The following is a 57671-nucleotide window of genomic DNA, read 5'->3' on the forward strand; positions in this document are numbered from 1 at the left end:
TCCCGTCATCCGCCTGGGTCAGTACGGCCAACCGCCCTTCCGCGAAGCCGCCAACACCCCCGTCCTGCACCGCGCCTTCGATCAACTCGCCGGCGCGGGTCGATGGCGGCCGCTAGAGACCCTCGGCACCTTCCCGGTGCGCTTCCCTGCCCCCGCCGATCCCGGCGATACCGGCTGGCACATCGACCCCAGCTTCGGCTACGAACACCCGGACTTTCTGGAATGGCGCGCCAACGTGACCAGCCAGGGACGCGCCCTGTTGCTCCTCTTCCTCTTCTCAGACATCGGCCCGGACGATGCCCCGACGCGCATCCGCCGCGGCTCCCATCTGGAAATTGCCCGTCAACTGGAGCCGGCCGGAGCCCCTGGACTGACCCTGCGCGCCCTCGCGGCCGACGGTTTCGCGAGCTCCAGCCACTGCCCGGAAACCCTGGCAACGGGACAGGCCGGCACGGTCTACGTCTGTCACCCCTTCCTGGTTCATGCCGCCCAAAGCCACCGCGGCCGGCATCCTCGCTTCCTGGCCCAGCCGCCGCTCCTCCCCCGCGAACCCCTCAAGCTCGAACGCGAGGACGCCGCCTATTCCCCCGTCGAACTCGCCATCCGCAAGGCCCTGGCCTAGCGGTAGACTCTTGACCCGCCTCCCGGAAAACGAAGCCCGCGAACGGGAAAGCGCCAAGACCTCTCGATTCACCCGCCCCCCTTTTATTGAGGGACTAACTCATCCGACAGCCCAGCCGCACGATTCTCCTCGGCAATGTGAATCGCTCCGGTGACATCCACCACAAAACTACGCTTACCCGCCTCTCCATGCTTACGGGGACGCGCCGAAAGCAAATAGTCCGTGACGAGCCCGTCCCAGTTCACGCGTCCGGGCAGGTAGCCGATTCGATAACTGCGGTCAGACAGAGCCCCACCACCAACCCCGCGTGGTCGGCATCGACCCACGCCCAGGCCGAGGGCGGGCCTAGACGTTTTAAGGTGGCGGGAGATCCGAGAGGATACTGGCGCTGATACGTCTGCGGCATCTCGTGCAAACCGGTCAAGGACGAGCGCACCATGGCTTCTTGGAATTTCGTCCCCATGCGAACGTCCCCTACCACGGCATCTTTCATGACACCCCAATCGACCTTCACATCGAAATCGCCGATGTCCCTATTCGCTTCGAACCCTGAGCCCACGTTTCCAGCAAGGAACGGGTACTCACCCGCGGGAAATGCTCTGAACTCGTAAAAGCTATCCGAGCGAATGGGCACCGTCATCTCAAAGGGACAGGCGTCGCCCTGAAGCAGCGTAATCTTCGCGCTGAATGTTCGACTAGCCGGCGGTGGTGTCGTCTTCCCCGCGCCAAATAGGTGGGGACACGCCTCCTGGTCAGCCGCAGGGAGCCCCCCAGCGGCCCCCTGCACCCGACAGGACCCCCTTCTCATCGCTCCGGACAGCGCTGAGCGCGTACGGTCCTTCCCGGACGTTCTCCATACGAAACTCGCCCGCCTGGTTGGTGATCGCGTGGTTCGCCGCGCGGATCTCCCGCTTCGACAAGGGAGTCACCATGGCCCTGCGGGCCGCCAAAGCGGAAGAAGCCGCCCCCACATCCCCAGTCCCTGAGCGGCAGCGACGGGCTACGCGGGCGTCTTCAATGGAGTGGGCCACGGACACCCACGCGTCTTCAATGGAGTGGGCCACAGAAACACATCGGCTCGCGCAATACCACCGCAGGCCTCGCGAGTCCGAGTACCGGTGGCAGCTTCCGCCGCGAGCCCAACCAGATGCGGTTGCCCCTGCCCGTCGACATCAAAGGCAATCCGATTACTGGCCAGCGTCCGACTCTGGTGCACGCCGGCCCCGTAACCAGCCAGGAACTCATACTCGCCCGCCGACAGGTCGAACTGAAGCGAAACCTCGATACTCTGCCCAGGTCCCAGCTCGAAGGCTTTCTGGACCGCGACACCGGGCGACAGCCACAGGCGGACAGTCCGGCTCCGCCCATTTACTGAGCAGGCTCCGGCGACTGGATGCTGATGCAGGAAGTTGATATTCGTACGCGTGACGGCAAGGCACGACGGGCCGTCCGAGGGACAGAAACACTCCACCTCCTGGCGCTTCGCCAGCAGGGTGGGCGCCAGCGCATCCATGTCGACGCCTCGCTTCGAGGTGCCGTTGTTCTTCAATTCGAGGATCAGTTCCGGACCGCTGGCAGCCCGGAAGTTCGCGAACACCTTCAGCTCCAGATCATCGAGCAGGGGCGGCCGGCCGAACTGCACCGCCGTGGTTTCCTCGGAGGGCCCCAACACGGCCAGCTTGCGAATCAGCCCGTCTCCGGGGTTGATCGGCTGCCACACCTCCTTGGCGTCGATAAGCACCGCCTGATCGGCGTAGGGCCGCAGAAGTCCCTTCACCTGCTCGGAGATCTCCATCACGTAGGCACCGCCATAGAGATGACAGCCACCCCACCGGTCGAAGACAACGACACCGTTGTACTTGCCGTCGCCGCGGATGCCGCCCGAAGCCGCAAGGACCAGCAGGCAACCCAGCAGCACCGATGCACGGCCTTTATTCACGCCTCGTCACCTCATATCTCCCAAGAGACTTCGACGCCCGAAAACGCGCGGGCGTTACGGCCTGTGCAAGTCTGATGGGAACTCCGGTAAGGGATGCTCAAGTACTCTCGACCACAAAAGCGCCATTCACGGGAAGTCTCACTGAGACCTAACCCCTCCAACATTTGACAACTACTAAGCCATCTGTGTAGTAAGCTGTCTTAGTATGAAGCACGCCGGCACCCTGCAGGGATCGCTCGACCTGCTGGCCCTGAAGATCCTCTCGCGCCAGCCAAAATTGCATGGGTACGCCATCCTGACCGCCATCAAAGTCTGCTCCGGCGATGCCCTGAATGCCGAAGTGGGTTCGCTGTATCCGGCCCTGCACCGCATGGAAAAGGACGGCTGGATTCGCGCCGAATGGGCGGAACGGGAAGATGGTCGGCGGATGCGGTTCTATCAATTGACCCCTGCGGGTAGAAAACAACTGGCTGCCGAAGAGGCTCGCTGGCACTCGGTCAGCTCCGCCATCAATCGATTGTTGAGAGAGGCCTGACATGTCTTTGTGGCAGCGCGTGGAAAACGTATTTCGCCGCGAGCGGCTGATCCGCGAGATCGACGAGGAGTTCGAGTCGCACCTGGAAGCAGCAATGGCTGCGGGCGAAGATCCGCGGGAGGCCCGGCGCACCTTCGGGCCGCAACTGCGCCTGCGGGAGCAGAGCCACGACCAGCGTGTGGTCGCGTGGCTCGACGCACTGCGGGCGGATGTGGTCTTCGGCTGGCGCCAGTTGCTCAAACGCAAAATCGCCACCACCGCCGCAATCCTCTCGCTCGCCCTCGCCATCGGCGCCTGCACCTCCGTCTTCCGCCTCATCGACGCGCTCTTCCTGCGCCCACTCCCCGTCGCCCACGCCGAGCGTCTCTACGCGCTCGCCCGCCAGGGGCCCGATGACCTCGGAGTGCTCCGCATCTTCGACGGCTTCGCTCACCCCAACTTCACCCGCCTGCGCGCCGCCGCCAAAGGCCAGGCGGAACTCGTCGCGGCCTCCTTCATCCACCGCACCGACCTCACCTACGCCACCGGCAATGAAATGGAAAAGGGCTACGTGCAGTTCCTCTCCGGCACGGCGTTCCCCCTCTTCGGCCTTCAGCCCTCACTCGGCCGCCTCTTCACCGCGGAGGACGACGGCACGCCCGGCGCACATCCCTATGCCGTCCTCTCCTACAACTACTGGTCCCGCCGCTTCGCCAACGATCCCGGCGTTCTCGGCCGCTCCGTCCACATCGGCGGCAAGGTATTCCAGATCATCGGCGTCGGCCCCGTCTCCTTCACCGGCACCGAACCCGGCAACATCACCGACATCTTTCTCCCCGCCAGCATGAACCCCGACGTCGTGCGCGAGGACAACCGTTGGCTCCGCGCCCTCGCCATCGTCCAACCCGGCGTCTCCCTCGAGCCGCTCCGCGCCAGGCTCGACGCCGTCAGCCTCCAGTTCGAAACGGAACGCGCCAAAGGCTTCGCCGGCATGTCGCCACACAACATCGAGATGTTCCTCCAGAGGAAGCTCCTCCTCCAGCCCGCTGCCGCCGGCATCTCCCGCCTGCAGGACGATTACCGCCGCCCCCTCGTCTGGCTCGGAGTCCTCGTCGCCCTCGTGCTCCTCATCGCCTGCTTCAACGTCGCCAACCTCATGACCGCCCAGGCCGCCTCGCGGGCCCGCGAAATGGCCCTCCGCGTCTCCATCGGAGCCGGCCGCGCACGCCTCGTCCAGTTGGTCCTCGTGGAGAACGCCATGCTCGCCCTCTTCGCCGCCGCGCTCGGAGCGCTCTTCTCCTCGTGGGCCGCCCCCTTCGTCGTCAGCCACATCAATCCGCCCGGCAATCCCGCGCGCCTCCTCCTGCCCGGAGACTGGCGCATCTTCGTCTTCGGCGCCCTCCTGACCCTCGTCGTCACCCTTCTCTTCGGACTCTCGCCCGCTCTCCGCGCCTCCGCCATCCAACCGGTCACCGCTCTCAGGGGCGGCGAGGAGCCGCACGCCCGGCAGCGCTCCATGTATGCGTTGATCGCCGCACAGGTCGCCTTCTGCTTCGTCGTCCTCTTCTTCGCCGGCCTCTTCGTCGCCACCTTCCGCCATCTCTCCAACCAGCCCCTCGGCTTCGACGCCGGCAACCTCCTGCTCCTCGAAACCTACACGCCGCACGGCCAGTCGCCGCAGGCCTGGTCCCAAATGGCGGAGACCCTCCGCACCGTGCCCGGAGTCACCGATGTCGCCATCGCCGGCTGGCCGCTCCTCTCCGGCGGTTGGGCCGGCTCCATCTCCGTCAACGCCGCCCCGCCCACCGACACCCTGGGCTGGTTTGTCACCATCTCCCCCGGCTGGCTCGGCGCCATGAGGATGCACCTCCTCGCCGGCCGCGACTTCCACGCCTCTGACTCCTTCCCGGGCCAGGCCATCGTGAACCAGACCTTCGTCAGGACCTTCTTCCACGGAGCCGACCCCATCGGCCGCACCTTCGAAAAGGTAAACCCGGCCGGCCGCCGTCAACTCTGCCAGGTGATCGGTGTCGTGCCCGACGCGGCCTACAGCAACCTCCACGACCCCATTCGCCCCGTCGCCTACGTACCCTTCCGCCAGCTCGACGAGAAGGGCGCCATCAACCCGCCGGAAGGCGGCACCTTCCTCCTCCGCACCGTCGGCCTCCCCCCGCTTTCGCTCTCGACCACGCTCCGCCGCCTCATCGCGCAAACCAACCCCGCTTACCGCGTCACCAACCTGCAAACCGAGCAGGAACTCGTCGACAACCAGGCCATCCGCGAACGTCTCCTAGCCCTGCTAGCCATGTTCTTCGCCACCATCGCGCTCCTGCTGGCCGCCATCGGCCTCTACGGAGTGCTGCACTACTCCGTCCTCCGCAGGGAACGCGAAATCGGCATCCGCCTCTCCCTCGGAGCGAGCCTAGGCAGCATCGCCCGCCTGGTCACCGCGCGGATCTCTAAATCAGTCTTCGCAGGAGCCGCCGCCGGCATCACCCTAGGCATGGCCTCAGTCCGCTATGTCCAAACGCTCCTCTTCGGAGTCAAAGCCACCGCCCCCGAAATGCTCCTAGCCCCGGCCCTGGTCCTGCTAATTGCGGCCCTACTGGCCGCGCTACCAGCCGTCCTCCGAGCCGCCCGCATCGACCCCACCACCATGCTCCGTGCCGAATAGGGGCCGCCCTCTCCACGCACCGCAAGCACCTCGACCGGGTTCCCAACAAAACCTGGACGCAGTGTTCGGATCCCAGGTCATAGGTGCCTTGGAGACAAATCCGCAGCGGGGGAGGAGTTCCGGCCGCGAGTCACTCCGGAGGCAGGCGGATCTCCGCCATCTGCCTCACATTCGCAGTCACGACAATCTCCCGCGAGGAGAACTGCTCCAGATACTTCGCATCCAGGTAGGCATCGTTGTCGTTCTCCCGCAGGGCGAACAGACGATATTTCCCCGGGGCGATTGCCGTAATCTCGAACTGGCCTGTGCTGCCGGTGGTGGCGGTCTTCACCCAATCCCTCTTGGCCGGATTCACGGGAGCCAGCACCACGAACCCGGAGGTAGGCTTGCCGTCTCGATTCGACAACACTCCGCTCAAGACGCCGCCGTTGCGCCCCAGCACCACTCGGACCGGGCCATCTTCCGCACTGATCTGCGGCGGTATTTCCTCCAGTTCTGCCCCGCCCTGCAACACGCGGGTGACATAAGCCCCCTCCGGCGGTTGCACATGGAGTGTATATCGATACCCGGGCACGAGCAGTTGCATGTGCACGCGGCCCTCCGGGCTCACCCGCCCGCCAATCGTGCCAAAGAGCTGAAGTGCGTCCGAGGTCCCGGAGACTCGCGCAGAAGTAAGTGCCTTGGCCGGGGCGGTCTTCTCGTCCGCGCCTGCCTCGTACTCCAGTGCGCAGTCGAGGTCCTGGGCATCCACGAAGGGAACCCTCAGGTGCTCGATCGGTGTCGCCCCAACCGTGATCGGCAGAACGCTCCGGTTGTTCGCCTCAGTCGACACGATGAGGAGAAGGTAATTCCCCGGTGGAACATTCTGCAGGCGAAATGACTTGCCCACTTCGGCCTTTGTGCCCAGGAAAGGCTGCGCCGCATTTTCCGGAATCATCAGCCCCACAAATATCGTGGAGCCTTCGGGCTGCTTTTGTGACGCTGTCACGACGCCGCTGACGCTCACGCCTTCCGCATCCTTCAGCGTGAGAGTCAACCCACTGGCTTCTTTCATCTTCCTGAGATCGATCCCGCCTTGCAGATTAGGGGCCGGCAGATCGGGGTAGAAGACCGGCAGCGAGGTGCGTCCGATCCCCTCGCGCCGGAACCCGAGAGTATAGGCATAGAGCAGGTAGGTAGCGGGCCGGAGGTTCTCCAGGCGAAATTCACCACGGTCATTCGTCATCGCGAGAATCGAATCGCCGGGACGTAGAACGGCGCGGCCTGCCCGAAGGACCAGAACGTGGGCAATGACACCATCGGCAGGGTCGCCATTGCTCCAACGGACCACGCCTTGAATGCTGCGTTTGGCACTCAGCACGATGTCGCCAAGATCCGTCTTCGGGGCCTCGGCGCTGAACGCAATCGCCTTGGATTCGGCAATGGGAAAATAGCCGGCCTTGTCCACACTCATAACATACTGTCCGGGCTGGACATCCTTCGGAAACGAACACGCCCCGGACTCGCTGGTAAAAGCCACAATCTGGTCCCCGCCTTCGCGCGGCTGCAGCGTAATCCTGGCGCCGCTGACGCCGTTCGAGGCAATGTCGTCCAGCACCCGGCAGACAATCGCGACCTTGGGCTTCTCTTGCCCCTGTCCGCTGGGTGCCATCCACGCGGCCATCGCCGCGATCAAGCCAACACTGCGGTTGATCCGTATCCAGCTCATCCCAGTTCCTCTCCACGGGCGCAGGTATCCGGCGCAGTCGAAGACGCATGGGATTACCCCACCCGTCGCCGGCCGCCATGGAAACTCTGCGATTTCTCCGAGTATATCTTCAATATCTGCCATGAACACAAGAAAATCGGCCACATATGGGCAAACGTCCCGGACGCGTACCTTACCGGTGGATCCCGCAACAATCCATGACTACTCACCTCAAGCATTCTAAGAGGCTTCGACGCCCGAAACGGGGCGTGCGTTACGCTGTATGCCGGCTCGGTTTCCAGTTACTCGGCCAAAGACTCGCGTAATGCCAATGGCAGTTCGGGTGGAGTTTTGATGGCGAAATGCGTGCTTGAGCCGTCGTTCACCCCCTCGGATTGTGGGGTGAGATTCATCTTGCGCGGGACTTCAGTCCCGCTTCCCCGGAGTTACTGAAACTGTAATCCAGCGCCAACAGGACGTCCAATGGACCGTAACTCTGCGATCTCCCACAGAAGCGGCCATTCTGACAGGAACTGATTCATCCGCGTCTCCTCCTAACGCAGCTGAAACCCAACTGCTTCCAAAGCCCTGCACGAATCCGCTCCAAGGAGTGGGCACGACTCCAGGTTTCAAGGGAAGCGATCCGTCTCCTGGACCGCGAGGATCACTACCGAGAACTGCAACCCCGGGGAGAATGGGTCTCCGGTCTCTCCAGTGCAGTATTGCGGTATCAGAAAATCGGCGGGTCAGATCAGGGCGTTCACTCTGCCTGCCTCCTCCGGCGGTTGGTGCCGTGCCAACACGGCCTGCGCTGAAAGGAGCATTTACAGAATCCTGGACGTCCTGACGATGATCAACGAGATGTTAATGGTTCGCGGGGGATTCATCACTATGTTGTTCACCGCCGCGCCTCTCATACTCGGCCAGCAGCCGCCCCCGGTCTCCCGCTTGATCCAGCAGTTCGAAGGCGAGAAGGTCTTCTGGCGTCAGTTCGAAATCGCCAAAGCCATCGCGGAGAGGAACGACCCGAGTATTCTCCCCCGCCTCGAACCGTGGTTGACTCACAACGACCGGCACTTCCGGGGCAATGCCGCCTTTATCTTCGGCCGGCTCGGCGATCGCCGGGGATTTGACGTGATTGTCGCCATCCTCGGCGATCATTCCGAAACGCGCATTGTCGACACCATCTCTTCGAATGGGCGCCCGTTTGTGGAAGGGCAGATCCGTGAGGACCGCTACTATGCCGCTCACCTCCTGGGGGACCTGAAGGATCCGCGCGCCATCCCTATCCTGGTACCCCTCTTGGCGGAGACCGGCATCGACTACATCGTCCCCAGGTCCCTGGCACAAATCGGAGGGCGATCAGCCATTGCGCCGCTCATCGCAACACTCAGCGACCGCAGTCCCAGCATGCGCGTTCTGGCAATCAAAGCCCTGGCCGATCTCAAGGCGACGGAAGCATTGCCCCACCTGCGCCTGTTGCTCAATGACCAGCAGAGATGCGATTTCGACAAGTCGGAATCCGTTGCCGAAGCCGCGAAGGAGGCGATCACGGCAATACAACCCAAGACCGCTCGCTAGCACCATCGCCTGCTCACCAGGCCCGCCGACGTCCAGTCCGCTGTGCGTCCATTCGCGTTGAAAGCATCTCTGCTCGCCTATGCTGAACTGCGAAGGAAACTGGTCCGCCCCCACCAACTGAGGCGATTGAATGGTCGGACGGCCGCGCGAGCGCCGCCTGCCTGGCCGTCCAGCTAACCGTGGAATCGACCTACCGCCCCGTCTTCGGCCCACCACTGAACCAGATCCCATTCGGAGCATCCGAGCGCGCCGCCACGATATCAGGCCACCCGTCCCCATCAAAATCCGCGAAGGCCAGCCCGTACACAGTCCCCTTCCCGTCATTCCACGGCACCTCCTGGAACCTGTGCCCCTGCCCGGTATTGAAATAGACCGAGCCCGGCATCTCGACATGGCCCACCACAATATCCGGGCGGCCATCCCGATTCAGATCCACAACCGCCAGCGCATAAGGCGGGCGCGGCGGACCCGGCAGCGGCTCCAACTCGCCAAACCGCCGCTGCCCCCGATTGAACAGCACAAAAGCCATGCGCTGCCGCTCCTCAATGATCGCCAGATCCAGGCGGCCGTCCCCATCCAAATCGCCCGCGGCGCCCATCCGGATCCACATAGCCGCCGGCCCCACTTTCGTCGACGTGGGGAAGTGGCCCTGCCCATCGCCCCACAACACCAGGCTCTGGCCTCCATCGCGATGGGGGACAAACAGGTCCAGCGCGCCATCGCCATCGAAGTCGGCGGCCACGATCGACGTAGCCGACTCAGTGGGCAGCGCATCACACGCGGGAAAATGAGCTTTGCCGTCGTTGAGGCAGACGAAGCTCGGGACGGGCGTCTGCGGACCTTCGCCACGCTTGCCCGCGACAATGTCGGGATAATCGCCACGATTGGCGGCGACAATATCGGGATACCCGTCGCCGTTCAAGTCCGCCAGGGTCACATAGCGCGTACTCCACGTAGGACGGCCGAAGGTGCCGGCCTCGGCAAAATGCCCCTTGCCGTCATTCAGGTACACGAGCTTCCGGTCGGGCGAGTCGTTGCTGACAACGATATCCAGACTCCCATCGTGGTTGAGATCCGCCAAAGCCGCGGAATACGTGCGATCCGGAGCGCTCCCCAGATTACTCCCGCGAAACCCGCCCTGCCCGTCATTCAACAGGACCCGGTTGAACAGCGGCCAGTGCCGCCCCTTCCCCAAAACAATGTCGAGCCGGCCATCCCCATTCAGGTCCCCCACATTCACACCGGCGGAAGTCTCGCCTTTCTCCTCCAACAGCACTACCCGGTCAAAGGACCGCAAGACCACCTGAGCAGCCCGCGCCACCTGGCCCTGAGTGCGGACCAACAGAACCAGTGCGACCGAGCAAACAACAAGCAATAGCCAAAAACGCAGGGAGCCCAGAAGTACGCGCATTTGTAATAGGCTACTCCAGGTGCTGGCCGGCAGGTTCACGCGGCGTTGAGGTGCCATACGGAGGCCTTCCTGAGGCACGAAATTGCCGACAGTCCCTCCTGAGGATTGTCACATCGCGACCTATGCCACAGAACGTTCTCTCAAGTGTCGATACTCGGCTCACTGGGTCTCCCTCCTCAACCTCAACTGCGGCCTTATGACCATCAACGCTTCCCCACATGCCGGTGTCCGCGGACTAATTTGCACAGCACGCAGTGCTGGTACGTCATGTAACGGATTTGGCGTTGTAATACATCTTGGCTTTGCTCTCAGTCGCATAGGACGAATACAGTGCCTCTTCGCTGTGTACCTGTCGGGCTGCTGTCGGCCTGCTGTCGTGTTCAAATAAGGCGTCAGATGGCAGAATCGATACCGGATAGTGGATTCTAACCGGGAGATACTGAACATGAGCATTGAGACGGCACACGGTCACACCCTCGATGGCCAGGAGCTGGCTGGCATCATCCGAACGTTCCGGGAGATGCGGCGGTGGTCCCAGGACACACTCGCCGTCCTGAGTAAGCTAAGCATACGAACGGTACAGCGCGTGGAGTCCGGCGAGGTCTCCAGCCCCGAAACACGGCGGGCGCTTGCGATCGCCTTTGAACTGGAAGAGATCGACTTTTTCAACAAACCGTTGATCATGCCGAACCCCGAGAGGATGCGGGCAGAAGTCGAAAAGATCAAACGCGAGAACGTGACGATGGAAGCCAGGATCGTCGGCTCCGGCCAGGAACTTGTACGCCTGTTTGAGAGCGTCCAGATGGACTCGTTTTCTTCCGCCGTCGAATTGCACGGTGTCGCGGCCGAGGCATTTGCGGGGCTCGTCGATTACCTTCGCGACTATCGCGATTGTGCGGATCTCATGAGCGAAACCCAGAAGCTCACGGTCTTCGATGAAGTGCAGGGATATATGGATGCACTCCGCAAGGCGGGGTTCTCGATAAGCCACGCGCGTCGCGACACCAGGCTGGTCGGCAGGGATTGGGCGGACAAGACTTCGTGGGAAGTGTCCATCGCTTACCTGGTGGTGTTCCCGAAGGGCAGCGAACCCAAGATAATCTGCGCCCCGAGGCAGGTCAGATTCTAGACGGTGCCGGACGCGGCTTCGTGCGATTCATAGAGGAAAACCGCCAGGGTCGCAGCGGCGCCGATGGCAAGCTTCGCGTGACGCGCCGGCAAACCCACGTGGTCGGTGGATCGCCCGTGACCCGTGCCGAACTGGTTGCGCAATTCGGCAAGCTGATGCCCGATGGAACCAAGGTTGTTGAGCAGGACGGTCACGGTCTTTTCCAACTGGGCATGACTCGACAGCTCAGGCGGCACAACGGCGAGGCTCTTTACCGTGGCCCGTACAAGGGCGGGCAGGTCCTCGTTCTTCGAGGGCGGCACTCCACGTTCCGTGAGGATCGTTTTGCAGATGCTCTCCAGGAATTCCTTGGCAGTGCCGATGGCAAGCTCCGGGTCTGCGGCGGCAGCTTCCTGCAGGCGCTTGATCTGCTGGGCAATGTAGGGTCCCGTCAGCCGTTCGGCCACGCGCTTCGCCTCGTCCAGATGCGGCGCGGGACCCAAAAGCCGCCCGTACCCGAATACGGGTTTGTTGGATATTTTCCTGATTGGACGAAGCTCCCACCCATCGACATTGAGCGCCTGGTTATACTCGGCCACCATAGCCAACGCCTCTTCGGTATCGGCCCTAACCACGGGATGCACGGTCTCGGCTAGGAATTTCAGGAAGTCCTCGTCGGGTCCGAAAAGCAGGTCAAAGCGCCCGTCTGTGAAGACCCAGTCGTCGGACCAATCCGAGTTCATCACGCGGTGTTTCCAGATGTCCTTGGCCGCGCTGTCGTACTCGGGCCGGTAATCGGAGCTGGGCATGCGCTTGAGATCGTAAATGCGCCCCAGGAACTCGTCCTCCTGGATGGTGCCGGACCAGTGGCGGCCTACTGACAGGTAATCCATGATGGCCCGCCGGGTCACTTCGGTGATGGTGTTTGCCGGTTCCACACCGGCCTTCTGCATGTGCCGCATCATAGGTTCTTCTCCTTGCTCGTGTCGTTACGATAGCTTGCGATATTCGCGGGCGCGCCGCTTCTCCGCCTCGCGGAACTTTGGTGAACTCGAGCGGCGTTGCCAGTAGGCTTTCTTCCGCGCTCGGCCAGCCTCGGCGAAGCAGTCGGGATGGTAGATAGGGTCGCCCTTCTTCGAGCGGGCGCGCTGCTTGTTCGCGCGGCCGGAGTGATCGTAGGGTATCGGCATGCCACAACCAGAGCAGCGAAGGGCGATCGCACCGCTGTCTAGCATCCGCATAAGGTCGAGATAAAGGGCCGCCTCGAAGTTCTCCGGCACGATGTCGAAGCGCTGCGAGCGTAATCCGCCGGTCTGTTGAATCCTGGCCAGCAAATCAAGCCGCTCCGCAACAGAACTTTCATACTTCGCGAGGCGCTCCTCGACGGATTTCCTTCGTTCCTCAAAGAGGGCAAGCTTTTCCACCGTGGCAAGCCATTCCATTACCGAGGTCCTCGAAATGCTCAGGTCTTCGTCGTGCGGATAGTTGAGAATGAATTTCTCGAAGAAGCCGTCTTCCCTGAAATCGAGTTCTTCCGCAAGGGTGAGATCACCATCAAGGGCATCGGCGAGAATGCATTTTGTCAGGGAACTCGGTCCATGGCCGCCATAGCCCCATCCAAATCCGGTGCCTTCCGCCTCGCGGTATGGGCTGTCGGCATGTGGTAGGGGATACCGATTGCCTTGCGCATCCTGGACCCACACAAACACTCGGCCATAAGGGCCGCGGCGCTGACCGACATAGATGCGCTGCGGATCGGGTGACGGCACCGGCATCGCCTGCACAGTGTGACGGACAAAATAGGAGAGGCCGAAGCTCACCGCGTCCTCGTAATCGGAAGACTGTTCAATGAGCGCGGCATGGGTCTTTGCGAGCTGTTCCCGAACGAAAGCCGATTGTTTCTCCGGCAACCACCAGCGTTCGCCCCAATCGCCCTGGCCGAGGCGATCATCCTCCGCCTTGCGGCTGAAAAGACCCTCCATCACCCATTTCAGCCGCTCCTGGATCGGCGCGACCATGTGCCCGCAGTCGCGTGCCTCTAGCGGTGTAGGGAAGCAGAACCTCTGGTGAAAGTCTTCGGCCGTAGCGTTCCCGTTCACCAGACGCCACAACAACATTGTCGCGCGGTGGCGGGGAGCATCCCAGGTCCACATGCTCTCGACCGGGTCATACCAGACGGCCTCATCCTCAGAATGGGCCTTCAGTCGTGCGGTGGTCTGTTCCCTGGAACGGTCACACAGCCAGAGCATAAACTCCGCGATCGAATCATCATCGAGACTGATTCTGCAGAACTTGGTGCAGGCCCATTCCTCGGGTTGGGTCCGGATCTTGTACTCCATGCCTTGAGTATGCCCGGAACACACTAGACGAACAATCGCCTGTATGGTATCGAGTACGCCACTGTGGAGCGCGCCACGGGATTACCACTCATAAATGAGGATATAGACGGTTTGGCGCGCCTGACGACGTGGGTCGAGAACCGGCACCGCGGAATGGAAGGGTCCCGCGGGCAACTGTTCAGCCAGTGCCCCAGAAGCGGGACATCCCTGACGTGCACCTTTCTGTAATCCGCAGAAAAAGAAAAGACTTATCGTCTCGACCCACTCACCATGTGGCGTTTTACCGCCCCAAGTCCCGCAGCCCGACAGTCCTCTTCTCGTCCAACAACCAACTTGACTGCAATAACATACAGGAACCAACCGCACCCGCCCTCCGACCTCAACGTACTCTACAGTACGTATTCAATCCATCGAAATGGCCACTGGGACGGGTCGCCCCCTTGCAGGGACGCGAGTTCGGACGAGAGACCCATACCAGTGGCAGCTTTCGAAGTCGTCAGCGCGGCCAGTTCCCCCAGCGCTATGATGAGCAGCGACGATGCAGAGAAGGCGGCGGCTGGCTGGGTGGACAGGACTCGCGGCCTGTCTTGCAACCGGGTTTTGGCTGATGGCCAATCGATTCCCGAACCGCTCCCTCCGGACCTATACCCAAACTAATTCGGGATCGAAGAGTTCAGAACCTCCTCAGACGATCACTCCCCGGACCCCGGAGCCCCAAAAGACCTCTCCCTGCGGGGGAAGGCCCGATCCGGAGAGAGCATTCGCCCCGGCCCAATACTTTCCGCTGGGAGCCCTGGACTGCGATCCGAAAGGCGACACTTTTCGGACGAATTGGTATACCAAGCACTTGAAAGCGCTGGACGAGCCCTCGCTCTGGGCTTTGTCGCGGAGCGATTCGCACGCGACGGTCTATCGTTTCCTCTGGCTTCGCAGCTTTCACCATCCCGTATCCGTCAGGCTCATCATCGAGCACGACCGCACCGGCAAGTTAGTCACGAAGATCACGGGCGGAGCGGGCGGTTACGAACCCGGAAGCTTGATCCGAAATGAGAGCAAGCCAGTAGGGAAACAACTGACGACACACTTCCTAAGCCAGATCGTCGTAACCCACTTCTGGGAACTGGAGACTCACCGCCAACCAGGTGGACTCGACGGAGCACAGTGGATTCTCGAAGGCGTCAGTGACGGTCACTACCAGATCGTGGATCGCTGGTCGCCCGGCCCAAAGGATCCGGAAGCGGTCGCGGTAGGGACGGCCATCACTGGCTGCCCCCCGCACAGATCCGTACGGGCGGTATTACCGCATACGGCTCCTACCTCGGATGCCTGTCGTCAAAGCGAACCTCGGGATAGGGATGGTACAACCGGGGCCGGGGCAACCAGCGTTGGAAGAGTCGAGTCATCCGGTCTGCGCCCAGTCGGCCTTTTTGGCTGCGCCGTTTCAGAACGTGCCACCACAGGCGCCCGATTCGTTCGCGAAACCGGTGCAGGCTCGCCCAGTTGCCCGGGACCGCGTGGTATTGGTTGAACCCTTCGACTACACGCTCCAGCCACTCGCCGACGTGCGGCACCGGCTCGTGCATCCGCGCTCGAAGCGTCTGCTTGATTTGCTGCAGCTTCGCTTCCAGCCGCTTCCTCACCGTCTGCCGCCAGATCGTATAGTGGCCGCGACTGGACCGCCCGCAGCGATGCGTGAAGCCCAGGAACGCGAAGCTCTCTGGTTCGCCCTCCCCCCGTTGTCGCCGGTTCGCCTGAGCAAACCTGCCAAACTCGATCAGCCTCGTTTTCTCCTTATGGAGTTCCAGCCCAAACTTTGCCAGCCGCTCCTCAAACTGCCTGAGAAATTGCTCGGCTTCCGTCCGATGCTCAAACCCCACCACGAGATCGTCGGCGTAGCGGACCACGATCATCTCGCCGGTCGCTGCCTTCTTCCGCCAGGCCTCTACCCACAAGTCAAAGACATAGTGCAGATACACGTTCGCCAGCAGCGGTGAAATCACCGAACCTTGCGGAGTACCCACTGCCGTCTCCGACCACTCGCCGTCCTCGCTTACTCCCGCCTTCAACCATTTCTGGATCAGGCGCAGAATGCGCTTATCGGCGACCCGGTGTTGCACAAACTTCATCGTCCATTCGTGGCTCATCCGGTCGAAAAAGCCCTGAATGTCGGCGTCCAAAATCCAGTTCACCTTCTTCCGCAGAATCCCCACACTCAGCGCATCCAGCGCCATGTGTGGGCTCCGCCCTGGCCGGAACCCGTAGCTGAATCCCCGAAAGTCCTCCTCGTAAATCTCGTTGAGGATGATCACCACCGCCTGTTGGACGACTTTGTCCTCCACGGCTGCGATGCCGATTGGACGCTGCCGCCCGTCGGCCTTCGGAATGTAGATCCGTCTTGAGGGTTGTGCCCGGTACGTTCCACGATGGATCCGGTCCTTCAGATCGGCGAGCCGCTCCTCCAGTCCCTCTCCGTACTGCTGCCACGTCGTCCCATCCACGCCCGGTGCCGCTTTCTTCTGCAGTTGCAGATAGCTTTGCCTCAGCAGATCGATGGTCAGATGGTGCAGCAGCGTGGTGAACTGTTCCTGTTTCCTCCCCTTCGCCACTTTGCGCACACCAGCCAGGCCCTGTGACACACCGTACCCGTCCTGTGCCGGTGGTATGTGGTCCTGCCCGGTGTTCTCCTTGGTTGGCGTCCTTCCCTCCACCCTCTCCGCCGCTTCAGCCTGTTGCTCCGTCGCTTTGTTCGAAGGTTTCATCGGTACTACGACACCATCCGACTCCTCACCGCCGTTCACGCCGGTCTCGTGGCTATCGCCTTTCCCGGCCGGACTGCTCCGATGCCGTGCAGCCGGCGATGAGGTCTCCCGGTTCTCGTGCATGCAGTTTCTCAGCGTGCCTGGGGTCTGCGACTACGTGGGATCCGGAGACGGACTCGCGATTTGCGCCCGCTCCGGCATGGCCTTCCCCTTCTGTCCACAGGGTCGGCATCCCAGAGGGTCATTCTCGAAGCTCAATACCCAGCCCACTGATCCCTCTGTCTACGCTTCGGTCCGCGCCTCGCGACGCGCCCCGCAAGACTCGAGGCCAGGTGGTTCGCTACTCCCTTCCTGTAGGACTCTTGCATTCCCTACTGCATGCCGGTTTATCCCGGCGCTCGGACAGCCTGACGTGCACCTCTCTGCAAGCCAAGGAAAAAGAAAGACTTATCGTCTCGACCAACTCATTATCTGGGGCCTTACCGCCCCAATTCCCGTGGCCCGCCAGCCCTCTTCTCATCCATCAACTGACTTGGATGCAATAACATACTGGACCCAATCACGCCCTCCCTCCGTCCGCAGCGTACTCCAAAGTACGAATTCAATCCATCGAAATGGCCACTGGGACGGGTCGCCACCTTGCATGGACGTGAGTTCGGACGGGAGACGTCCCTAACTGCGGACGGCCAGCGATGCCGATCTGAGTTCCGATCTCAAACCGATCACGTTTCCGAACTTATGCCGATCACCATTCCGAGGTGATGCCGATCACCTTCGGCTAGGCTCGGACCGGCAATCGCAGCCAGGATCGGACGGCGCTGGACAATCGAACGCGCGGTTCACCCATTCCTCGTTCCGAAGCCCTTCAGAGCAGTTGGCAATTGGCCGGAACCATGCGATGAGCGGATTCGGAATCGGGATCGGTGTGAAAACGAAATTCCGCCGAACACGTGATTGTACGGGGCCACTCCTCCCAACCGTCAAGCCGCTCCGGATTCAGGTCTGACAGATCAACCTTGCCTCCGGGACGTCGCGCTATCTCACTCCGCATGCCCCACACACCCACACATTCTCGGAGCAGCCAAAAGACCGACAGTTCCTCCATCGGCCACTCACCACCAGTTTCACGCGGAAGCCTACACGAATAAGGTCATCAGGCGGCCTCCGCGTTCGAACTTCGCGCAATGAGCCGAGGAGTGTGGGATGCGAGGACCTCCGCGCTGGTCTACAAACGAGAACATGGAATTCTGGAATGTCCAGCATAGTATTGCTGGGCAAAAAAGGGGGTATGTCGGATCAGGAGGTCCCCTCCTCAGGCTTGTGCGCCACCGGCGAGGTGATCAGCGTCCCGGCGCCTGAAACCTAGGGAAACCTCGAATCAAACAGATGGTCGAGGCTGGGGTGAGGTGACACAACCCGGGTCGATAAATGGCATACTGGCCGTGCAATCTGGTCATGAACACCTTGAAGGGTGGCGACGGTAGCGGTGGTCGAAATGCCTGCTCGGCCTACCTGAGAGTCCAATCAATCGAAGGTAAGCCCGTCCCGAATACGCGAGTGACTGGAGTCTCTCCGAGCGGACGAACCAAAGTCATCGTGACTGATCAATACGGACGGGCGCTCCTGCTTGTGCCGCTTGGAGAGTTTGTTGTCTTTCGTGCCGAGAGTTCAGGCTTTCAATCCACGCAATTCACCCTAAGCTGTAGCAGGTGGGATGAATCTCTTGAGAGACTGGTGACCTTGTTCACTTCACGCCCATAGGCCGGCTAAAGCAGAAAGGGAGAAAGCGGACAGACGGCCGGAATTGGCCGCTCGCGCCCTCCATTCCCTCTGATGAACCTCAGTCGAATATCGGCGCCAGCCTCGCCAGCACTTCCTCGACAATCGCGTCAGGCACGCTCTCCAGCCGCTTCCCCCCGCGTGCGCCCAGATCCAGCGCGCGGGGTTGATCGCAGCGGACAACACCCGTGGTCTGCGTTCCTGCCCCCGACAGCGACACCGCAAAACCCGCTGTTCGCACAAAACTTCCGCCGCTGGTAATGGGCAGGACCACCGGCACTTTTGTCAGGCGGTTGAAAGCCTCCGGCGAGACGATCAGGACGGGCCGCCGCCCTTTTTGTTCGTGCCTTTCCGAGGGATCGAGCCCAACCAGCCAAATATCACCGCGCTTCATCAGATCAGTTCACCGCCGGCCGCCTTGCCCCGGACCCACTCACGGTCTTCCTTGCTGCGCGCCGCCTTGGCATCGCATTGAGCAAGGAGTTCATCCAGCGTGTAGCGGGGCCGCGATTGCGGTTTCACCACCAGTTGGCCGCCTTCCACCGCAATGCCGACTTTCACGCCTGGCCGCAAGCGCAGAAGGTCCAGCAGTGCGGGCGGAACCGCCAGCATAATCGAACCGCCGACCTTGCGCAGACTGGTTGTGTACATGGCTGCCTCTCTCAAGTTATATTCAAGTATAACTCATCGGCAGCTCTGCACCTCGCCGGCGTGGATTCTCGTCGGCGCGAGCCCCCTCCAGAAGCCCCTCGACCGACCACTCCCACCCGCACAAATCAAGCCCGCCGGGCAGCGAGGCTCACCACCTCAACTGCCCGGCGGCTCAGGTCAGTTTGAGCCCACAATGCCGATAGGCTCACCCGAAACCACCATCTCCACGCGGCGGTTTTTCAAACGCCCCGCCTCGTTCGAATTCGAGGCGACCGGATTGGCTTTCCCCAGTCCAGCCGCACTCACCGTATCGGCAGGCACGCCCTGCCCGATCAAATACGCGCGCACCGAATTGGCGCGGCGCTCCGACAGCACTTGATTGTATTCTTCACTCCCGACGCTATCAGTGTGCCCCTCCAACTCGATCTTCAATCCTGGGTAGGCGAGCAGGATGCCGGAGACCTTGGCCATCTTCTCCCGGGCACCCGGCTTCAGTTCGTACTTGTCAAAGTCGAAGAGCACGTCAGCGATATTCACGATCAGGCCGCGAGCCGTCTCCTCGGTCTCCAGGACCGCGTTCAGTTGCTGGCGAAGCCGTTCCCTCAACTGAGCCTTCTCTTTCTCGGCCTGCAGGCGCGCCTGATCGGCCTGCAGCCTTGCCTGGTCGGCCGCACTCGCGCTCGCTCGGGCTTCCGCCGCCTGGGCGGCCAGAAGTCTCTGCTGCTCCGTGGCCGCGGCCCGGGCAGCGTCAGCCGCGGCCCGCTCTCGTTCGGCTCTCGCGGCAGCCAGGTCGGCTTCCCGTTTCGCCGCTTCCGCCGCCGCCCGCTCGGCATCGGCCTGGGCACGGCGCTGCTGTTCCAGGCTGGCCTGCTCGACGGCTCGCTCCGCCTCCGCCTTCTGCAGGGCCTGGGCCTCTTCATTCATCTTCCGGATCGTGATGATGCGCGCATCCTCGGCCATCTGCGCCGCTTCGCGCGCGTTCGTCTCCGACTCCTTTCGGTGGTTCCCATGGTTCAGCAGGCCCGTGGCGTTCTCCAATCCGATCCGCGCTTTGTTGAACGTATCAGCCGCATACTGCTCGGCGCCCGCCAGCCGTGCGATCTCCACGGCGTTTTCCGCTTCGGCCAGTTGCAGCGGGCCCTTCGGATCGACCCGGACCGGCTTGTACTTACCCCGGTCGGCGACGTATTGCCCGCGTTTGAGAAGCTCGTACTTCGCCTCCACATCCTGGATCGTGCCCGTGGTGTCCTTTCGGACGAAATTCTCCGCGACCACGACATCGCTCGGCTGAGTCACGGCGAAGTACGGTTCGGCGGTCACAATGAGCGCGAAGCTCTGCAGATTGGTCGTGGAAAGCAGCTTCGCGTCATCGCCTTCCAGGACCACCTCGCCGATGTTGATGGCGCGGCCTTCCGGAGTGATCGCCCACATCACATAGGTCATGTACTCTGGGCCAAACTGGTTGGCGGCCGTCAGACGATCGAGGCGGGTCTCAATTTTAGTGGAGCCGAGTTCGCTCTTCACGGTCGCCTCACCTCGCGCAGCGGGCATCAACTCGGTTCCGCGGAAGTCGATCCTGGTGGTTCCCTTCCGATGGTGATAATTGATCGCCTTCGTCGTGCGCGACACGACTCGAATGCGATAGATGGGGACGGACTCTGAAGAATCTGGCGGTGACGCCTGCGCCGCGGTGGGATTTGGAATCTGCGCCATCGCGGCGGCAATACTGGCCAGAACAGACAACACAATCTTCATGTGTGTTCAGCCCTCCTACCGTGGGAAATTAGCAATCGCCTCGCCACACACCGGAATTCAACAACTTCGCCCGGAAGAAAGGGCGGCATTCCCGGCAATTAGGCATATTTTGCCGAAGAGCGTTTGGGTGCGCGGGTGACTTGGAGCCGCTTTCTTCGTCTTCCGCTTTCCTATTAGGTGCCCGGAGATTCTCCCTTCTAGCAGTCTGTGGCGGAAGTCCCGCTAGCCGCGCGGCAAGGGCTTGCGAGCCCAGGGCGCGAAGAGCCGGCCGAACTAGTGCCGGCCACTCGGAGACCGGCTCGACACTGCCATGGGCCGCAACCCCTTGTCGCCCTTCGGGTTCGCTCCGCCGCCGGCCCTCCTCCCAGAAAAAGGCGACTCTCTTCGGAGCGGCTTCGAAATTGCACTTGGGCTGCCATTCTGGTACCGGCGGCGGTGCGAACGCGGCTGCGCGACTTCCGCCACAGGCTGCTAGCCGGTCGGGTTCCTCACCTGCGCTCAAGTGCATTCCGGCCCGCGTCCTGACCGAAGACTCTCCCAACTTCAGCCCCCAACCCAGTGGACGCGACGTAATTTGGCTTCCCGCCCCCTTGCTCGCACACTCCGGTGGAACCGGGCCCAGTCTGTCCGATAGCCTCTCGCTTCATCAAGTGCGCTCACCACCCACGGCCTTCCAGCGTCATGCCGGCTTCACGCCCAGCCGTGGGCCCGGCACTCGCCCCTTGCACTCCACCCGGTCCGCTGCCTCGAATGGGACGAGCTCCAGCTCTCGAAGTCTCCGAGGGCGCGCTCGCACGCCGCCCGGCCCACAATCAACAAAATCAATAAAAATCCTTGCATGACTTAAAAAACTGAATTATTGTATCCATAGAAGTTGAAATAATCGCATCCCGATGAAGCCTCCACCCAAACCCACCTCCGACTGGCAGGACTTGCTCCGCATCGCCCAGGGCAGTCCGCTCCTCATTGAGCGGGTCGGCATCCCGGATAAGGGGATCACGGTCGAAGGCCAGTTCACCCTCCCCGAACTGGCCCGTCTCAGCCTGGAAGACCAGGTCTTCGTTGTCGCCTTCCTTCGTTCCCACGGCTCCATCAAGGAGATGGAGCAAACCTTCGGCGTCAGCTACCCCACCATCAAGGCCCGGCTCAACCGCATCTCCGGCCAACTGCAGTTCATTGAAACCAATCCGTCTCCATCCCGCGCGGAAGTGTTGGAGCGGCTCAGGGCCGGCGAAATCACCGCCGAAGAAGCGATCCGCGCACTGGAGGCCCTGAAGTGACTCCCAACTTCGCCGTCCTCGGCATCGACACCCCCGGCTTCCACTGGCCCCAACTGTGGCTGCCCGTTTTTCTCCTGTGGATTCCGGTCATCCTGCTCTCACCCATCATCTTCCTGGCGCTTGTCGTCCTCTCCATCGCCGCCAGAACTAGCATCTGGCGCGTCATCGCCATCTTCTGGGCCATCCTCTGCAGCCTGCCCGGCACCAACGTCCACGTCAGCACCCAGCAGGCCCGTGTCGTGGTCCGCATCCTCTAGAAACCGCCATGCGAAATGATCGCCACGCCATCCTCTCGCTCGTCGCTCTCGGCCGCATCACTCCGGCCGAGGCAGAACGTCTCCTCATCGCCTGCAACGCGGGTCGCGACGCCTTCGTGACCTTCGCTGCCTGTGTCGCAGCAACATTTTTCATCCTGATCCCGCACCAGGGCCTCGCCGCCCTCGTGCATGTGTCACGCGTCTTGCTGGCGGATGGTTCACTGCACCAAGTCATCACCTTCATCCAACATCTTTCGGGAGGAATCCAATGAACGAAAATCGTCGCCAGATTCTGGAAATGCTCGCCGAGGGCAAGATCACCACCGGCGTAGCCGAACGCCTCATCGCCGCTCTTGAGCCCGAACGCACTCCACCCGCCGGCGCACACTCCGGCGCCAGCGGCACCATCGTAAAATCCCGCGCCAAATACCTGCGCGTGCTGGTCGAAGCCGACGAGTCAACAACCGGCACGAAGGGCCAGACCACGGTGAATGTCCGCGTCCCCATGCAACTGCTCCGTGCGGGCGTGCGCCTGGCCAGCCTCATCCCCGTCCAGGCCCACCAGCAGTTGGACGAAGCGCTCAACAGGCACGGCGTGCCTCTCACCCTTTCGCAGATAAAGCCCGAAAACCTCGAGGAACTCATCGACCACCTCGAAGACCTCACCGTAGACGTCGACAGCTCCGCGGGCAACGCCACCAAAGTCCGCGTCTACTGCGAATAAGCCAAGACCAGCTCCGCCAGGAACCGAGATCCCAATCGCACAAGAGGTAGGGAAACATATCCAATCAACCGCAATCCCCACTGGGAAGGACCGCCAACCGGAACCCCGTTTCGAGCCATTGAAGACCACTCACCGCGAGCTCAGCCGGTCCATTCCCCCCAGGGTGTTCCTCTCATTCGCAACACGCGCCCACCGGTCCGAACAACCAGAACCGCCCGGAAAACACCGGAATTGCGCGGCACCGGGACCGCCGTCACCGCGGTTCCAAGTCTTTTTGCTACATGTTTTCAATCACTTGCGGACCGCCCAGACCTCCAGCCCTGGGACGTGGGCGTACACTCCTCCCACTGGATCTCGCGGTCTGTCCGCCTCCAGCCGATCTTTGACTCTCGAATCTCCACTCCTCCGCCGAAGGACTCTCTCACCACGGCTGGGAAGGGAGCGAATTCACTGGATTGAGGCCGGGCAAAGCGATTGCTTCCCGTTTCTTTACCCGTCCGGGACCAATGCAAAGTCGAACTCACAGGCCTAAGGCCAGCCAGCCCGCGGCCCTCACAATCCACCGCTGCCGAGGGATCAAAGCCATCTCTTCCCGTTTCCTTCTCCTCCAGGACCAACACAAAGGCGAACTCACAGGCCTAAGGCTAACCAGCCCACGGCCTCACAATCCATCGCTGCTGAGGGATCAAAGCCATCTCTTCCCGTTTCCTTCTCCTCCAGGGAGCAACACAAAGGCGAACTCACAGGCCTAAGGCCAACCAGCCCGCGGCCCTCACAATCCATCGCTGCTGAGGGATCAAAGCCATCTCTTCCGGTTTCCTTCCCCCTGCCGCCAATACCCGCCCTCTACCTATCCGGCGGCCTTGACCGCGACGGCCGGTCTGCCAACCTCTGATGGCGTGCCCCCTGACCCGCCACACCGATTCATCTCAGTTTCACCTGGATACGTCATACTCCGATGTGTCTCATCGGATGAGGGAATTGCGGGCGCATCGCGCGACAGCGTGGCGGGCAGGCACGAGTATTCTCCCGATTGATGCATCTTGACGAGGGAGAATCGAATGACAAAGACACCACTACTCGCCTTCGCGCTGTGCGCGGGTCAACTGGCCAGCCTGGGCAGGGCGCAGGAAGTTGTCGGCGGCCCCGCTGTCGTCAACCTTGGCCCCAGGACCGCGACCGTGATCTGGTTGGTGAGCGACTCTCAATCTACGCTGGGAGAGTCCCCGTCCGGCTTGAGCCTCAGCGCCAGGACCGTTCAGGTGCGCAAGACCGTCTACACGGGACTGAAGGCCGGAACCACGTATTACTACTCCACGCCCGCCGGAAAGGGGCACTTCAAGACGCCCCCGGCGCCTACCTCGGCCAAGACCTCGACCGACGCCGCGCCTGCGTTCACCTTCGTTGTTTATGGCGATGTTCGCACCAGGGATGACGTCCACGCACAGGTGATCGCACGCGCCCAGAAGTCCGACCCCGACTTCGTCCTCCACACCGGCGACCTCGTGGCGGACGGCGCGGATACGGCGCTCTGGCCGAAGTTCTTCCAGATAGAGGCGCCCCTGCTCTCGAAAACCGCGTTCTATCCGTCACTCGGGAACCACGAGAAGAATGACCCTCAGTTCTACGAGTTCCTCGACGTCAAGAACGGGTACTATTCTTTCAACTACGGGAACGCACACTTTTCCGTCCTCAACACGGACATTCGCAACGCCGGACAAGGCACCGAAGCCCAGGATCGCTACTGGAAGGAGCAGGTGGCGTGGTTGGAACAGGATCTGATCCGCAACCAGGGCGCCGACTTCAGGTTCGTCGCCGGACATCACCCCCCATTCACGGCGGTCAGCAACCGGCAGGGTGACAATGCCCACATGACGGCGCTGGTGCCCATGATGGAGAAGTACAAGGTGACCGCCATGCTCAATGGGCATGATCACAACTATCAACGTTTCGAAAAGCAGGGCATCCAATACATCACCACCGGAGGCGGCGGCGCTCCTCTTTACAACGTGGATATGCCTCCGGCCTACATCACCCGGAAAGTCGAAAAGACCGAGAACTTCGTCCGGATTCGAGTCGTGGGCAAACGCGCCGTGGGCGAGGCGCTCGGCATCGACGGACGCGTCATCGACAGCTTCGAATTCAAAGCCGGACAATAGGCCGACTCCTCTTCGAAGGGCACTCCCGAACCGAAGCCCCAGGGACGAGTTAAAACATAACCTGGGCAGCCTGTGCGCCTCGCGCGGCGTAGTATAGCGGCAGGACACCCAATGCACATAAAGGCGCTGTGTGAACCTTCCGTGATCTGCCAATCCCCAGGTTGCGAAGAGACGGCAACCGTCCTCGTGGTCTGCACGGTAATTCAACGAACCGAGGCGAAGCAACTGTTGGTCGCCTGCTGTGAGCGGCATCGCGGAGAGGTCATTGCCGCCGTGCGGCTCCGCTACGACGTGCAGCCCCTGTCAGCCGCGGCCGCCTCGAACTAGCCGCCCGGCCGATGTTGCTCCGAGAGCTGGAATCGGCCCCTCAAGCGTGCGCGCGGCGCGATCCACAACCAACCGTCTTGCGGGCGAATCATCCATCCGTTGCTGTTTTGAAACATGGAACCGATAAACTCGGAGATCGGCCATCTCAGCGGCCGCATGCGGCGGGGGAGTTTCCTCGGTGTCTCTTTTCGGCGAAGTACTGCAGCTCCATGCTGGCATCATCCTGCTTTTCGCTCTCGGCTTGGCCCTTGCCTTCGAGTTTGTGAACGGGTTTCACGATACGGCGAACGCGGTGGCCACCGTCATCTATACCCATTCGCTGAAGCCCATGCAGGCCGTGGTCTGGTCCGGTCTCTGGAACCTGATTGGGGTACTCACCTCCTCGGGTGCGGTGGCCTTCGGCGTTGTCTCCTTGCTACCCGTGGAACTGGTCCTGAATGTCGGCTCAGCCGCTGGCTTCGCCATGGTCTTCTCCCTGCTGACATCGGCGATGGTCTGGAATCTCGGAACCTGGTACTTCGGTCTGCCCGCGTCGAGTTCGCATGCGTTGATCGGTTCCATCCTGGGCGTGGGCCTCGCGAACTCCGTCTTCGCGCACAGCCGCGTTTTTGGCGAAGGCGTGAATTGGGGCCAGGCGTATGAAGTGTTTGCTTCCCTACTCATCTCCCCGGTGCTCGGATTCGGACTGGCGGCGCTGCTACTGGTGCTGCTGAAGCGCCTCATCAAGCGGCCGGAGATGTTTCGCTCGGCGGAGCCAGGCAAGGCGCCACCGTTCTGGGTGCGGGCAACGCTGCTGGGCACCTGCACCGGCGTCAGCTTCGCTCATGGGTCGAATGACGGCCAAAAAGGCATGGGGCTTATCATGCTGATCCTCATAGGAGTTCTGCCTGCCGCCTTTGCGCTGAACCTGCAAGCGCCGGCAGCAGATCTTCAGGAGCTCCGGGCGGCCTCGCAGGCGTTGGATCAGGCGCTCGGGGACACCGCCGCCGATTCCGCTGAAGAGGCCCGTGGCACACTGTCCGCGTTTGTCCGGTCGACCGACCGCCCAGCCTCCACGACCCGGCCGGCCCTGCGTGCGGTGAACGCGGAAGTCCTGGCGCAGCTCACCGGCCGGGGCACATTCACTGAGGTGCCTCGCGAGGCGCGCGCCACCTTGCGCCGGGATCTGTATCTCATCGAGCAATCGGTAACCAAGCTCGGCCTGCTGGGACAATTCGCCGAGCCCGCGAAGGAAGCCGTCAGGAAGAGATATGAGGCCGCGCTGAGGCCGGCCACGCGCTTCATCCCGTGGTGGGTCAAACTGGCCGTGGCCGTCGCCCTTGGTCTCGGCACCATGATTGGCTGGAAGCGCATCGTCGTCACCGTGGGGGAGAAGATCGGCAAGCAGCATCTATCCTATGCGCAGGGAGCCTCCGCCGAAATTGTCGCCATGGTGACCATTGGCGCCGCGGACGCCTTCGGGCTGCCGGTGAGTACAACGCACGTCCTCTCGTCCGGAGTGGCGGGCACTATGTTCGCGAACCGCTCCGGAGTGAACATGGGAACCTTGCGCAGCCTGCTGCTGGCCTGGGTTCTGACGCTGCCCGTCTGCGTCTTCATCGGAGCCGGACTTTTCGCCCTCGGGCTCAACATCATCGCCGCCGCGGGTACACGCTGACGGCCATGGAACCCACGGCCGGCCAGCTTCTTATTGTTGCGGCGTCCCCCGCCCGGCACGCCCCGGCAACAGGCTTCCATCACGAATTCGCCATCTACTTCCTGCCCTGTCCACAAGCCGCGGCCTGCCGCGCCCCCTTCCGGAGTCCCCATGTCAAAGCAGCAGTTTAGAATCCTGAGCATCTTGGTCTGTGCCTCCGCCCTGGCCGCCACGGCCCAACAGGAGGCAGCGCCCCCTGATCTCCGCTATGCGATCGTCGTCACCCGGCACGGCGTGCGCGCCCCGAGTTGGACGCCCGCGCAGCTCAACCAGTATTCCGCCCAGCCCTGGCCGAAGTGGGATGTCCAGCCTTCGGAACTCACGCCCCACGGCTACCTGCTGATGCGGCAGTTCGGCGCCTACTACCGCGCCTACTTCGGAGCGCAGGGCCTGCTGCCCACGGAAGGCTGCGCGCACACCGCCAGCCTGGGCATCTGGGCGGACACCGATCAAAGAACCCTGGAAACCGGGCGTGCGCTCGCCGAGGGTCTGGCGCCCGGCTGCGGGCTCAAAACCGGTTCCGAAAGCAAAGACGCGCAGGACCCGCTCTTCAATCCGTTCGGCATGACGCCCGGCAAACCCGACCGCGAACTCGCCCTGGGCGCGGTGCTCGGCCGCATCGCCGGCAACCCGGCCGCCCTGCTGCAGGCCCACGCCCCGGCGTTCGCTGAGATGCAACACATCCTATCCGGCGCCGGCCGCCCCCGCTTGTCCCTCGATGAACCCATTACGGTGAAGGCGGGCAAAGGAGACAACGTCGTCGATGTGACAGGGGCGCTGCGCACCGCGTCCACGCTCACAGAGAATCTCCTGCTTGTCTACACCGATGGACGCACGGGATCCGACCTGGGATGGGGCCGGCTCAACGCCGATAATCTCCAGCAGGTGCTCACCCTGCATACCGCCTATGCGGACTTGGCTCGCAGAACACCCTACCTCGCCAGCATTCGCGGCTCCAACCTGCTCTTCCATATCGCCGCATCGCTGCAGCAGGCCGCCGACGCGAAGCCGGTCCAGGGCGCGTTGGGCAGTGCACACGCCAGGGTCCTCTTCCTGGTCGGCCACGACACGAATCTCTCCAACTTATCCGGACTGCTGCGCCTGAACTGGGTCCTGCCCGGCTACGCGCCGGACGACACGCCCCCCGGTGGAGCGCTGGTCTTTGAGCTGCGCCGACGGGGCAACGAGCCGGCCCGTGTGCGGGTCTTCTACACCGTGCAGAGCCTCGACCAGATGCACGCGGCTCAGCCGCTGACCCTCCAATCTCCGCCGCTGCGCGCGCCTTTATTCCTTCCCGGCTGCAGCACAGCAGGCGAAGGCTACGAGTGCTCCTGGACAGCGTTCCGCCGCCTGGCGGAAGCAGCCATCGATCCACAGTTTGTGGTGCGCTGAGGCCGCGAATCAGAAGTTGATCTTCAAGCCGGCGATGGCCCAGATCTTGTACCGCTCCTCCTGGATCGGACGATTCGAGTCCGTGCCCAGGTATACCCGGTAAGGTTCGTTGCCCAGGTTGAGCAGATCGATGAACACCCGCAGGTGCTTGGTCAACCGCTGGCTCACGGAGAAGTCGATCTCCAGCCGGTTGTCCAGCCAGTTGTCATCCTTGGCCGTGCCGCCTACGGCAAACAGGTATTGCCCCTGGTAGTTGAAGGAAACACGCGTCGACAGCCCCTTCTTCTCGTAGGAGAGGGAGGCGTTGCCCATGTGCTTCGCCTGGCCCGGCAGCACGAAGTTGCCGCGGGGCAGCGTCGCGCTGGAGTGGACGTAGGTGTAGTTGGCATAGACCCCGAACCCGTTCAGCGCGCCCGGCAGGAAATCCAGCCGCCTCACCAGCGAAGTCTCGAATCCATACAGGTTCGCCGTGTCGCCATTGATCGGCTGGCTGACACGATAGATGTCGCCGCCAATCGTCTGCTGCAGCGTCGTGTTGTAGATGTAGTTGCCCAGGTTCTTATAGAAGAACCCCGCTGACGCGACGCCCACCGTCTTGAAGTAGTGTTCGAGGGACAGATCCACGTTGTTGGACGTCGTCACCTTCAGGTCGGAGTTGCCGCGGGAGATGGTCAGGGCCGAGGGATCCTGCAGCACAAACGGAGCCAGGTCGTTGTAGTTGGGCCGGGCCAGGGTCCGCGAGAACGAGGCGCGCAGCACGGTGTCCGTGGCAACCTCATGGCGCAGATGCAGGCCCGGCAGCACGTTCAGGTAGGTCCTGTTGCCGCTGGCCAGCGTGCGGGATTGCACCTTGCCGGTCGAATCCAACTGATACACAGGAGCCCCGTAGGCGACGTCGGAGAGTTCAAACCGGACGCCCGGAACCAGCGTCGTGCGCTCGCCGATCTGGATCTCTTCCATTGCGTAGGCGCCCGTTACCCGCTCGTGGGCCGTATAGTTGCCCGCATCTCCAGTGGCCCCGATCGTGTCCACCAGCGTCCCGCCGTGGCTCAGCCCGCGCAGCTTGTCCTTGTCGGGAAACAGCGTGCCAAAGCCCGAATAGCGCCCGCCCAGGAAATTGTCGGCAGGCGCGTAGCTGCCGCTGGCGTAATCCGTCAGCTTCAGGGTGACCCCCTTCGCCGGCGTCTGCGTGAGAGTATCGACTTCGCGGGACCGGTCCGCGTCTCGCACCTTGAACCCGAACTTCAGCACCGCGCCCGTGAAGCCGCCAAAGCGTGTCGGCGCCATCACGTCCACTCCGCCGGAGGCGTTGCGCTCCCGGCCGCGATCGTTCTGGATGGCCGCCTGGATGAAGTTGAAATTCGCCAGGTTCTCATTCTGTGGATTCGCCTGGATGTTGTTGGGATCGATGGAAGTCGCAGTCACGTTCGGGGCGAAGGTGACGCCGGTTTGACGGAAGGTCCCTTCCAGCCGGTAGGGCGTATCCAGGTTCGCCTTGGAGTAAGCGGTGCGGTACGAGAGGAACCACCCGTTCGGCAGTACGTGGTTGCCGCCTCCGCTGATCGCCAGTTGCGTGGAATCGTGGTAGCGGTCGCGCAGCAACCGCTCCAGGCGGCCGCTGCTCACAATCTGGCGATAGCGGTGCCGCTGTTCACTGTCTTCATACTCTGTCCGCAATCCACGCACGAACAAGGTGGAGTTCGCGTTCGGACGGAAGTCCAGGTCACCCGTGCCGCCCACTCGGGTCCTGGTCAGCGTGTAGTCGCGCAGATCCAGGCCGGCCAACGCCGAGTTGTTGTAGCTGGGCTCCAGATCCTGCGACCCGCGATTGTTCTGGTAGAAATTGGCCGAACCGATGAACCCCAGCTTCTGGTGCATCAGGCGCTGGCCGTAGGTGCCGTTATAGTCCTTGATGTCCTGCCCCACCAGCGTGTTGAAGCCCGAAGCGATCGTCAGGCCCACCTGAGGCACCGCCGGAGCGCGCTTCGTCACCAGATTCACTCGCCCGCCAATTGAGTCCGCCTCCATGTCCGGCGTCAGGACTTTCGTGACCTCAATCGCACCCATCAGGTCCGCCGGAATCGTGTCCAGGGGAATCTGCCGGGTCGTGTTCTCGGTCGTGCCGATCCGCTCACCGTTGATGGTCGTGGCGCTCAGTCGGGGCTCCGTCCCGCGGATCAACACGTAGCGGCCTTCCCCCTGGTCCCTCTGCACAATGATGCCGGGAATACGCTGAGTTGCCTCGGCGGCATTGGGGTCGGGGAAACTGCCGATCTGGTCCGCGGCCACAACGTTCACCAGGTTAAGCGAGTTCTTCTGATCGTTCAGCGCGCGCGCCTGGCCCTCCAGGATCGGCTCCCCCACCACGGTCATCGAGCTCTTCATCGTCGCGCCCAGCGCCACATTCAGATTCTCGGTCCGGCCCGCGGCAACAGTCACTTCCTCCGTCTTGCTGTCCAGCCCGAGGTAGGTCACCGTGACCTTGATCTTGCCCGCGGGGATCCCCAGCAGTGCATACTGTCCGGATTCATCGGTGGTGGTCTTGATGGACCGCCCCTCAATCGCCACATCCGCTCCCGCCAGGGCGGTGCCTCTCGACTGTTCAGTGACCGTCCCGGCGATACTGCCGGTTTGTGCGTTGGCGGGCTGCCCGGCTGCTGCAAGTGCGGCGCCAAGGCAGAGGAGAAGTTTGAGGCAACTGGGAGCGAGTGAACGGAGAAACATGACACTTCATTGGAATCGGGAAGCCATTACACATCGATTACAATGAGACTGCCGAGCTATGAAAAAAATATCCTCATCTGATTAGAAAGTAGCGGCCAGCTCGGGTTTTGCCAGTTGACTAAGCTGCATTAATCTCTGATGCATCGTTCGATAGGAAAAGTGGAACGCAATGCAATATTCGGCCAATGATCGCGGGCTACGCACGCTGTGGGCAAACATCCGCCGGGGCGTCTCTACGGGTGTTGCGACCTTCGAGGCTGGTGCGAATCAGTATCCTGGACACATGGGTCATGCCGTCAGCCTGACGCAATCGCCGCAAATAACTGACCTGGGCCAAATGGTCGCCAGACATTCACTGAATGTTCTCAATTTCGTAACTTTATGGGATTACCTTGAATCACGCAGCGCAAGAGCAATTCACTTCTTGTGCGTCGCCCTGTCAGGGAGCTTCCGCCAGTTGAGGGATCCTCAACGGCGCAATCCTCTCGTCCCCACTACGGCGGAAAGCGGTGACTAAGCGAATCGGCCTCCTCGGCGTCCCGGTCGTGTGTGCCGTTCTGGCCCTGGCCATCGGCCGGACGGCCTTGCTCAAGTCCAGGCAGGTTCGGCCGGCCGGAACACCCGCGCTCACGACGCTCGACACTTCTTCGGCGCCCGCCCATCTCGCTGGAGCCATCCGCATTCCCACGATTTCCTTCGACGATCCCGCCAAGATCGACGGCAGCCAACTCCTGCGGCTCCATCGCTACTTGCGCGAGACCTATCCCAGGACCCACGCAGCTCTGTCCGTCGAAGTGGTCAACCAGTACAGCCTGCTCTACCGCTGGGACGGGGCCTCGCCGGACGCGCCCCCGATCCTCCTGCTGGGGCATCTGGACGTAGTGCCTGCCGGAGAGGGCGGGCCCTCACACGGGTGGTCTGTCCCTCCGTTCGAAGGCCGGATCCAGGATGGCGTGGTCTGGGGGCGCGGCGCCCTCGACGACAAAGTGAACATCATCGGGATTCTCGAGGCGGCGGAGTTGTTGCTGGCCCGAGGTTTCAAACCTCGTCGAACCGTCTACTTCGCCTTTGGCCATGACGAGGAACTGACAGGCACCGGCGCACAGGCCATCGCTACCTTGTTGCGGACCCGCGGCGTCCGGCCGGAATTGGTCCTGGACGAGGGCGGTCTCCTGGCGAGCGGACTCCTGCCCGGCGTCGCTGCGCCGGTCGCGGCGGTAGCCATTGGCGAGAAAGGCTATCTCGACCTGGAACTGCTGGTGGAAGGGGAGGGCGGCCACTCCAGTGCTCCTTCCGCCCACACCACGGTGGGCATCCTGAGCCAGGCCATCACGCGGCTCGAGGCTCATCCACTGCCTGCCCGTCTGTCGGGTGCGGCGCGCCAGACCTTCGACTACGCCGCGCCTGAGATGTCCTTCCCCATGCGCTTCATCATGGGCAACTTATGGCTGACGAGTCCGCTGGTGACCAGCATCATGAAGAACAATCCGTCCAGCGCCGCTCAACTGCGGACCACCGGAGCCGCCACCGTCATCGAAGGCAGCCCTAAGCCGAACATGCTGCCACAGCGCGCCCGGGCCGTTGTGAACTTCAGGCTTCTCCCCGGAGACTCCGCCGGCATGGTGCTGCAGCACGTGTCTGATGTCGTTGCCGACCCAAGGGTGAAGCTCCGCATTCTCGAAAGCCACGAGGCGCCGCCATTGGCCGATCCCGCTGACCCGGCGGCGAAGCTGCTGCAGGCTTCCCTCGGCCGGGTCTATCCGGAAGCAGTCTTTGTGCCTGTGCTGTCCAGCGGGTCTACTGACGCACGGCACTACCAGGCCCTCACCCGGAATCTCCTGCGGTTCAGCCCGATTCCCGCCACGGGCGAGACCCTGCAGCAGATGCACGGCACCAATGAGCGGATTCCGGCGGCCGATTTCCGGCGCGCCGTCCAGTTCTACGCGCAATTCATCCAGGATGCCGGTGCCTATTAGGAAAGTGCGGGGCAGGCTGGCGTGGCCCAACACGGCGCAGGCACGGGCTCGCCTGCAGTCCACGGGGCATCGCATGAGCTGTCAGATATAGAGCGGAACCATCTGCCGCCAGTATCGCGCCCGGTGCGCCTCACCATTCCAAACCTCCAGTTGATGCGAAACGCCCTTGCCCCACAGGTCCCGGCTCAGCGCCTGATTGCTGGAGTAGAACGGATCCGCGTCACCCACAGCCAGCACGATCTCAACGCGCCGCAGCCGATGGATATAGGCCTGATCCGTGAGATTGGGCAGGAAGTGATTCGGTGTGTGGAAGTAGATGTCTTCGTCGTAGTAGCCGTCGAACAGATCAGGGAACGTGCCCGCGGGTTTGGTGAGATCGTAGCGTCCGCTTAGGGCGACGACCTTGCCGAAGAGCTCCGGATGGCGGAAGGCGATGTTGATGGCGTGGTACGCGCCGACGCTGCAACCATGCCCGATCAGGAACGGCGACGGGTTGCGCCACTGCGTGAAGGGCACCACCTCGCGGAGGATGTACTCCTCATACTGCTTGTGTCTGGCGATGCGAGTCGGTGGAGGGGACCAGCGGCCATACAGACTCTCCGAGTCGATGCTATCTACGCAGAAAAGCTGCAGCCAGCCGTTGGAGAGGTGATGCTGCAACGCAGCGACGAGCCCCCAGTTCTCATAGTCGAAGAACCGGCCCTCCCTGGTTGGGAAGATCAGCACCCGGGCGCCCGCATGGCCGAAAACCAGCAACTCCATCTCGCGCTGGAGCCGCGTGCTGAACCATTTGTGATACTCCCGGTTCATCCCCGGACCAGGGTAGTTGGTCCGTATGAATCGGCTGCTAGCCCCTGGTGAATATCCTGTGGCGGTATGGTTCGAGCACCTCCAGCCACAACAGATACCCGGCGCGGTTCATGTGAAGTCCGTCTTCCAGGAACAACTCGCGGCGCGGAACGCCTTTGCTGTCCAGCATCGGTGGAAAGACATCGATCATATAGGCGTCAGGAATCCGCTCAATCTCCTCGCGTATCCAGGCATTCGTCAGCCGGATCCGGTCCAGGATGTCGACCCGCGCCGGACTGGGCTTAATCGAAATAAACCCGAACGGCATCCCTCGGGCCAACCGCGCTACTTTGCCCGCAAGCTCCACGAAGGATTGCAGCACCTCTTCCGGCTTGCGGCCGTCTCCAAGATCGTTGTCTCCCGCATACACGACCAGGGACGCAGGGTCCAGCGGCGTGATCAGCCGGTCAAAGAAATGGACACACGCCGCCAGGGTGGAGCCCCCAAATGCCAGGTTCAGCGTGTCAGGCTCTCCCAGATCAGACGCGAGTGAGTCCCAAAGCCGGAGACTGGAACTGCCATAAAAGACTACTGGATGCAGGGGTGAGCGCTGGGGCTTTCTCGCTTGTTCCAGCGCCCGCACTTCGGCTTCATACCATTCCATGGACTTTCCACTCTAGCAATGCGCGGACCTCAGCCACGCGCAGGCCACCGGAGGCCAGGCGGCCCTCCTTGCGGCCATGGGTGCCCAGGATGGGGCGGGGATCCTGGGCATCGACGGCGTTTGCGGCCAAGCGAGCCAGGTAGTCCACGAGGAGCCAGTCCTGCAGGGAAGAAAGGGGGGAGAACGGGTCGTTCCCGATCACAGGTCCGGAATCCGTTTATTGAGGGATCGGACTTGGCTGCGGATAGGTGGGGTTCAATGCAAATATCGGCCTGCTCGAAATCCTCATCGGGCCGCCCGGCGGTGTTCAGGATGGACCTCCGCGCCCCATCGCGCCTGCCCGGGGAAAACAAACGGGGCTGATCGCTCAGCCCCGTTCATTCACATTGAACCCTTCACGCTGGCTCATCCCTGGCAGAGCCGGGGATCTTTACTGGTTGCCACGCCGCCGGCGCGCGATCACGAGGAACACACCGCCCAGCCCGAGCATCGCGAACGTGCTGGGTTCCGGTACCGCCGAGGGTGCCACGTTATAACCGATGGCATCCAGGAACGTCTCCTCGGCCAGGCCGTTGTTCAGCCGGATATCGGGGGTACTGAACGCGTCCTGCACGCTCGGAGACGGCGAACCGTTGAAGTCTTGCCGGTCGCCGCCATCACTGACGTTATAATTCGCTAGCAGCGTAACCCCATTATTGATCGAGAAATAGGCTGGTTGATTCGGATCGGAAGTGAAAGTGCGCACCCCCGGTGCGGAGAAGCGGAACAGGTCGGCGGTCTGGATCGGGCCGGAGGGGACAGTCACCGGACTGTTCGGCACTCCATTCAGGGCGGTCAAAAAGCCCATCACTTCGTTGAGTTCATGATAAGTGACCTGAAGCAGATCATAGGACCCCGGAATCATTGCGCCGGACCGGTCAAGGGTCATCAAGCCCACATTGAGATCGACACTGGCGTCCCACGGCACGGCAAGATTGCCTTCGGAGAATCCCAACGCTCGAAGCAGCGGCAGGGAAAGGTCCATGTCGGTATTACCGTTTACGGGGTTGGCGGCCGTCCCGGGCAGCGTGCTCAGCACGGTCGCGTCGTTGGCCGACGTACCCGTACTGGCCAAAGCGGAACGGTAAGCAGCGTAGGTGATGGTGTTGCTGTAGGAGTTTGTGGTGCCCAGGCCCGTCGTCCCTGCATGGAACTCGATATTCACCGTCACCGCATTCGGGCTTTGGAACTTCGTCGAATAGTAATTCAGGGCGGTGTTGATTGTGGACTGAAACTTGCCATAATCCCCCGCGCTCAATCCGGCATCGTTGAAGTAGGCCGCATTCCAACTGATGGCGGCTCCGGCGGCAGGCGCGGCGAGCGCGCAACTCAAAACCGCCAAGGAAATCATCAAGCGCACTCTTCCGGCCCGATGAAAGGCTTCCTGCCGGTTAGGCAGCTGCATATTGGTCACTCCGATACAAAAGTGTAAACGGGTGTGCGTAAACATCGGCGCACTGCCCGTCACGCCATTGTACACGCTGTCGTACATTTGGGGGTTCTCTTGCGGAACTCTAAATTGAATCCCGAGCAAATCTTTCGATAACTTGCAAGAATCGAGCCCGCCGGATTTGAATCGGTTCGGTCAATGGAATGGTGTTGGGGCATTGGAGGTGGCCTGACTCGGGGTATTGGGGACGGCCGGACTCGGCCCCCCGCCAGTTGTCCGCTCGTGATCCAGGCCATTTCTGCCATGTTTCCTGCCATTGGTCAGATGGTGATCGGCGATGCCGTACCAATCTGAACCTGCCACCAAGACGCGCGCCAGCCTGCGCTTGTCGTCCTGCTGGTGTCGGGTAGGCTCCTTCCGCGCCTGTCGGCGGCCGGGGGTTCACCCGAAATACGTCTTCCGCAAAGGGTTGCTCCGCAAACGTGGGCGTGCGGAGGACCTGGCAGTCTGATTCTGTCACTGGCGCCCCAAAGAGGAGTCGCCCATTCTCGACGCCTCTGAAACGCCCGAAGAAGTCCGTATCGAGGACGCGGCGCCAGCCGTGACCGCCGAAATGGGCTTCCGCGCTGGACCCTTCGTAGTCCACTGGCTGTTGCACCAAGCCAGCGCGGTTCGGGTTGGACTCCACATAATGGAGGGCCGTCTACTGGTTGGACAATGCCCTAGGACGGGAGAAAAACCGGCTCTGCCAAGGTGGCCGTAGCGCATGCGGCGGGCATCGAAGTACTGAGCGGACAGGCCGTAGACACGACGCAACAGGTCAGCCAGGGAATCGGCTTCCGGCGGCATAGCGATCAGGTATTCGAGCGCGGAAGCGCGAGGTGGCGCCGCACGAAACGGGTGGCTGGAGCGTGTGGTCGAAGGGTCTTGCCAATATCATTCGGTGCCGGGAAACTGGGCGAGCCTCCACCGGTTTCGTGAACGGATCTGACGCCTCTCGTGGCATGCGCTGAAACGGCGCAGGCAGAAATACCGAATAAGCGCAGAACGAATGACTCGGCTCTTTCAACATTGGTTGCCCCGGCCCCGGTCATACCATCCCTATCCCGAGGTTAGCTTTGAGCCAGGCATCCGAGGTGGGAGCCGTATACGGCATTACCGCCCGTACGCATATGTAGGGGGCCGTCGGTGATGGCCGTCCCCGCCGCGACGGTTTCCTTTTCCCAGTTGAGTCTATCTCAACTTCTGCGCAGCAAGCCACGACTTTGTGACTCACAAGGCTATTTGAGCGTTTGCCAGGCCGCTGGGCGCAGATTCACAATGACAGCTGCCCGGGTAAGTGAATGGCGGAACAGATCCCCGTGAAGTGGTGGGACTCTTCGGGAGAGTGGCCCGGACCCAACGTCATTTCGGCTGAGAATCCGAGGTGGCGCCATATCACCTTCGGGCTGATGGATCTTGGTTTGATCTCAATTTCGCCATCCCGTGTGAGGTCCTTCTTTTTAGCGCCTTAAGTCAAGCTAAGCGAGTCGGATTTGTGACGGCTGCTTTGAGACTGTCCGACACCATGATTTCCGGCACGCCGTAGAAGAACTCCCGGGTACGGATGTGTGAGCCGATCGAGTCGGCGAGCCTCTGAGAAGCGGCGGCCTCAACGAAGGTGTTGGTGGAGTCGCGACGCACGGCAACGAAGACGGCGGCCTCGGTGACCACACCAGTGATGCGGTCGTGGATGGCTATTGTGAAAGGCCCCAGCCTGACCCGACCAAGCTCGTAAGCAATTGAACGAACAGAGCTTACAGACAGCTCCGAACACTTCTCGAGGGTTTTGGCATATGCTGACTGGAGCCGGCTGGTCGCCTTGCAAGACGCATAAGTGACGTGGCGTCAACACCATGCCGCCTACCCAGTTCAAGCAATTGGACCCAGGCCAGCCTGATTCCAACCATCAAGAGTGCCACTGGAACGCATCAAGCCAAACGCGGCGCAGGCCACTGCAAGCCCCTGGATCTGCCCCTCCGAGGCCGAAACAAACGGGCGGGCAGGAGCCACACGCCCCCCCGCCCAAACCCATCCCGCGTCCGTCTGCTGCACGTCAACAGGGAGCCGCACGTCCTTCGCCGTTTTTCGAGCGTCTCGTTCGTGCAGAGGGGCTGTTGTTGGATCTCTCACCGCCCACCCCCTCTGCGGCCTGCGGCCGAAGCGGGGTCGCCGGCCTGCAACCGAATGCGCGACAGGACCCAAGGTTGGAGGCGTGCAACGCCGTCTCAGTCGTCCAGTCACGGTTCTCAAGAACCTTGATCTCTTAACCGTCCCCACGGTTCGACTTTTTTTCGCTATTCCCTTTCAATCACTTGCAGGCCGATTCGCCTCCAGAGCGAGGCAGGAGGGACTAGAATGGCCACGCCGGATCCAGGGGTCTCCCCGCATCCTGCTGATCTTTGACTCTCGAATCTCCGTACCTCCGCCGGAGGGCTCTTTCTTTAATGAGTGGAAACGGCCGGGAATCCTTTGATTTTGAGGGATCAAAGCCATCTCATCCCCTTTTCATCGCCTCCTTGCCGCTCAGAGCCCGGGCTTGGACGCCGTGAGGAGCGTAGTGGCGGCCACCGGATTCCCCCACCAGAATCGCCAGCCCAACCGTTGGCGCCGTACCTCCAACGCCCCCAGGTTCCGCAAGGCATCCGCATAGGTCCGGGTAGCCCGGATATCGGCGATCACCATCCGGCCTCCGGGTTTGATCACCCGGTAGCCTTCCGCGATCGCCCGCCGGCGGTCGGCATCCGATCGAATGTTGTGGATCGCCAGGCTCGAAACCACGAGGTCAAAGGTCGCATCCGGAAAAGGAAGGTTCCGCATGTCCCCCGTCTCGATCTGCACCCGGTCGCTCACGCCTTCCAGCGAAGCGTTTCGCAGCGTGACGTCCTTGCTGTTGCCCGACTGGTCCTTCGTACTCCAGATATCCACACCGGTCACCCGGCCTGTGGTCAACCTGCGAGCCACGGCGACCAGTACCGCGCCGCGGCCACAACCTAAATCGAGCACTCTCTCGCCGCCATGCAGCTCAACACGCTCCAGAATGCGTTCCCACTCCCGGAACTTGCCATGCCGAGTGGTGTAGTAAAAGCTGGCGCTGTTGATCAGGAACAGCACGAAATACAGCGTGATCGGCCCCGCGGCATGCGGCGGCATGCGCCACCAGGCGACGGCCGCGCCCACACCGCTGACAGCCGCCAGACTTCCAAAAATCGCCAAGGCACAAGGGGCGTCGTAACCATAATCTCCGCGTGGCATCGCGATCGAGATGCTACCACGGCCGGATGTGGCGATTGGAAGCGGGAGTCCAGGAACGCCCGTCCTACGGCAACGTCTGGTCCAGGTAGCGAATGAGGGCTGAGATGAGACGATGCGTGTCGTAGTAGTCTTTCCACGACACGGCCGACCACACATCCCGGCTGCCGTTGATGACGTTCCAGGTCTCCTGCGTGACCGAATGCAGGCAGAGGACCGGAATGTGATTGTCCTTGAAGGGTTGGGAGTCCGTCGTGCCGACCCCCTCGACGTTGACGCCCCGGAAGTCGAGCTTCAGAGCCTGGGCGACCTTGAAGGCATCCTGGACGAGTTCCTTCGTGGAGCCGTTCACCCAGCATTTGGTCGACGTGAGTCCGATTGAGTCGATGATGATGACCGCCGCAATCCGGCTGCGCTCGTCCTTGGGAATCGACTTCACGTAGGTTTTGGAGCCGTACAGTCCCTTTTCTTCCGCGGCGAAACCAATGAATTCGAAGTCGTGCCGGGGTTTGGCGCGGCCCGCGAATTCATACAGAGAGGGCAGCAGCACGGCACCGGACCAGTTATCGATGATGCCGTCGCCGCCTACGGCATCAAAGTGTGCGCCGACGATAATCTTGCGGGGGCGGTCTCCAGAACCGGGCAGCCCGCAGATCAGATTGGGCTCCTTCGAGCCACCCACTTTTTGTTCACGGAGAGAGTCGCCAGCACAGCCGGACTGGGAAAAGAGTGTTTTGAGGCGCTGATAACGTTCCGGGTTTTTGGGGTGGGCGAGGCGCAGGCGTTCCTGGAGTACGCCTTCCTTAATAGTGTAAAACTCAACGCTTTGCGCACCGGCCGACGCCGCGAGCAATATCAGCAGAAGCAGACGCATTTATCTCATGATAACGCTGAGGCGAGCCGGTTTTCCTGAGAATGGGAACAGGAATGTGCCCGGGCTGGACCGCAGTACGTGGGACGGCGGCCCCCCTGGTCGACCACCAGGAGGCTCATCGCCACCCACCCACCCGCCTGACTCTCAAGAGAGTCACGACTGGCCCTCCGGCCGCCGACGCGAAACAAGCGGCAACGAACCCCGACCGTCAGGGAGGGGTCGCCACCCCGTCACGAACCGCCACTGGCAGGAAGCGGGCCGCAGCCCCCTACGCGCCTTCTCTGAAGTGGTTTCTCGCCACGGCGGCGAAGGGGAGAGCATCCCGCAGTTTTGTGGGATCAAAGCTATCTCTTCCCGTCTTCATCCACCAGTCAGTAGCAGCAGGCCCACATCCCATCTTCACCGCCATGCGGTCCCCATGGCGGGACCAGACGCAGGGTTCCGCCCGAACCCTACGCCTGATCCCGCGAGACGCCGCTGCGCGCCTCTGTCCGCACGGTGAGAGGTTGCGCCAGTCTGAAATTGACTAGCGCCTCCGACGGCAAACGTACCTGCTTACGCCCCGTTAAGGCCGCACCTACGGTACCTGCCGCCGCCCCGGCGCCGGCTCCGATCAGCGCCCCGCCGCCGCCCGCGGCAAGGCCTCCGATCAATGCTCCGGCGCCGGATCCTCCTCCGATCATGGCCCAGTTCCTTTTCTTGTGACCCCCGCTATACCGCGTAGCCGGGTTCGACGTCACGTTGTATGTCTTGCCATTCCACTCCAGGCTGGTCATCGCCAGGGAGATCACGGCGTTGCCTTTGAACCGGCCGGAAGATGCACTCCGTTTGACCAGGCCCGTGACGTTCGCGCCCTCGGGGATCACCGTTTGCTGATTCACCACCACCGGCGCCACCAGCACGCCCGTGAAACGGTCGCCAGGACGGTTCCGATCCGTCGTAATCGCGTGATCCAGGCGAACCGCCAGTTTGGTTCCGGGCTGCACCGTCACCAGCGTGAACTCCGGCTTTTGCGCCACCGGAGCGGGGGGCCGCGAAGCTGCCTCGGCCGTCGTCGCTGAGGGATCGCAACCCGTGAACAGCAGGGAGGCGCTCAGTGCGGCACAGGCAAACAAAGGCTTCTTTCTCATGGCACAGACCCTAATGCAGGAACCTGGCCATTGTGGATCTCAATTTGGTTTCTTCGAGTTACGGCGCCTGCTCCGCACTGGCCCGGTAACTCTTACCAATCCGCAAATCGGCCAAGCCGGGAATAATTCGCCAATTCGCCCGTCTTGCGATTTAGATGCACGAAATGGTGATTGAAACGAGTGGCCTCTCCCGCCGCTTTGGCGACCGGCTGGTGGTCGACTCGCTGAGCCTGCAAGTCCCGGCAGGCTCGGTATATGGCTTCCTCGGACCCAACGGCGCCGGGAAGACGACTACGATCCGCATGCTGCTGGGCTTGCTCCGAGGCCATGGCGGAGAGATCCGGATCTTCGGGGCATCCCTGGAACAGCAACGGCTGGCCGTCCTGCGCCGCATCGGAGCCCTGGTCGAGGCGCCGTCCCTTTACCCGCATCTCACCGGCGCCGAGAACCTGCGCCACGCCTGTCTCCTCAAACAAACCCCGGCGAGCGACCTAGCCCGCGTGTTGGACATCGTCGGCCTCTCCAGCGACGGCGCCCGTCAGGTCAAGACCTACTCCCTGGGCATGAAGCAAAGGCTGGGCCTCGCCGTGGCCCTGCTGGGCCGGCCCGAGTTGATCATCCTCGACGAACCCACCAACGGTCTCGATCCCGCCGGCATCCAGGAGATGCGGCACCTGCTCAGGGATATGCCGGTCGCCCATGGCGTCTCGGTCTTCCTCTCCAGCCACCTGCTCAGCGAGGTGGACCAGATTGCCACGCACATCGGCATCATCGCCGCCGGCAAACTGCAATTCCAGGGCTCGCCCGAGGAGCTCCGCGCACGCCGCCAGGCCGCGCTGCGCATCGGACTCGACCGCCCCGAGATCGCGGCGGAGCTTCTCCGTCAGCAAGGCTGGCCCGCCGTGACCCGGGAACAGAACGCCGTGGAACTCCCAGCCATGGACCGCGACTCCACTGTCCAGATCAACCGCTTCCTCGTCGAGCGCGGCTTCGCCGTCTACCTCATCAACAACCATCAACCCACCCTGGAAGAGATGTTCTTCGACTTGACCCAGCCGGCCTGAATCCCATGACCATCTTTCTGCGCACCTTTGCCGCCGAGCTCCTGAAACTGCGCCGCACCCTTGCCTTCTGGCTGGTCTTCCTGGCGCCGGGCCTGATCCTGGCCCTGGAGTTCCTGATGTTCCACGAGCGCGTCGACTTCTTCGCGAAGAAGCAGCAGCCGCTCTGGGACCTTCTGCACCGCAACTCGTTCAGCCTGTGGGGCGTGCTCATGCTGCCGCTGTATGTCACGCTGCAGACCGCGCTGCTGGCGGGGCTGGAACATTCAGAAGATCGCTGGCGCAGCCTGCTCGCCATGCCGGTGCCCCGCTGGGCCATCTACTGGTCGAAGCTCATCATTCCCTGCCTGATGGTCGTGGTCAGTTCGCTGTTCCTCACCGCCGGCGCCTTGCTCAATGGCGTGGTGCTCCGGGCGCTCGAACCCCGCCTGCTCTTCCCCGATCCCATCCCGTACGCGCTGTTCTTCCACGACGCCGGGCTCACCATCCTGGCTTCCCTGCTGGTCGTCACCATCCACCATTTCATCAGCCTTCGCCTGCGGAGCTTTGCCGCTGCCACTGGGGTCGGGGTCTCCGCCACCATCATCAGCTTCATCCTGATCAATTCCGACAAGTATGGCCGGCTCTGGCCCTGGTGCCTGCCCGCGCGCCTGCTCGTGACCAGGCCCGGCACTACGCACGACGTGCTGGTCTATTCGATCGTGGGGGCTATCGTTGTGTCCCTGGCCGGCACCTGGGAGTTCTCACGCCGCGAGATCCGCTAGCTGGCCAGCATCCGTTGACGCAGTTGGAGATAGCTGCGAACCGCCGTCTCCAGCGAAGGCATCGGCTCGATCCCCAGCGACTCCATCTTCGCGTTGGATAGCGGCGAGAACTTCGGCCGGCGCGCCGGCGTCCGGTACTCGCGCTCCGTCGTCGGCTTCAATTCCGGAGTCAACCCGGCCTCGCGGAAGATCAGTTCCGCGTAACGGTACCAGGAGATCGGCGTGCCGCCGCCGCAATGGATCACGCCGCTGACGCCCTTTTCCACCATGTCCACGGTCCGCGCCGCCAGCGCGGGGGCATAGGTCGGGCTGGCGACGTGGTCTTCCACGACACGGATCGTCTTCCCTTCCCCGGCCATCCGGAGCATCAGCTCAATGAAGTTGCCGCGTGCGGTCCGCAGGCCGCCGGGACCGAAAACGCCCGACGTGCGGATCACCAACGGGTTCGGCAGATACGCCTGGGCGTAGAGTTCTCCGGCCAGCTTGGAAACGGCATACGCGCCCAGCGGGTGCGTGGCGTCCGTCTCAACATACGGCCTATCCGACGTGCCATCAAAGACATAGTCGGTGGAAAAGTGAACCAGTTGGGCGCCGCACTGACGCGAGGCCAGGGCCAGGTTCCGAACCGCCAGGCCATTCGCCTGAAACGCGGCATACGGCTCGTTCTCTGCGACGTCCACCATATTATAGGCGGCCGCATTCACCACGATTTCCGGATCCACCGAGGCAACCGCCTCCTCCACCGCCGGCGCGGACGTAATGTCAACGTGACTGCGCTCCCACCCCGAGACCTTCGCGCCGCGGGCACTGAACTCCCGCATAAGCTCCACACCGAGCTGGCCGGCACAACCGAAAATGGCTACCTTCTTCTGCATCTGAGAGGTAATATAGCGCGATTCCCTGTGGAGGCGGGCAGTTCGAGCCGATAGGAGAATCACCAGGGAATCCACGATGCAGCAGCCCGTCAGGCGGCCAATCTTGAGATCTTCGTCACATTTTCGCCGCCCCCGGCAACTAAAGGCGTTTTCTGGAGATCACGTTGCAACTTTGATACACTTTGCTTACGTCTGAGTCAATGGAGAAGATTCCAATGCGAACCCTGATTCAAACAGGATTCCGGCGAAGCCGTCGGGCCAACCGGGTAGGCCTTGCATTGCTCTTGGCTCTCAGCGCCGCGCTTTTGATTTCGGTTCTGGCCGGGATTCGAAGCCTCGGGTCGAGCTGACAGATTCCGCCAGGAGCGACTGCATCAACCAGTGCAGGTCGTTCAGCGCGTGCACAGCGTGCTCCAGGACGAGCCCTGCCTGAAATCCGCCATCTACCTGCCGGCAATAGGCCACCTCTCCCAGGTAGAGACAATCCTCCAAGACGAGCTTCACACACGCCCCGGTCGGCAACTTTCTGTCGATCAGCACCTTCGCTCCGTTCCCGGAGAGATTCTGCACTTCCGCGGCTACATTCACATCCGCCTCCCCCAGGACCGTCAAGGTTGTCTTGATAGCCACGGCGAGACGAGGGGACTGGCGGCGTTCCATGCCTGCCATATCGGCCAGCGGACTCTTTTATTGAGGGGGAGACGAGCAAGCGGCGTTGAGGTGCCTGCCAAAAGAAATCGTCCGGGGCGATGCTCGGGGTGACCGTTGGCCACCACCTATCCGCTCCGCCAAAGTGTGGGCAACTGGCGGTATCGGCAAGACATAAAGCCTTGGCTCGCCCCGGACTAAATGTGCAGGCGCATTAGCCTAGTAGGCTAAGTATCGGCGATACACCTCAACTAAGTACTCCCCGCAAATGGGGGTGCTCCGAGGGTATTAAGGGGGTAATCAGTCCACAAAGGTCCTGCTAGCCGAATGGCGACAAACTCCGCCAAGGCGTGCATAATGAAGGCGATGGTGGTCCCGGCGGCAATGTCCAACCAGGCGCGTATCTCTTACCCCTCCGGCAACCTGGAGGTCTCCCTGCCCTCCCGTAAGAACTGGTTCATCCTGATCTTCCTCGGAATGTGGATGCTCGGCTGGGCGGTAGGCGAGTTGGGTGTGATTGGGCTGCTTTTCAGCGGCATCGTCCAGGGGCCGGCTCCGCCCATCATCCTGGCGTGGCTCGTCATGTGGACCATCGGCGGGGTGCTGGCGCTGGCCTTCCTGCTGTGGGGTCTCATCGGCCGCGAGGTCGTCACCATCCGCGACAACGCGCTGATCATCCGCCGGCAGATCGGGCGATTTGGGTTCGACCGTCGATTTGAACTGGCCAAGGTCCGCAATTTGCGCGGCGCCGCGTGGATCACCGATGCGGGCGGAGTCATCGGCTCCATTGGACGCTTCAGCGGAGCCGGTACCATCGTCTTTGATTGCGGAGGCTTCACCCACCGCTTCGGCGCTGGTTTGGGGCCGGAGGAAGCTGTCCGGATTGTGGAAGTTCTAGTCCCGCACTGCGTCTGGCGGTAAGCTCAGCGGACGGTCGCCAAGAGCCATAGCGCGAAGCCGATCGCCCCGCAGACGGCGATCTCCGCGGCCAGCCGCAACGAATAGGCCTTCTTCGCGGCGGGCTTGGCGGGCAGTTCCTGCTGCTTCGCGTGTTCCCGCTCCTCGATGATCCGGCGCAGATAGTCACGCCCGGCTTCGTCCGCAATGACGACGGTCTGGCATTCCTTGCTGTCGAGCGCACGCACGCACCGTGCGCGCAGGACGGCAGGCATGTCGTCCAACGTGTCGAATACTTCCGTACCTTCCCGTGTGGAGGTCAGCACCACGGAGAGGTGCCACGTCCTGGGTTCGCCGGCTTCCTTCATTGCAATACCTGATCGTTATCTATCTAATATCATCGCGGACCGCCGGGCGCCACCCCCGCAAACTGTGAAGCTTCCGGATGCGGCACATTCGCCCGGTTCATGACGGTCTGGATGAACCCTAACCCAGCTTTCGACAGAGCCTTGTCTTTTCTGTAGACCAGGCCCAGACGCCGCATCACCGGATCGGGGGCGAGCGACACCGCTTTGAACTGGCCGGCCACCACGCCTTCCTGGAAATGCGAGGCCGCCATGAACGATAAACCCATGCCCGCCAGCACGAAGCGCTTGATCATCTCGGTGGAGTCCAGCTCCATCGAGATCTGGATCAGGTCTTCCACCGGCTCCAACCACTGGTTCATTTTGCTGCGCGTCGCGCCGCCCTTCGGCAGCAGCAGCGGATAGGGCACCACGTCCTGGCAACTGACCGCGGGCAGCGCCGCCAGCGGATGATCCGCCGGAGTCAGCAGCTTGATCTCGTCGGTGTAGACCTGCAATACCTGCAGCTTCTTGTCCTGCACGGGCAACTGCGCGAACCCGAAGTCGGCCAGGTTGTCCAGGACCGCCTCGGTCACGTGGCCGCCGTAGCTGCGGTCTACGAGAAGCTGCACGTTGGGAAACCGCTTCTTGTACTCCGAAAACACGTTCGGCAGTACGTAGATGCAAGTGGCTTCGTTGGCCGCAATTACCAGCTCGCCGCGTGGTACGCGTTCCAGTTCATTGATCGAGTTCTGCGCCCGGCGGCGCAGGTCGAGAATCTGTTCAGCATAATCGCAAAAGATACGCCCGGCCGGAGTGAGTTGAATGCGCGTACCCAGCCGCTCGAAGAGCGAGGTGTTCAGCTCCTGCTCGAGCTGGCGGATTTGCGCACTGATTGCCGGCTGCGTGCGGAAACACGTCTGCGCAGCCTTGGAAAAACTCTTCAGGCGGACAATCTCCAGGAACGTGTGGAGTTGGTCTAGATCCATTCGGGGGCTCGTCTGAAGGGCGCCTGCAAATTGGAATGCAACTTGCAGGGGTGATCATACCATATTACCATCGAGATGGGGATGTTTAGCTCGGCCTCACTTCGAATACAAGTCCCCCGCGAACGCGCTGTCCTCCATTCCACGACTTCCGGCTCGCTGATATTCCTGCAATGACTCTACCGACAGCGACGCGGCTGTTCGTCCTTCTCTCCGCGGCTGCCGGCGCGTGCGGTGCCCTGACCCCGGCGGATGTGCTGATTCTCGGCAACCGCAACTCCTCGGTCTCGAAGTCGATCACCGAGTACTACGCCCGCCAGCGAGGCATTCCGAAAGACCAGGTTCTGCTGTTGGGCATGCCGGTAGCCGAGGAGATCTCGCGGGCCGAATACGACAGCCACATCGCGGGACCGATGGCCTCGTTCCTGCGCAAGCGCAAGTGGGAGGACCGCATTCTCGTGATCGTCACCACGTCCGGCGTCCCTTTGAAGATCAAAGGCTCGCAGGGCCCCACTGGCACGGCGGCGTCGGTGGATTCGGAACTCGCCGCGCTCTACGGCGACCTGAAGGGCACTCCGCACCCGATACCGGGCCCCATGCCGAATCCGTTCTACGGCAGCGACCGCCCGTTCTCGCACCCGGAGTTCCCGCTCTACCTGGTGACCCGTTTGACCGGCTACACCTTTCAGGACGTGCGCGGGCTGATCGATCGCGCCCTGCGGGCCCGCAATCGCGGCATCGTCGTCCTCGACCAGCACTATCCCGGCATGGAGCTCGGGGACAACTGGCTGTTCCGCGCCACGCTCCACCTGCCCAAGGACCGCGTGCTGCATGAAGAAACGGAAAACGTGGTCTATGGAGCCAAGTTCGTCATCGGCTACGCCAGTTGGGGCTCGAACGACAAAAAGCGCCATGAGCGCGACGTGAAGTTCGAATACCTGCCGGGGGCCATCGTGACGGAGTTCGTCTCGACCGACGGGCGGACGTTCCAGGAGCCCCCCGCCAGTTGGGTGCCAGGCGGGTCGTGGGAAAACCGGGCCGACCACTTCGCCGGCTCACCGCAGACCTTGTCGGCCGACTTCATCCGGCAGGGCGCCACCGGCGTTTCCGGCCACGTCTACGAGCCCTACCTTCAGCAGACGCCGCACCCGGAGGTGCTCTTCCCTGCCTACCTCTCCGGCAAAACCCTGGCCGAGAGCTTCTGGTCGTCCATCCCCGTGCTGAGCTGGATGAACATCGTCGTGGGCGACCCGCTGTGCCGCCTGGCGCCCTAAACCGGCAATGCCTTCCCTGCGTTGCAGGGTATCCTTTCTGAATATGTCGCGAAACGTCGCTGTGCTGGCCGGCTCCACCGGGCTTACCGGGAGATACCTGCGGGAAGTACTGGAAGAGGATGCCTTTTACGATGGGGTCCAGGCGTTGACGCGCCAGGATCGGCTGGAATCCCTGGAAGCGAGCCAGCTCCCCGGAGCGACGCACCTCTTCTGCTGCCTGGGCACGACGATTAAGGCGGCAGGGAGCAAGGCTGCCCTCCGGCAAGTGGATTTCGACTATGTCGTACGCTTTGCCAAGGCCGGACGCGAAGCCGGAGCCACGCGCCTGATGGTGGTCTCCAGCGTCGGGGCCAATGCCCGCTCGGGCACGTTCTATTTGAAGGTGAAGGGCGAAATGGAAGAGGCGCTCGCCGGGATGGGCTTCGAGGCCCTGCACATTTTCCGGCCGGGCGTGCTGATGGGGAGCCGACCGGACGCTCGCCCGCGTGAACTGTGGGGCATTCGCCTGCTGCGTGCCGTGGAATGGGCGATGGGGGGCAGCTTGCGAAAGTACCGGCCCATGCCCGTGGGCGTCCTCGCCTCGGCGATGGCCGTCGCGGGCGAACGCGGAGCCACCGGTCAGCACATCCACCACTTCGATGAAATCTACGGATTGGCGGGCGGCGGCGCGTGGTAACCCGCGGATATCGTACTTAAGCCGCTACTTTTTAAAGACGCGCGACCAGAAGCCGGTCTTCCTTGGTTTCGCGGGCGGAGGAAAGTCCTTGAGGTCAAGCGCCTCGCCGCGCACCGCCGCCGCCGGATGCTCAATAAACAGCAGTTCCGCCAGGCGTGGAGAGTAGTTCTCGCAGATCCAGTGAAAGGCGACATCCAGGCGCGGGGGACGGCCGCGCAGGTCGTGCGCGTCCGACGCGATGAAGTGGACCAGCCCCAGGTCGAGCAACTGCTTGGCGAACTCCTCAGCCTTCTTGCCGAACAGGCCCAGCAGCGACTGCCCGGTCACCTGCATGTACCGCCCTTGGGCCACCCACTCCTGCACCAGTTCGAGCCGCTGCCGGAGCAGAGGATTCCGCTCTGGATGGGTCAGGATGATCTTCATCCCCGCATCTTCCAACTGGGTCCAGAGGGACCCGGTGTTGGGAAAGATGGTGATGTCGGAGAGCTCCATTAAGAGGTAGCCCTTCTGGTTGATGGTGTACTTCATCGGCTCGCGCAGCGCGGCCTCGATGTTGTCGAACATCAGGTGGAAGTCGCAGCCTCGCACCAGTTGGATGCCGGGGCCGGCCAGCGCCCGCGCCTCCGCCAACAACTCCTCGACGCGCGCGGCGTCATAGGTATACTGCGTATCGGCGTGGGGGGAAGCGACCAGAATCGTGGTGCCATGGGCCCTGGCCATGCGGATCATCTCGACGGTCTCATCCATCGATTTCGAACCATCGTCAATGCCCGGTAGTACGTGGGAGTGAATATCGACCATGCTGCGAGTTCTTTCATTGTAGGGGATGCGGCCGGAGCGCCAGCAGGACAAAAAGTCCTACCTGCCCAGCGGTACTGGACAATCTGTCCTACCATCCATCGAATGTCCTAAAGTGAATGCCTCACCGGACCGATACAAAGAGGTGAAACAAAGCGGTTGGTGCGCAGGACGGGAACGAGGCTCCTGTTGGCCGCTTTCTTGCATACAACTCCTTAATCGAACTTTTATCTGCCTCACTCAGCATGACGAAAAAGGCCAAGGTCTACCAATCTCTGATTCTTCTGCTCGGATTGGCGTTGGCCGTCCGTCAGAGCCTGGTTTCATCAGGCGGCAATGACCGCTTGTTTCTGTCCTATTTCGCACTGACGATCGTCACATCGTTGATGCGTCTCGGCGTCCCAACGGCCGCCGGAACCATTTCCATCGGTTTCATCTTCATCCTGGCCAGCCTGGCGCAGCTCAGCATGGGCCAGACGATCACCATCGGCATCACGGGCACCATCATCCATTACCTGCGGGATACGAAGGCGCGCATCGATTGGCTGTCGCTTTCGTTCCAGACCGCGGTGGTGGTGCTGGGCATTGAAGCCGCCCATCTTGCCTTCGATCGCATCATGCAGCTGCTGCCCAACAGCGGGGTGGCGGCGGGCCTGCCCCTGGCCGGCACAATCCTGTTTCTGGTCACCGCGTTCCCGCTGGCCGCCACGACCGCCATGAAAGAGCGGGAGTTGCTGCGGCGCGTCTGGCACAACCGCTTTTTGTGGTCGTTGCCATACTATCTGGCCGGCGCGGCCCTGGCCGGTTTGTTGACCGCCGTGGTGCAACTGCCGCTGTGGCAGACCGCGGTCATCATCGTCCCGTTGCTGTTCCTGGTTTACCGGGCGTACGGACTGCAGATCGATTCGCTGGCCCGCGAGCGCCAGCACGCCGAGGAACTCGCCACCCTGCAGCTCAGCATGGTGGAGGCGCTGGCCCTGGCGGTTGAGTCCAAGGAGATGAGCGCGGTCGACCATTTACACCGCATGGCGACCTACGCGGTGACGCTGGGACGGGCCGTGGGTCTGCGCGAACCCGAATTGCGGGCGTTGCGGACGGCGGCCGTGCTGCACGACATCGGCCAGGTGGCGGTTCCGGACCACATCATCATGAAACCGGGCCGCCTGACCCCGGAAGAGTATGAACGGCTGAAAGTGCATCCCGACGTAGGCGGCGACATCATTGAACGGGCGAACTTCCCTTACGCGGTGGCGCCCATCGTCCGGGCGCACCATGAGCGCTGGGACGGCAATGGCTACCCGTTGGGTTTGAAAGGCGAGCAAATCCCGCTGGAGGCACGCGTGCTCGCCGCGGTGGACACGTTTGTGGCGCTCTGCTCGGATCGCCATCATCGCCGGGCGCTGCCCACTGAGAAGGCCATGGCCATCGTGCGCCAGGAATCCGGGCGGGGCCTGGATCCCACGGTGGTGGCAGCCCTGGACCGGATCTATATTCAGTTGAGCGACGAGGCCAAGGCCAGTCCGGTTGTCCCGCCGCGCATCGTGAAAGGCAAGGACGGGAAAGCCCTGACAGTGGAGGCGGCCGATGAGACGCCGGCGTTCCTGGCCACCATTGCAGCGGCGCGCCAGGAGGAGCAGTCCCTGCTGGAGTTCACACAGATTCTGGGCAGTTCCCTCAATCTGCACGAAACCCTCTCGGCCATCTCGCGCAGATTCCGCAAGCAGATCCCGTTCGACACACTGGTGCTGTACCTGTGCAACGAGAAGCGGCTGGAGGCATCGTTCATCGATGGCGAGAACTTCTCGCTGTTCAACGGCCTCAGCATGGAGAAAGGGGAGGGCCTCAGCGGCGGGGTGGCGGAACGGCGCAAACCGCTGCTGAATGAAGACCCGGCGGCGGAACCGCTGGCCGGACGCTCGCCGGAAAAGGCCGCGCGCCTGAAGTCGGCCATGTCAGTCCCCTTGGAAGGTCCGCGCGGGGTAGTGGGCGTGCTCACTTTCTATGCCGAAAAGCGTGAGGCCTTCACGCAGCCGCAGCTCGGCCTGCTGCTCGCCCTGACCCCCAAGCTCTCGGTGACCGTGGAAAACTCGCTGCTGTTCCGGGCGGCCGAGAACCAGGCTTCGTTCGACTTCCTCACCGGGTTGCCGAACGCCGGTTCACTGTTCCTGCATCTGCAGAACGAACTGTCGCGATCGGCCCGCAACAGCGCCACGCTGGCGGTGCTGGTTTGTGACCTGGACGGCTTCAAACAGGTGAACGACCGGTTTGGGCACCTCACCGGCAACAAACTACTGCAGGGTGTGGCGGCCGGATTCAAGGAATCGTGCCGCGAGTACGACTTCGTGGCCCGCCTGGGCGGCGACGAGTTCGTCATTGTCCTGCCCGGCGCGACGGACGAAGCGGTGAAGACCCGCCGGAAGCGCTTCTCCGAGATGGTGGAGAAGGTCGCCTTCGACCTGTGCACGGAACGCGTCGCGTCCCTGAGCGTGGGGATCGCCTTCTACCCGAAGGACGGCCGGTCGGCCGAGGAACTGCTCGCCAAGGCAGATGAGCTGATGTACCAGGACAAGACCGTGCGGAAAGCACTGAAGGCCGGCATGGTGGGCGAGACCGCGCACTCCTGGCTGACCAGTACGGACTAAGGCAACTACCGCTTGGGCGGCGCGTTGCCGAATTCCGTTGCCATTCCGTCGGCATCCTGAATCTTGAGCGTCAGCCCCTTGCGGGTCTGGAACACCTTCTCAGAGAGGGTGAACCCGGCCGCGGCGGTGCGATCCTCTTCCACTCCGCTATTGAGCCGGTCGCGCTCCTTGAGCATTGGCGTGTAGCGTGTGCCGGCCACCTTGTGGTACTCGAGCACGCGGTCCAGATCCAACTGCGGGACCGTCTGCCCTTCGATCTCCGTCCCGTCGGCCGTGGTGACCACGATCTTCAACTGCTTCACCTGGAAGATCGTCGAGGAGGGATTCTTCACCCGAAAGTCGACTACGGCCAGGCAGGCATTGTCGTCGGTCGGGACGACGCGGACCTTGAGGATGGAGCCTTCCAGCCGGACCTGCGACCCGCGATTCACCAGCAGGGCGACTCCGGCGAGGATTGCCACCGCCATCAGCCCTAACATCAGATTGCGGGCCATGGGCGGAAGGCCCGGCGGTTTCATCATGCTTTCACCAGCTCCTGGATCTTCTTCATACAAAGGTGAGCTTTCTCAATGAGTGTGCCGTCGAAGACGTGCGTCTCCAGCCCGACCTTACCGGCGTACCCGTCCTGCTCCAACTGGTGGTAGATGGCCTTCCAATCCAGGAAATCGGGTCCGATGACGAGCGCACGCGCCTTCATCTGCACGTTGTGCACGCGTTTGGCGGGCAGCAGCTTGTAGCCGTCCGGCCAGGGCGTCTCCTTGAGTCCGATCGCGTTCACCGGATCCCAGTTGATGCCGAAGGCCTTGGAGGGCACGAGTTCGCAGATGCGCTTGAGCTCGGCGGAGGTGCCCACGTTGCAGGAGGCCTCGTTCTCGATCAGGAGTTCGACGCCTTCCTTCTCAGCCACCTTGGCCATCTCCTGCAGCACGGCGGCGATCTTGGGCAGGACGCTTTCCGGCTCCTCGACGCGCGAGAAGGCGAACACGCGAATGCCCTTCACGCCTAGGATGTGCGCGGCCAGAATGGCTTTGTTCAGCGCCACGAAGCGGTCGTCGAACTGCTTTTTGTCCCGTTCCTCGCGTTTGGCCTTCTCCTCCGCAGTTTCCGGCCGCCGGCGCCTGGGCTCCGTGCCGGGCATGGAGAACTTGAGCATGGGCGTGTTGAGGAACGACACGCGCAGTTTGGCTTCCTTCAGCGATTTGGCGAAGTCGCGCAGTTCCGGCTCGCCCAGGAAGGCATAGGTGCCACCCTTGCCTGGAATGCCGCGCAGTTCCACCCAGTCGATTCCGTACTGTTTTGCAAAGGCAATGGATTCGGCGGGCGATTTGCCCACCTCGTCGGTCAGCAGGCTGATGCGGGAGAGGTCAATGCGATGGCGGCCCCAGAGGGCTGGCACCGCCAGGGCGCTGCTGAGCGCGGTGGGGAGAAAGGTTCGGCGGAGCATGAACCCCAACAGTCTATCAGTGTCGTGGAGCCATCGTTGCAGTCCGGTGATCCTCTGGAGCACGGAGGAACAGCGTGCCCGCCAGCATGGGCGGCCCGACCAGCATCACGGCGGTCAGCATGGCTGCGCCACCGCTTTGTTGCGTGGCGAAATTCCAGTAGACACCGAACACGACAATGCCCAGGGCCAGCAGGAGGGCTCCGCCTTCCCTGGGAAAGCGCCAGGCCAGGGCGGTTGCGCCGATGAACAGGATTCCGGGTACGGTTTGTTGAAGGACGTCGGTGAAGGAGGCAAATTCGGCGACGCCGCAGGCGAAACCGAACCAGGTCCAGAAGGCAGCCCAGCATGCTGAGATAGCCCGAGCCAGACCGGCCTCCCGATGTTGCACGTTCCACAAGGGAAAATGGATGTGCTGCATGAGCCTCTGGGGCGAAATTATACGTCCATGTGAGGGCAACCGCAAGAGCCGCAAGGATCAAAAATTCAAGGCCGGCGGGTCATGATTTCGTTCAACAGTCCGGGAATCTCGAAAATGGCCCGGTTTTGGATGCGTTTCGCGTTGGCGCTCATCTCCTCCAGCCGGCCTCCGGTCAGCAGTTCGGAAGCGGCCTGGCCGATCGCATCGAAACTCTTCAGAACCAGTCCGAGCTTGTTCTCCCGCAGCCATTCGGCGTTGTAGCGCTCCTGCGGCAGGGTCCAGGCGTTGCGCACGGTGATGGCCGGTAACCCCATGTGAACCGCCTCGCTCAGGCTGCCGGGCCCCGGCTTGCCGATGAAGAAATTGGACAGTTTCATCCAGCGGGGGATTTCGCTGGTAAATCCGACCACATGTTTCCTGATTCGGCTGGGCTGCGTTTCCAATTGCTTCTTCAACGACTCGTTGCGGCCCGCAATCAGGATCAACTGCAGGTTTTGGCCAGACTCGTCCAGGCGCCGCAGGATGTCCTTCATGACGCCGGTGCCGTACCCGCCGAACAATACCAGCCCCGTGGGTGTGGAGGGATCCAGGCCGGCGGCGGTTCGCTCGGCTGCGACATCCACGTCCAGGGGCTGGTAGAAGCGCGGATGGAGGATCATGCCCGACGTCTGAAAGACCCGGTTCTTGGGGTGCCCCATGTCGAGCGCCTGGCGGTAAGCGCGGTCGCTGCCGCAGATGAAGTACTGGTCCTGCTTCTCCATCCAAAAGGCGGGGGGAAAGTCGGCGATGTCGGTCAGGATGGTGATGTAGGGGGTCCCGGGCAGCGCCTTCTGCAAGCCTTCGTAGATGGCCCGGTTGAAGTTGGGCACGACGCTGACTACGCCATCCGGGGCGGCTGCTTTCGAGCGAAACTGCCACCACTCCCACATCAGCTTCACTTCGGTGCCGTGATAGAGGCGGATGACACCCTGCATGAAGCGCAGGCCCTGCTCGGAGCCCAGGGTCCAGCCGCGGCGGAGCATCAGGTTGTAGATCTCCTGCAGGTCGATGCGCAGGACCTTCTTGAACACGTCGGCCGGCGCCAGAATATCCTGCAGGTGCACCAGGCGCGGTTCCCAGGGCAGTTGTTCCTGCTCCATCGCCAGCTTGAGCGCGGTCGCGGCGGCACGGTGCCCGCCCCCGGCATCAAAGAAGAGAAAATCGAGGATCGGCATGCGCTGATGTGGAGAATAGCAAATGGCCCCAGCGCAACGCCGGACTAGACCGCCCGAGCGAGTACGAGGGTCATGTCGTCGAACTGATCGCCCGGCGAAAGCGCGGCGATGTGGGCCGTCAGTTGTTCCGGAGAAAGCCCAGGGTTCAGACGGACGATATCCGCGAAGCCCAGGTCGCCCAGATCGTCCACATCGGGTCCACGGGCGTCGGTTACGCCGTCGGAGTAGATGATCAGTCGGTCGCCCGGCGCCAGGACGGTCTCTCCCACCTCGGGCAGGAACACGTCGAGCAGGCCGATTACCGGAGCCGTGGCCTTCAGCCACTCTACTTCGCCCGACGCCCGCATGAGCAGCGGCGGGTTGTGGCCGCAGTTGGCGTAGCGCAGCGTCCGGCTGGCGTCCTCATAGTCGCTGAAGAAGAGAGTCGCGAAGCGCTCGGGCGGGGTGGATTCCAGGAACTGCAGGTTCAGGGTCCGTAGCAGGAGGGGCAGATTCCGGGTGGCCTGCCACGCCAGGCTGCGCAGCGCCGCCTGCAGATTCGACATGAGCAGGGCGGCGGCGATGCCTTTCCCGGAGATGTCGGCCAGCAGGAGGCCCACGCGGCCAGGGGCCAGCTCTAGAAAGTCGAAGTAATCGCCGCCGACGGCGCCGGCCTGGCGGCAATGGCCGTCGTATTCGAGGGTTTTCAGCGGCGGACGGCGCTGCGGCAGCAGTTGCGCCTGCACCTGCCGGGCGAGGTCCAGATCGTGCGCCACGCGGCTGGCCGGCTGCGGAGCCACCACCAGGTGCCGCCGTAAAGTGCTGAGCAGCTTGTCGTTATCCCAGGGCTTCATGACGAAATCGGCGGCTCCGCGGCGCATGGCCTCCACCGCCAGTTCGACGCTGCCCCAGGCGGTCATCACGATCACCGGAGCCCGCAAGCCCAATTGTTGAAGCTGGGCGAGCGTGTTGAGGCCCTCCTCCCCTGAAGTGGTATCCCTAGTGTAATTAAGGTCCATTAATACTAAATCAGGGGAGGAATCCCGGACAGCATTCAAAATGGCTGCCGGATGGTCTGCCGTTTGAATGGTAAACCCCTCTGCTTTCAACAGGAAACGTAAGGCCAACAGGACGTCCGGCTGATCGTCGGCGACCAGAATCCGCATGAGTGCTCCTCTGCTACTTCCTGATGTAGGATTGCACGCCTCCGGCCACTCGCGCTATCGGTGCAAGTAATGATTAATCAATCACATGGGGGTAAGGGGAAGATGCTGCCTGGTGGTGGTAAACGGGCACTTGCGTCCGATTCCGGACACTTCGATAGGCCCCCTGAAATTAGTGGCGCCCGGTAGCCTATCGGGGGGAGTGGTCAGCGGGTTCATAAGGCGCATGATGCTAAGTGAAGGGTGGGTGCAGCCCCCCGGATCCAAATAAGGAGACTCTGAATGAAGAAATTTTTCGCGACTCTGACCCTGGCGGCCTTCGCCCTGACCACGACGGTTGTCCTGGCGCAGGACGCCAAGAAGGACGACACCAAGACCGAGAAGAAGGAAAAGAAGGCCAAGAAGAAGAAGGAAGAGAAGAAGGACGAGAAGAAGTAGTTTTTCTTCCACCTGCTCCTCTGGAGTTGGCCAAGCGCCCGTTCGGCCCCCGCGCCGGACGGGCGCCGCTGTTTTCCGGCCTGTTCGCCCGCCCTACCCGCTACAATTGACGAACCATTTGTCGATTCTTCACGCGGCTGTCATCCCCCAAAGAGATAAAGAAGCATGAGCACGCTCGCCCATGATTTCCTGAGCTGGGTCGAGGCCACGGATCACGGCCTGATGCGGCGGGTGCATCGTTGGCGCGCCCCGCGCTGGATCCGCCTGTGGATGGTCTGTGCGACGCGCGGGGGCGACGGCTGGCTGTGGTACGCGTTGGGGCTGCTGTTGCCCATCTTTGGCGGCGCGGAAGGCCGGTGGGCGGTGCTGGAGGCGGCACTCGCCTGTTGGACCGGCATCGGGCTCTTCCTTTATCTGAAGCGGGCCACCGGCCGGCGCAGACCCTGCGCGCTGGAACCCCACTGCTGGTCGACGCTGTTGCCGCCGGATCAGTTCAGCTTCCCTTCGGGCCACACGATC

The 57671-nt window shown here is 62.3% G+C and carries 50 protein-coding genes (2 of these 50 only partly in view); 22 read left to right on the forward strand and 28 right to left on the reverse strand.

All coding sequences use genetic code 11. From position 1 onward, the window contains the following. A protein-coding gene (locus tag IRI77_RS10540; protein WP_194452031.1) for a phytanoyl-CoA dioxygenase family protein crosses the window boundary here: on the forward strand, positions 1–622 show its 3' portion. The gene continues 176 nt to the left of window position 1, outside the view; the window shows 622 of its 798 coding nt (coding positions 177–798); its start codon lies beyond the left edge, outside the window; it ends in the stop codon at positions 620–622. Positions 623–863: 241 nt separating this feature from the next. On the opposite strand, the gene IRI77_RS10545 is transcribed toward IRI77_RS10540, so the two are convergent. Both IRI77_RS10545 and IRI77_RS10550 read right to left on the reverse strand, forming a co-directional pair. Continuing rightward, on the reverse strand, positions 864–1262 hold the full coding sequence (locus IRI77_RS10545) for a hypothetical protein (RefSeq protein WP_194452032.1): 399 nt from the start codon (positions 1260–1262) through the stop codon (positions 864–866). Between the two features lie 360 nt (positions 1263–1622). Next, entirely contained in the window at positions 1623–2561 is a 939-nt protein-coding gene (locus IRI77_RS10550; RefSeq protein ID WP_194452033.1) for a hypothetical protein, read from the reverse strand. A gap of 205 nt (positions 2562–2766) precedes the next feature. On the opposite strand from IRI77_RS10550, the gene IRI77_RS10555 reads away from it, so the two are divergent. Then, positions 2767–3096 carry a PadR family transcriptional regulator gene (locus IRI77_RS10555; RefSeq protein ID WP_194452034.1) on the forward strand — a complete coding sequence of 110 codons (330 nt, stop codon included), beginning with the start codon at positions 2767–2769 and terminating at the stop codon, positions 3094–3096. A gap of 1 nt (position 3097) precedes the next feature. Continuing rightward, positions 3098–5749 (forward strand): ADOP family duplicated permease, encoded by a 2652-nt coding sequence (locus tag IRI77_RS10560; RefSeq protein WP_194452035.1) that lies wholly within the window; start codon positions 3098–3100, stop codon positions 5747–5749. A 130-nt stretch (positions 5750–5879) separates the two neighbouring features. Here the strand turns inward: IRI77_RS10560 and IRI77_RS10565 are convergent, their stop codons facing one another. Beyond that, positions 5880–7457: a carboxypeptidase-like regulatory domain-containing protein gene (locus IRI77_RS10565; protein ID WP_194452036.1), complete on the reverse strand. Its 1578-nt coding sequence runs from the start codon at positions 7455–7457 to the stop codon at positions 5880–5882. An 870-nt stretch (positions 7458–8327) separates the two neighbouring features. Here IRI77_RS10565 and IRI77_RS10570 point away from each other — a divergent pair. Continuing rightward, positions 8328–9017, forward strand: a complete 690-nt coding sequence (locus IRI77_RS10570; RefSeq protein ID WP_194452037.1) for a HEAT repeat domain-containing protein — start codon at positions 8328–8330, stop codon at positions 9015–9017. A 190-nt stretch (positions 9018–9207) separates the two neighbouring features. Here IRI77_RS10570 and IRI77_RS10575 read toward each other — a convergent pair whose 3' ends face one another. Continuing rightward, positions 9208–10428, reverse strand: coding sequence for an FG-GAP repeat domain-containing protein (locus IRI77_RS10575; protein ID WP_194452038.1), 1221 nt, complete (start codon positions 10426–10428; stop codon positions 9208–9210). Positions 10429–10873: 445 nt separating this feature from the next. Here IRI77_RS10575 and IRI77_RS10580 point away from each other — a divergent pair, with 445 nt between their 5' ends. After that, on the forward strand, positions 10874–11557 hold the full coding sequence (locus IRI77_RS10580; RefSeq protein WP_194452039.1) for a helix-turn-helix domain-containing protein: 684 nt from the start codon (positions 10874–10876) through the stop codon (positions 11555–11557). On the opposite strand, the gene IRI77_RS10585 is transcribed toward IRI77_RS10580, so the two are convergent. The 6 genes from IRI77_RS10585 to IRI77_RS10610 all read right to left on the reverse strand — a co-directional run bounded on the left by IRI77_RS10585 (position 11554) and on the right by IRI77_RS10610 (position 20819). Next, a complete protein-coding gene (locus IRI77_RS10585) occupies positions 11554–12501 on the reverse strand; it encodes an abortive infection family protein (protein WP_228486676.1) in 948 nt (315 codons plus the stop codon). The two genes, IRI77_RS10580 and IRI77_RS10585, sit on opposite strands and share 4 nt — an antisense overlap. A 24-nt stretch (positions 12502–12525) precedes the next feature. Beyond that, the gene (locus IRI77_RS10590) at positions 12526–13875 is read right to left on the reverse strand and encodes a DUF6166 domain-containing protein (protein ID WP_194452040.1); all 1350 of its coding nucleotides are present in this window, start codon (positions 13873–13875) and stop codon (positions 12526–12528) included. Positions 13876–15188: 1313 nt separating this feature from the next. Then, positions 15189–16634 (reverse strand): group II intron reverse transcriptase/maturase, encoded by a 1446-nt coding sequence (ltrA, locus tag IRI77_RS10595; RefSeq protein ID WP_228486824.1) that lies wholly within the window; start codon positions 16632–16634, stop codon positions 15189–15191. A gap of 1840 nt (positions 16635–18474) precedes the next feature. After that, entirely contained in the window at positions 18475–18807 is a 333-nt protein-coding gene (locus IRI77_RS10600) for a type II toxin-antitoxin system PemK/MazF family toxin (protein WP_194452041.1), read from the reverse strand. Beyond that, complete coding sequence (locus IRI77_RS10605; RefSeq protein ID WP_194452042.1) at positions 18807–19064, reverse strand: AbrB/MazE/SpoVT family DNA-binding domain-containing protein; 258 nt, start codon at positions 19062–19064, stop codon at positions 18807–18809. Before IRI77_RS10605 ends, IRI77_RS10600 begins: the two co-directional genes overlap by 1 nt. Before the next feature lie 177 nt (positions 19065–19241). Then, entirely contained in the window at positions 19242–20819 is a 1578-nt protein-coding gene (locus tag IRI77_RS10610; RefSeq protein WP_194452043.1) for an OmpA family protein, read from the reverse strand. An 893-nt stretch (positions 20820–21712) separates the two neighbouring features. On the opposite strand from IRI77_RS10610, the gene IRI77_RS10615 reads away from it, so the two are divergent. The 8 genes from IRI77_RS10615 (at position 21713) to IRI77_RS10650 (ending at position 28654) form a co-directional block, all read left to right on the forward strand. After that, positions 21713–22099 (forward strand): DUF2089 domain-containing protein, encoded by a 387-nt coding sequence (locus IRI77_RS10615; protein WP_194452044.1) that lies wholly within the window; start codon positions 21713–21715, stop codon positions 22097–22099. Further along, positions 22096–22356 (forward strand): hypothetical protein, encoded by a 261-nt coding sequence (locus tag IRI77_RS10620; protein ID WP_194452045.1) that lies wholly within the window; start codon positions 22096–22098, stop codon positions 22354–22356. The genes IRI77_RS10615 and IRI77_RS10620 overlap by 4 nt, the downstream gene beginning before the upstream one ends. An 8-nt stretch (positions 22357–22364) precedes the next feature. Then, positions 22365–22628 carry a hypothetical protein gene (locus tag IRI77_RS10625; RefSeq protein ID WP_194452046.1) on the forward strand — a complete coding sequence of 88 codons (264 nt, stop codon included), beginning with the start codon at positions 22365–22367 and terminating at the stop codon, positions 22626–22628. Continuing rightward, positions 22625–23080: an SHOCT-like domain-containing protein gene (locus IRI77_RS10630; RefSeq protein WP_194452047.1), complete on the forward strand. Its 456-nt coding sequence runs from the start codon at positions 22625–22627 to the stop codon at positions 23078–23080. Before IRI77_RS10625 ends, IRI77_RS10630 begins: the two co-directional genes overlap by 4 nt. Positions 23081–24141: 1061 nt before the next feature. After that, complete coding sequence (locus IRI77_RS10635) at positions 24142–25239, forward strand: metallophosphoesterase family protein (protein WP_194452048.1); 1098 nt, start codon at positions 24142–24144, stop codon at positions 25237–25239. Between the two features lie 186 nt (positions 25240–25425). Then, positions 25426–25566 carry a hypothetical protein gene (locus tag IRI77_RS10640; RefSeq protein WP_194452049.1) on the forward strand — a complete coding sequence of 47 codons (141 nt, stop codon included), beginning with the start codon at positions 25426–25428 and terminating at the stop codon, positions 25564–25566. Positions 25567–25744: 178 nt separating this feature from the next. Further along, positions 25745–27223 (forward strand): inorganic phosphate transporter, encoded by a 1479-nt coding sequence (locus tag IRI77_RS10645; RefSeq protein WP_228486677.1) that lies wholly within the window; start codon positions 25745–25747, stop codon positions 27221–27223. A 150-nt stretch (positions 27224–27373) separates the two neighbouring features. Next, the gene (locus IRI77_RS10650; protein WP_194452050.1) at positions 27374–28654 is read left to right on the forward strand and encodes a histidine-type phosphatase; all 1281 of its coding nucleotides are present in this window, start codon (positions 27374–27376) and stop codon (positions 28652–28654) included. Positions 28655–28663: 9 nt separating this feature from the next. Here IRI77_RS10650 and IRI77_RS10655 read toward each other — a convergent pair whose 3' ends face one another. Beyond that, a complete protein-coding gene (locus IRI77_RS10655) occupies positions 28664–31378 on the reverse strand; it encodes a TonB-dependent receptor (protein ID WP_194452051.1) in 2715 nt (904 codons plus the stop codon). Positions 31379–31887: 509 nt separating this feature from the next. On the opposite strand from IRI77_RS10655, the gene IRI77_RS10660 reads away from it, so the two are divergent. Further along, complete coding sequence (locus tag IRI77_RS10660) at positions 31888–33354, forward strand: M20 family peptidase (RefSeq protein WP_194452052.1); 1467 nt, start codon at positions 31888–31890, stop codon at positions 33352–33354. 81 nt (positions 33355–33435) lie between these two features. Here IRI77_RS10660 and IRI77_RS10665 read toward each other — a convergent pair whose 3' ends face one another. From IRI77_RS10665 to IRI77_RS10695, 7 genes are all read right to left on the reverse strand, one after another. Continuing rightward, on the reverse strand, positions 33436–34164 hold the full coding sequence (locus tag IRI77_RS10665) for an esterase family protein (RefSeq protein ID WP_194452053.1): 729 nt from the start codon (positions 34162–34164) through the stop codon (positions 33436–33438). Between the two features lie 37 nt (positions 34165–34201). Continuing rightward, entirely contained in the window at positions 34202–34807 is a 606-nt protein-coding gene (locus tag IRI77_RS10670) for a GDSL-type esterase/lipase family protein (protein WP_194452054.1), read from the reverse strand. Continuing rightward, positions 34794–35009 carry a hypothetical protein gene (locus tag IRI77_RS10675; RefSeq protein ID WP_194452055.1) on the reverse strand — a complete coding sequence of 72 codons (216 nt, stop codon included), beginning with the start codon at positions 35007–35009 and terminating at the stop codon, positions 34794–34796. Before IRI77_RS10675 ends, IRI77_RS10670 begins: the two co-directional genes overlap by 14 nt. A gap of 228 nt (positions 35010–35237) precedes the next feature. After that, a complete protein-coding gene (locus IRI77_RS10680) occupies positions 35238–36197 on the reverse strand; it encodes an NF038122 family metalloprotease (protein WP_194452056.1) in 960 nt (319 codons plus the stop codon). Positions 36198–38801: 2604 nt separating this feature from the next. Continuing rightward, positions 38802–39530 carry a class I SAM-dependent methyltransferase gene (locus IRI77_RS10685; protein WP_194452057.1) on the reverse strand — a complete coding sequence of 243 codons (729 nt, stop codon included), beginning with the start codon at positions 39528–39530 and terminating at the stop codon, positions 38802–38804. A 64-nt stretch (positions 39531–39594) separates the two neighbouring features. After that, the gene (locus tag IRI77_RS10690) at positions 39595–40401 is read right to left on the reverse strand and encodes a M28 family metallopeptidase (RefSeq protein WP_194452058.1); all 807 of its coding nucleotides are present in this window, start codon (positions 40399–40401) and stop codon (positions 39595–39597) included. A gap of 452 nt (positions 40402–40853) precedes the next feature. Continuing rightward, the gene (locus IRI77_RS10695) at positions 40854–41531 is read right to left on the reverse strand and encodes a hypothetical protein (RefSeq protein ID WP_194452059.1); all 678 of its coding nucleotides are present in this window, start codon (positions 41529–41531) and stop codon (positions 40854–40856) included. Positions 41532–41695: 164 nt separating this feature from the next. Here IRI77_RS10695 and IRI77_RS10700 point away from each other — a divergent pair, with 164 nt between their 5' ends. After that, complete coding sequence (locus IRI77_RS10700; RefSeq protein WP_228486678.1) at positions 41696–42595, forward strand: ABC transporter ATP-binding protein; 900 nt, start codon at positions 41696–41698, stop codon at positions 42593–42595. Positions 42596–42600: 5 nt separating this feature from the next. Then, positions 42601–43356 carry an ABC transporter permease gene (locus IRI77_RS10705; RefSeq protein WP_194452061.1) on the forward strand — a complete coding sequence of 252 codons (756 nt, stop codon included), beginning with the start codon at positions 42601–42603 and terminating at the stop codon, positions 43354–43356. Here the strand turns inward: IRI77_RS10705 and rfbD are convergent. Together rfbD and IRI77_RS10715 are read right to left on the reverse strand one after the other, a co-directional pair. Beyond that, positions 43353–44231: a dTDP-4-dehydrorhamnose reductase gene (rfbD, locus tag IRI77_RS10710; protein ID WP_194452062.1), complete on the reverse strand. Its 879-nt coding sequence runs from the start codon at positions 44229–44231 to the stop codon at positions 43353–43355. The two genes, IRI77_RS10705 and rfbD, sit on opposite strands and share 4 nt — an antisense overlap. A gap of 291 nt (positions 44232–44522) precedes the next feature. Beyond that, positions 44523–44900 (reverse strand): PilZ domain-containing protein, encoded by a 378-nt coding sequence (locus IRI77_RS10715; protein WP_194452063.1) that lies wholly within the window; start codon positions 44898–44900, stop codon positions 44523–44525. A 336-nt stretch (positions 44901–45236) separates the two neighbouring features. Here IRI77_RS10715 and IRI77_RS10720 point away from each other — a divergent pair, with 336 nt between their 5' ends. Next, complete coding sequence (locus IRI77_RS10720) at positions 45237–45800, forward strand: hypothetical protein (RefSeq protein WP_194452064.1); 564 nt, start codon at positions 45237–45239, stop codon at positions 45798–45800. A gap of 2 nt (positions 45801–45802) precedes the next feature. Here the strand turns inward: IRI77_RS10720 and IRI77_RS10725 are convergent, their stop codons facing one another. Next, a complete protein-coding gene (locus IRI77_RS10725) occupies positions 45803–46144 on the reverse strand; it encodes a hypothetical protein (protein WP_194452065.1) in 342 nt (113 codons plus the stop codon). 29 nt (positions 46145–46173) lie between these two features. Beyond that, on the reverse strand, positions 46174–47109 hold the full coding sequence (locus tag IRI77_RS10730; RefSeq protein ID WP_194452066.1) for a LysR family transcriptional regulator: 936 nt from the start codon (positions 47107–47109) through the stop codon (positions 46174–46176). Positions 47110–47279: 170 nt separating this feature from the next. On the opposite strand from IRI77_RS10730, the gene IRI77_RS10735 reads away from it, so the two are divergent. After that, positions 47280–48380, forward strand: coding sequence for a TIGR03790 family protein (locus tag IRI77_RS10735; protein ID WP_194452067.1), 1101 nt, complete (start codon positions 47280–47282; stop codon positions 48378–48380). A 43-nt stretch (positions 48381–48423) separates the two neighbouring features. Next, complete coding sequence (locus IRI77_RS10740) at positions 48424–49056, forward strand: Rossmann-fold NAD(P)-binding domain-containing protein (protein WP_194452068.1); 633 nt, start codon at positions 48424–48426, stop codon at positions 49054–49056. 24 nt (positions 49057–49080) lie between these two features. Here the strand turns inward: IRI77_RS10740 and IRI77_RS10745 are convergent, their stop codons facing one another. After that, positions 49081–49857 carry a tyrosine-protein phosphatase gene (locus IRI77_RS10745; RefSeq protein WP_194452069.1) on the reverse strand — a complete coding sequence of 259 codons (777 nt, stop codon included), beginning with the start codon at positions 49855–49857 and terminating at the stop codon, positions 49081–49083. Between the two features lie 242 nt (positions 49858–50099). Here IRI77_RS10745 and IRI77_RS10750 point away from each other — a divergent pair, with 242 nt between their 5' ends. Beyond that, complete coding sequence (locus IRI77_RS10750) at positions 50100–52496, forward strand: diguanylate cyclase domain-containing protein (RefSeq protein WP_194452070.1); 2397 nt, start codon at positions 50100–50102, stop codon at positions 52494–52496. Between the two features lie 5 nt (positions 52497–52501). Here the strand turns inward: IRI77_RS10750 and IRI77_RS10755 are convergent, their stop codons facing one another. The 5 genes from IRI77_RS10755 to IRI77_RS10775 all read right to left on the reverse strand — a co-directional run bounded on the left by IRI77_RS10755 (position 52502) and on the right by IRI77_RS10775 (position 56717). Continuing rightward, positions 52502–53017 (reverse strand): hypothetical protein, encoded by a 516-nt coding sequence (locus IRI77_RS10755; RefSeq protein ID WP_194452071.1) that lies wholly within the window; start codon positions 53015–53017, stop codon positions 52502–52504. Next, positions 53014–53940, reverse strand: a complete 927-nt coding sequence (locus IRI77_RS10760) for a sugar phosphate isomerase/epimerase family protein (RefSeq protein WP_194452072.1) — start codon at positions 53938–53940, stop codon at positions 53014–53016. The genes IRI77_RS10755 and IRI77_RS10760 overlap by 4 nt, the downstream gene beginning before the upstream one ends. A 16-nt stretch (positions 53941–53956) precedes the next feature. After that, positions 53957–54358, reverse strand: a complete 402-nt coding sequence (locus IRI77_RS10765; protein ID WP_194452073.1) for a DUF7670 domain-containing protein — start codon at positions 54356–54358, stop codon at positions 53957–53959. Positions 54359–54423: 65 nt separating this feature from the next. Beyond that, a complete protein-coding gene (locus IRI77_RS10770; RefSeq protein ID WP_194452074.1) occupies positions 54424–55572 on the reverse strand; it encodes a glycosyltransferase in 1149 nt (382 codons plus the stop codon). A gap of 44 nt (positions 55573–55616) precedes the next feature. After that, positions 55617–56717 carry a PP2C family protein-serine/threonine phosphatase gene (locus tag IRI77_RS10775; RefSeq protein WP_194452075.1) on the reverse strand — a complete coding sequence of 367 codons (1101 nt, stop codon included), beginning with the start codon at positions 56715–56717 and terminating at the stop codon, positions 55617–55619. 279 nt (positions 56718–56996) lie between these two features. Between IRI77_RS10775 and IRI77_RS10780 the strand changes: the two genes are divergently transcribed. Next, on the forward strand, positions 56997–57152 hold the full coding sequence (locus IRI77_RS10780) for a hypothetical protein (RefSeq protein WP_194452076.1): 156 nt from the start codon (positions 56997–56999) through the stop codon (positions 57150–57152). Positions 57153–57317: 165 nt separating this feature from the next. After that, positions 57318–57671 carry the 5' portion of a phosphatase PAP2 family protein gene (locus IRI77_RS10785; protein WP_194452077.1) on the forward strand. Its footprint extends 198 nt past the window's final position, so the window shows 354 of its 552 coding nt (coding positions 1–354); the start codon lies at positions 57318–57320; its stop codon lies off the right edge, out of view.

Origin of the sequence: Paludibaculum fermentans (genome assembly GCF_015277775.1) — a bacterium.
Classification (GTDB): Bacteria; Acidobacteriota; Terriglobia; order Bryobacterales; family Bryobacteraceae; genus Paludibaculum; species Paludibaculum fermentans.

What these genes read in the sequence shown, in the direction of transcription:
- IRI77_RS10745 (WP_194452069.1), bottom strand. Translation starts at nt 49,857, where the DNA reads ATGGTCGATATTCACTCCCACGTACTACCGGGCATTGACGATGGTTCG.
- IRI77_RS10775 (WP_194452075.1), bottom strand. Translation starts at nt 56,717, where the DNA reads ATGCGGATTCTGGTCGCCGACGATCAGCCGGACGTCCTGTTGGCCTTA.
- ltrA (WP_228486824.1), bottom strand. Translation starts at nt 16,634, where the DNA reads ATGAAACCTTCGAACAAAGCGACGGAGCAACAGGCTGAAGCGGCGGAG.
- IRI77_RS10685 (WP_194452057.1), bottom strand. Translation starts at nt 39,530, where the DNA reads ATGCCACGCGGAGATTATGGTTACGACGCCCCTTGTGCCTTGGCGATT.
- IRI77_RS10720 (WP_194452064.1), top strand. Translation starts at nt 45,237, where the DNA reads ATGAAGGCGATGGTGGTCCCGGCGGCAATGTCCAACCAGGCGCGTATC.
- IRI77_RS10750 (WP_194452070.1), top strand. Translation starts at nt 50,100, where the DNA reads ATGACGAAAAAGGCCAAGGTCTACCAATCTCTGATTCTTCTGCTCGGA.
- IRI77_RS10665 (WP_194452053.1), bottom strand. Translation starts at nt 34,164, where the DNA reads ATGAACCGGGAGTATCACAAATGGTTCAGCACGCGGCTCCAGCGCGAG.
- IRI77_RS10560 (WP_194452035.1), top strand. Translation starts at nt 3,098, where the DNA reads ATGTCTTTGTGGCAGCGCGTGGAAAACGTATTTCGCCGCGAGCGGCTG.
- IRI77_RS10725 (WP_194452065.1), bottom strand. Translation starts at nt 46,144, where the DNA reads ATGAAGGAAGCCGGCGAACCCAGGACGTGGCACCTCTCCGTGGTGCTG.
- IRI77_RS10770 (WP_194452074.1), bottom strand. Translation starts at nt 55,572, where the DNA reads ATGCCGATCCTCGATTTTCTCTTCTTTGATGCCGGGGGCGGGCACCGT.
- IRI77_RS10565 (WP_194452036.1), bottom strand. Translation starts at nt 7,457, where the DNA reads ATGAGCTGGATACGGATCAACCGCAGTGTTGGCTTGATCGCGGCGATG.
- IRI77_RS10605 (WP_194452042.1), bottom strand. Translation starts at nt 19,064, where the DNA reads ATGTACACAACCAGTCTGCGCAAGGTCGGCGGTTCGATTATGCTGGCG.
- IRI77_RS10625 (WP_194452046.1), top strand. Translation starts at nt 22,365, where the DNA reads ATGCGAAATGATCGCCACGCCATCCTCTCGCTCGTCGCTCTCGGCCGC.
- IRI77_RS10740 (WP_194452068.1), top strand. Translation starts at nt 48,424, where the DNA reads ATGTCGCGAAACGTCGCTGTGCTGGCCGGCTCCACCGGGCTTACCGGG.
- IRI77_RS10705 (WP_194452061.1), top strand. Translation starts at nt 42,601, where the DNA reads ATGACCATCTTTCTGCGCACCTTTGCCGCCGAGCTCCTGAAACTGCGC.
- IRI77_RS10670 (WP_194452054.1), bottom strand. Translation starts at nt 34,807, where the DNA reads ATGGAATGGTATGAAGCCGAAGTGCGGGCGCTGGAACAAGCGAGAAAG.
- IRI77_RS10575 (WP_194452038.1), bottom strand. Translation starts at nt 10,428, where the DNA reads ATGCGCGTACTTCTGGGCTCCCTGCGTTTTTGGCTATTGCTTGTTGTT.
- IRI77_RS10715 (WP_194452063.1), bottom strand. Translation starts at nt 44,900, where the DNA reads ATGGCAGGCATGGAACGCCGCCAGTCCCCTCGTCTCGCCGTGGCTATC.
- IRI77_RS10735 (WP_194452067.1), top strand. Translation starts at nt 47,280, where the DNA reads ATGACTCTACCGACAGCGACGCGGCTGTTCGTCCTTCTCTCCGCGGCT.
- IRI77_RS10700 (WP_228486678.1), top strand. Translation starts at nt 41,696, where the DNA reads ATGGTGATTGAAACGAGTGGCCTCTCCCGCCGCTTTGGCGACCGGCTG.
- IRI77_RS10555 (WP_194452034.1), top strand. Translation starts at nt 2,767, where the DNA reads ATGAAGCACGCCGGCACCCTGCAGGGATCGCTCGACCTGCTGGCCCTG.
- IRI77_RS10635 (WP_194452048.1), top strand. Translation starts at nt 24,142, where the DNA reads ATGACAAAGACACCACTACTCGCCTTCGCGCTGTGCGCGGGTCAACTG.
- IRI77_RS10760 (WP_194452072.1), bottom strand. Translation starts at nt 53,940, where the DNA reads ATGCTCCGCCGAACCTTTCTCCCCACCGCGCTCAGCAGCGCCCTGGCG.
- IRI77_RS10600 (WP_194452041.1), bottom strand. Translation starts at nt 18,807, where the DNA reads ATGAAGCGCGGTGATATTTGGCTGGTTGGGCTCGATCCCTCGGAAAGG.
- IRI77_RS10650 (WP_194452050.1), top strand. Translation starts at nt 27,374, where the DNA reads ATGTCAAAGCAGCAGTTTAGAATCCTGAGCATCTTGGTCTGTGCCTCC.
- IRI77_RS10765 (WP_194452073.1), bottom strand. Translation starts at nt 54,358, where the DNA reads ATGCAGCACATCCATTTTCCCTTGTGGAACGTGCAACATCGGGAGGCC.
- IRI77_RS10610 (WP_194452043.1), bottom strand. Translation starts at nt 20,819, where the DNA reads ATGAAGATTGTGTTGTCTGTTCTGGCCAGTATTGCCGCCGCGATGGCG.
- IRI77_RS10730 (WP_194452066.1), bottom strand. Translation starts at nt 47,109, where the DNA reads ATGGATCTAGACCAACTCCACACGTTCCTGGAGATTGTCCGCCTGAAG.
- rfbD (WP_194452062.1), bottom strand. Translation starts at nt 44,231, where the DNA reads ATGCAGAAGAAGGTAGCCATTTTCGGTTGTGCCGGCCAGCTCGGTGTG.
- IRI77_RS10655 (WP_194452051.1), bottom strand. Translation starts at nt 31,378, where the DNA reads ATGTTTCTCCGTTCACTCGCTCCCAGTTGCCTCAAACTTCTCCTCTGC.
- IRI77_RS10590 (WP_194452040.1), bottom strand. Translation starts at nt 13,875, where the DNA reads ATGGAGTACAAGATCCGGACCCAACCCGAGGAATGGGCCTGCACCAAG.
- IRI77_RS10615 (WP_194452044.1), top strand. Translation starts at nt 21,713, where the DNA reads ATGAAGCCTCCACCCAAACCCACCTCCGACTGGCAGGACTTGCTCCGC.
- IRI77_RS10570 (WP_194452037.1), top strand. Translation starts at nt 8,328, where the DNA reads ATGTTGTTCACCGCCGCGCCTCTCATACTCGGCCAGCAGCCGCCCCCG.
- IRI77_RS10680 (WP_194452056.1), bottom strand. Translation starts at nt 36,197, where the DNA reads ATGATTTCCTTGGCGGTTTTGAGTTGCGCGCTCGCCGCGCCTGCCGCC.
- IRI77_RS10585 (WP_228486676.1), bottom strand. Translation starts at nt 12,501, where the DNA reads ATGATGCGGCACATGCAGAAGGCCGGTGTGGAACCGGCAAACACCATC.
- IRI77_RS10580 (WP_194452039.1), top strand. Translation starts at nt 10,874, where the DNA reads ATGAGCATTGAGACGGCACACGGTCACACCCTCGATGGCCAGGAGCTG.
- IRI77_RS10690 (WP_194452058.1), bottom strand. Translation starts at nt 40,401, where the DNA reads ATGCGTCTGCTTCTGCTGATATTGCTCGCGGCGTCGGCCGGTGCGCAA.
- IRI77_RS10545 (WP_194452032.1), bottom strand. Translation starts at nt 1,262, where the DNA reads ATGACGGTGCCCATTCGCTCGGATAGCTTTTACGAGTTCAGAGCATTT.
- IRI77_RS10755 (WP_194452071.1), bottom strand. Translation starts at nt 53,017, where the DNA reads ATGATGAAACCGCCGGGCCTTCCGCCCATGGCCCGCAATCTGATGTTA.
- IRI77_RS10695 (WP_194452059.1), bottom strand. Translation starts at nt 41,531, where the DNA reads ATGAGAAAGAAGCCTTTGTTTGCCTGTGCCGCACTGAGCGCCTCCCTG.
- IRI77_RS10780 (WP_194452076.1), top strand. Translation starts at nt 56,997, where the DNA reads ATGAAGAAATTTTTCGCGACTCTGACCCTGGCGGCCTTCGCCCTGACC.
- IRI77_RS10630 (WP_194452047.1), top strand. Translation starts at nt 22,625, where the DNA reads ATGAACGAAAATCGTCGCCAGATTCTGGAAATGCTCGCCGAGGGCAAG.